This window comes from Bacillus sp. BP-3 (genome assembly GCF_028401955.1).
Classification (GTDB): domain Bacteria; phylum Bacillota; class Bacilli; order Bacillales; family Bacillaceae_G; genus Bacillus_A.
The window spans coordinates 115,078-172,748 of sequence record NZ_JAQOTJ010000008.1 but is presented as its reverse complement, the minus strand read 5'-3'; the positions used below and the strand labels follow the sequence as shown (position 1 = coordinate 172,748).

Below are 57,671 nucleotides of genomic sequence, written 5' to 3'. Positions count from 1 at the left end.
TCTTTTTGTTCTATCTCGTAATCAATCTCGAGAAACTTCACACCAAACAGCCACATTTGATGATGTGCTGTTAACGTTGTTGTAGCCTTCTCTCTTATCGTAAACGTTTCTGCGAGTGGCAAGCGAATGGTAAAGAAGCGGTTATGTAAATATATCCCCTCATCCCCTCTTGCACTATTCCTTAATCGACTCGTAATGATAAGATTGTTTTTATCATTACGAAATTTTAATATCCCCGTCATATTTGCATACGGTAATGGCAATGCAATATTCATGTATGTTTCCTCGTTATATTCATGCTGAGAATAGAGCGCGACAAAGATTGTTTCATTTTGTTCATTTTTCCGAACCCACGCTCTAACATCATTTCTACCATCTTTTTCATCTTTTATAGCAACAATTTCCCCATACATCCTCTCTAAGCGATTTCCCATCCCTAAATGAATTTGTTGTACACGCCGACTTATTTTTTCATATAGAAAAGCAAATGGCAAAAACCAACGTGACCAGTGAATAGTTGCTTTTAACTCATATTCTTTCGTGTTCTCATAAAAATCAATAATAAGTGGTGATACATTCTTTGTATTAAACTGTTTACTATCAAAATCTATCACTTTATTTATAAGGCCTGTATATTCCTTCTCCTCTATTAAACTATTTTCTAATAAAATATTTTCTCCAATTTTCATCTTACCTTTTATACGACTCACCGGTTTTCCATAACGAATATATATAGGTGCAGCTTTTTCAATCATCCAGCCAATACAACCAGGTAATGCTACGCCCAATCCATTCACAACGCCATGAATCCAAACCATTTGCGCAATTGTAATCGTCATGACTTGCTTAAAGTTACCATATGAATAGAAAATCGAAAAAAGAATAGTTACCATAAGTGTACTAGACGAGATGATAAGAAGAATTTTTGCACTCTTTGAAGTAAACTTTGTTTTCCATACAAAAATCCCGTACATATAAAGGGAAATAAGATAAAGTAACACTGCAAAAAATTCAAACGTTCTTGAATATGTAATCCCAATTGCAACTGTCATTGGTGAAATAATTATAATGAACATAGCGACTGTATACAACTTACTTTTCTCTTGTTGTTTTCTTCCTAATAAACCTGCAAACAAAGGAAGTAAAAAAGCAGAGTAATGAAAATGAGCCGCTGTGAGTAAAACAATATCTGAACTAAACTGCATAATTGGTATATTTGCTACAGAGGCAAAGAACCAAAATCCACCTAAAAATAAATATATAAATCCACTATCAATTGCAGTTTCTTCTAACGGTTTCCATCCTCTTTCTAACAATCGGGATACTCCAAACAGTGCGACAATACCGGTATATAAAAACCAAATTATTGCAAATAGAAAATAGTCTGTTACAAAAGCAAGCATTGCACTTATTGCTGCAACCGGATAAAAAAATGCTGCGAGCTTATAACAAAACAGTTCGTCTCCATTTCTTTTTTTATTATCTACAATAGAAAACGCTATTGGGATAAATAAAAGAATAGACAATAATATAATCGATTCAACAGGGTGTAATTTTGGCCATTCTAATATAAGAAAAATGACATAGCACATGCAGCCAATCATTATATTTCGCATAGATTTGTATCCCTTTCTGTAAACGTCCCCTTATAGGAGAAAAGTGGTCCTAATAATGAATTTTGTACTTGTACATGTATCCGATAACACTCTAATTCATCATCATAGCTTTCTACAATCTTTGCCTGCCCATATAAAAACTTTGGCAATGGAATCTTCATTCCGTATAAGTAGAACCATTGTTTTTTAGATGAAATATGCATTGCTCCTTTTGAATCAACATGAAACGCAAGCGTCGATACAAGCAAATGCGGTTCACCAAAATAATCGACAATTTCATTTTGTTTATCATTCAAATACATGACAGCATGAAAATAACGCTTTTTTTCACCGAACAAAAACATCCGATTCCATCTTATAAATGTCTTTCCTTCCCTGTCTTTCTCTGCTTTATTTTGGATAATAAACGGTACTCCTGTCCCTCTTTCTGAAAAGAACATCCGAAATTTTGCTGCTACTTTTAAAAACATTCTTACAGCAGCAGAACCTTCTGTAATTTCATCCATTTTCCCTTCTCCTGTAAAACCAAGTTCCTCTGTAATCGCATACCGTTTTTGTAATTTTGGATGTAACCGATGATAGGATTCTCCTAATAATGTTTCATAAATGGAAGACAATTTTCTACTCCTTTCTACTTTTCTTACAATTTCTCGCTTGCGGTAAGTCATTACTATTCATATAACTGATTATTGAGAATCCGATTAATATGATGTTTAACGTAATCGGATTAAAAGGTTGCATAAAACTAGCGATATTTGTAAATCCCGCCGCAACTGTCAAGATTAATAGTATGAAACTATGAAGAAAAAATAATTTCTGTTTTTTGAAAGGTAACAACCAGATCACCCCAAACACAATTTCCAAAGATCCAACCACTTTAATCATTGCGGACGCATAATTTTCTGAACCTATAAGCTTGGAAAGCATCTGTACCTCTTCTGGATGAGTATATAATATTTTCGGAATAAGACCTTGATAGATCCACACAAAAGATAGCAAAAAGCAAATGAGATAATATGTAACAGCTCTTTTTAATAATAAACGTGGATGAAATCCTTTTTCTAACCACAATTTTAAAGCATCAAAACTCCAAGCCGTTGCCCATCCTAATAACGGACGAAATATGTATGAATCTATACATCTTCCTATACCTCCAAACCTCGTTTCATAATCATACTGCGTTTCAAAACGAACCTTATTCTCATTCGGTATATACTTCCAATAGCCTCTCCCTACCGAAATTAACGAAAGCTTACTATCTGTCCAAAATTTCAGTGACGAAATACATTCCCCGCCTTCTTTTTGTAATTCTCCTATTGATTCTCCTTCTCCAGCAATTTCAAATCCGAAACCAATTTTTGTTTTGTATAAAAAACGCTGTGGTTCGCCCTCGTTCTTCTCTAAATACGATATTTCTGTAAACCGTACATCCCATTCCGTATGTATCTTTGGATCTTGTGTATACTTCCAAAGTTCATCCATTTTAGTTTCTATTTCTGTTTTTACATAAATAGGATTTTGTTTTTTCATTCTCACCCCTCCACTCCAATTACATGTAAAAATTTTGTTGGAACTACTTCTTTTAACCACATTTTATACCACTTTTATTTTTTTCCACAATAGTTTAAATATTCAAAATAATTATAACCTACTTGATTTCTCTCGACATTTTGATTACTATGAAACAAATGTTACAAACAACTTCATACAACCAATTACTCTCGCCTAATGACGTGAGATAGAGGTCGCAACTTTTATGAGTATTCTATAGGAGACACAGAGATTGTCAGTGAATGTAGATGAAAGGAAAAGTTGCCGAAATGTATATGTGCCTCTGAGCATATACATTGGGGCTGTTTTCGAATAGAAACAGAACTGTCATATATACAGCGGTGTATATATGAAGAGCTATCTACAAAAAAGAGAGATCATGTTTTTTATGATCATCTTCTTTTTTGGCGGTTTTTTTGTTAGCTCCGTTTTCTGTTCCCTTTTTCCTGTAACAGCACCATCCTCACCTATTTGAGATGGTGTTTTTTTATTTACTTTTTTACAGGAGTAAAAGGAATCTATATTCCCCATCTTATGTTTAACAACATTTTTCCTAATTTATCCCGCACTAACGGACAGTAAGACTCCCATCTCAATATTCAGAGGAAGCAAAGAAGTTATGTGGGAGATAGCTTCCCGTAAGTGCCCGATTGGTTCAACTAACCATCAGTAGGGGATGACCCCCCACTGACGAAAGTTTCACTTTATCTATATCAACTTGAAAGAGGGCTTTTATCATGGAAATTATTGTTCAAAAATTTGGTGGCACATCTGTCGGAAATATTGAACGGATTCAACATGTTGCGAATTTAATCATTGAAGAATATGAAAGAGGACACGGAATTGTAGCGGTTGTTTCTGCAATGGGACATAGTACAGATGAACTTGTATCTTTAGCTGCTAATATTACAGATCAACCAAGTAAACGAGAAATGGATATGTTACTTACAACAGGTGAGCAAATTTCAATTTCTCTATTAACAATGGCTTTACAAACGAAAGGGTACGAGGCAATTTCACTTACAGGCTGGCAAGCTGGGATTACAACAGAATCCATACATGGCAGCGCTAGAATTACCGACATAAATACAGAGCGGATTCAATCTTATGTACAAAAAGGAACGATTGTCGTTGCAGCCGGTTTCCAAGGATTAAGCGCAGAACAAGAAATTACAACACTTGGTCGCGGCGGTTCTGATACAACCGCAGTTGCGTTAGCTGCAGCATTACAGGCAAAAAAATGTGATATTTATACAGATGTAACAGGCGTTTACACAACCGATCCACGCGTTGTAAAGAACGCTTACAAATTAGATGAAATTTCCTATGATGAAATGTTAGAACTCGCAAATCTAGGTGCTGGCGTACTTCATCCAAGAGCAGTCGAATTTGCCAAAAATCATAGCGTTATGTTAGAAGTTCGTTCAAGCATGGAACAAGAAAATGGAACAATAGTAAGGGGAGAATGTAACATGGAGCAACAATCAATCGTAAAAGGCATTGCATTTGAAGATAATATAACACGTGTAACAATGAAAGGCTTACAACCAGGAAAGCTTTCCACAGTCTTCTCCACATTAGCGAGCGCTCATATTAATGTAGATATTATCATTCAAAGTATTACAAATGAAGGAACTGTACATTTATCCTTCTCTATACATTCAAATGACTTAAATGAAACATTAACCGTTTTAGAAGAAAATCGTGAATCAATGCAATATGAATCTGTAGAGCATGAAAACCACTTAGCAAAAGTATCAATCGTTGGATCAGGTATGGTATCTAATCCAGGTGTCGCTGCGAAAATGTTTTCCACATTACAAGAAGAAAATATTCACATTAAAATGGTAAGTACATCGGAAATTAAAGTATCTGTCGTAATCGACCGCCTTCATTTAGTAAAAGGTGTCGAAGCACTTCATGAATCATTTATGACAAAAATCGAACCTTTTGTATCAATCAATTAAAAAACAAAGAGCCGACTCCCCAAAGCACCTATGTGCCTTTGGGAAATCGGCTCCTTCTTACGTGTTCACCGATATATCGGCGAAAATGGTACATTTATCAGTTCTTTTCACAATATATCGACGATTCGACACAAGAATAATCTAGCACCTGAAGCAAAGTCTTTTAGAACAAGTGAATGTTTTGCTTTTTACACTCTTCACGCATTTCATCTGGCCATACTGAAGACTGTACTTCACCGATATGTGCTTTACGTAAGAAATACATGCACATTCTTGATTGTCCAATGCCACCGCCAAGTGTTAACGGCAGTACATCTTCTAAAATTCCTTTGTGGAAATCGTATTCACGTTTGAAATCTTCTCCTGCTATTGTTAATTGTTCATCAAGAGATTTACTGTCGACGCGAATCCCCATAGAAGATAGCTCAAATGAAGACTGCAATACTGGATGCCAGAATAAAATATCACCATTCAATTTCCAATCATCATAGTCCGCTGCACGCCCATCATGTTTTTCACCAGAACGTAATGCCCCGCCAATCCCACTAATAAAGACAGCACCGTATTCTTTTGCAATCGCATGTTCACGATCCTTCGGTGTTAATTCTGGATATTTATCCTCAAGCTCCTGTGATGTGATAAATGCAATATCTTCTGGTAAATATTTACCAAGGAACGGGTATTTTTCAAACAGATAGTCTTCTAAATCTTTGAATATTCCGTAAATTTTCCGTACTGTTTCTTGTAAATAATCCATTGTACGCCATTCTTTTTGAAGAATTTTCTCCCAATCCCATTGGTCAACATAAATGGAATGCGTTGCATCTAACTCTTCATCACGGCGAATTGCGTTCATGTTTGTATATAAACCTTCACCCGCTTCATACCCATATTCATGCAGTGCGAATCGTTTCCATTTTGCAAGTGAATGTACAATTTCTAACTCTTCTCCCGAATATAGCATATCAAATTCAATTGGACGCTCTACGCCGTTTAAATGATCGTTTAATCCTGATTTTTTCGTTACAAATAATGGTGCAGATACGCGGAATAATTCAAGACGTTTTGATAATTGCTCTTCAAAAAACGTTTTAACTTCCTTAATTGCGATTTGTGTTTCTCTTACTGTCATTAATGTTTGATACATGATGTATTCCTCCTAAAATGTTTTGATGTAATGAGGAAAGAAACCAATAAAAAAAAGCCCTTCTTTCCCAAAAAACTGGGACGAAAGACTTTGGTTCCGCGGTACCACCCAAATTAGCAACAGAGGTTGCTCACTTATCAGTACGGAGATTAGAGATAACTCGATACTGTTCTTCTTGTAACGGCGAAGTTCCCGGCTAAGTCTACTCTCCTAAAAAAGGATTTTGGTTAGCGACTCCAGGAGGTTCTTCATAACAGGCTTCGTATCAGGCTCACACCACCCCTGACTCGCTTGGACTACGTCCTATTACTACTCTTCCTTTCACAGTCGTTTTACTGTCACATCTCTGAAACATTTTATTAATGTTTATTCTATACAAAAAAAGAAGAAAGTCAACAAAAAGTTCTAAAATGTTTTTTAATTTTTTATTTTATGTATTTATGAATAATTTGTTATAAAGAAACATTCGCAAATTCACAATACAATGTGTCACACTTCAACAAATTAATCTGTCTTATTAATACAGATTAATTATAAGGAGGATCTTCATGAGTAATTTAACCAATAAAGCTCCTGAATGGTTATACGTATTTATTTTTTGCATTGCTGGGATAAGTGTCGTTTCTCAAGGGTTCATCATGATTCCAATCGAAAATCAACTTATATTCCATCTTCAAATCCCTAAAGATACTGCTTATCTCTCAAGCAGTGCATTTTCCATTTTCTACGCCATTGGATTCTTAATTTTCGCTCCTCTGTCCAATCGATTCGGAAAGAAAAATATACTAGTTCTCGGGCTATTCGCTTTGTCTTTTTGTACACTAACGATTAGCTTTTGCAAAATATACAACCTATTTTTGTTCCTTAGAGCTTTGCAAGGACTAGTAGCAGCAACATTTACACCTTTAGCTCTTGCATATGCATTTGAATTGTTTATTCCAAAGCGTCAAGGCTATGTCATCGGAATCTTAAGTACAGCGTTCACAATGTCTAGCATATTAGGACAAATACTCAGTAATTGGTTTATATCTCAATATACTTTTCCTACTCTTTTTTATTTTTTTGCTTTTATTCATCTTTTATGCGGGGCAATTTTGTATTTCATTCTGCCTACATCTATCAAAAGTAATCGTCCTTTATCTATCACATACTGGCTTGATATGTTTAAATTATTTCAAAATCGCTACTTAGCAATTTGTCTTGCGATTACCTTTACGCAATTTCTTTCATTCGTTGCCATTTATAGTTCTTTGCATCACTTATTAACCCAAATGTATCACCTTACAAATCATGAAATTTTGCTCTTTCAATGCCTTGGCTTAATTGGAATGTCTGTTTCTCCTTTTATGAATAATTTTATTACACATACTAAGGCCCCAAAAATAATTACTCTAGGGCTTATTATTACGTGTACAGGAGTACTTTTGTTCTTAAAATGGGATCGTCTTTATTTTCTATCTGTCACTACAATTATATTTGCGGCTGGAATTTCAATTGTACTACCCTCTATCATTTTTCATATTGGACAAATAAGCGGGAAGAAAAAAGGAGTTGCAATGGCACTTTATACATTTACTTTATTTTTAGGATCTAGTATCGGTCCATATATCGGGACAAAGGTGATATTTAAATATGTCGTGCTTATTATTTTCTCTGTCCTATTCTTGACTATCCTAATATCACTTTCTTTACGAAAGAAGCAAGGTTATTCCTACGAAAATATACAAGTTAATCAAAATGATTAACTTGTAACAATATAAATAAGAGCTGTTCTAAATGTCATGACATTTAGAACAGCTCTATGTTTCAATCTTAATTTTAATATCCGGAGATACGTTTGAGCTTATCTGGATTTACCACATAAAAAATTTGCTCAATTTGATTGGTATCTTGCTTCCAAGCGAAACTGAAAACACCAACTACTTCTTCACCTTTTACTATGAGAACACCTGGTTGATTATTTACCAATACTGCTTGTGCTTTTTTCCCGGCAAAGAATTTCGTAGCAATAGCAGATAGCAACCTTAGGACACGTTCTTTACTAATAATTTGATTAATCGCTGTAACGACATTCCCTCCGCCATCCGCAATAAGAGTTACATCGGTAGTAAGAATTTCTGAAACTTCTTGAACATTACCTCTTGATAAAGCTGAAATAAACTTCGTAATTTGGCCTTGTTGAATTTCGTATGATGTAGGATTTTCATCAAAAGATACGTCCATCTTCTTCTTCGCTCTACTAAATACTTTACGACAATTCATCTCTGTAATATTTAGTAAATCTGCTATTTCACTATGTTTTACATCTAATGCTTCTTTTAGAACATAAACGGCTCGCTCTGTGGCAGAGAGTTTTTCCATAAGAACAACAAATGTATAATATAGTTGATCATCTTGAATGATTTTCTCCGAAGGATCCCATTTCATGTCCTGTACAATCGGTTCTGGCAACCAAGTACCAACATAAGTTTCTCTTTTTTTTCGACTTGATTGTAATTCATTTATACAACGATTTACAACCATTCTACTTACATATGACTTTATATTGTTAATATCAGTTAAATGAACCTCGCTCATCTGTAGCTTTAGAAATGTATCTTGAACAATATCTTCAGCGTCACTTATCGATCCAAGCATTTTATACGCAATAGCAATAAAATAAGGTTTGTACATTACATACAATTCATTTATGTCTAAATGATTTTCTTTCACCCTACCCCTCCTCGAAGTTAACTCACCCAAATTTTAACATGATATACAATCACAAATACCCTAGAAAAAACTTTCTAGGGTATACCTATGTAAATTTCTCAAAAAACATTTTTTGAAAATAATATTTATAAAAAATTACGAACTAAATAAATTTATTCTGATTTTCCAGATAGAAGTCACTGCTATGCATAACTAGACGCTCTCTCCCACCTAACAATTTGTATTTATAATTGATTCTACAAATGATTTTGAAACCCTTTAGACCAAGAAGAATGAATGGGCTCCCACCCATATTCTTTTCGGGCTTTTGTATTGGAAGCGCCGCGTTCCCCTCGATTACTACCAGTTTGAGCAGAAGGCTGAGGGGCACCGATTGCAGAAGCATAAACTGGCAACCAATCCTGTCCCTGTGCAGGATAATCATCGACAATGTTGACCGGACCAGATGGCCATTCTAGTGCGAGTAATGCCGCTCTAGCTGCATCGTCTACATGTAAAAAAGAAACGATACCATCCGTTGCGGCCATTTCTTGTCGTCGTACTTGTTCAGCGATCATTCCATCCGTTGCATACCAAGTTCCTGGGCCATAAAGCGTTCCGTAACGAAGTATAACAAACTCTGGCATTTGAGACACTTTTTCTTCTAACGCCATAATACCTTCTATCGTTGTTTTTCGCGGAAACGAAGCAGTAATATCTAACAGTTCTTCCTCTGTAGCTGGAACCTCTCCAGGTTCATACGCCCACGAAATACTTTGTGCAATGATTCGTCTAACTCCCGCCGATTTTGCAGCCTCTACAAGATTTTCTGTCCCCTCAATTCGCATTTTTGCATTATCTACCGAGCTTCCCTCACTTAACGATGTAAGTTGATGAATCACTACATCTGGCTGACTATTTTGCAATGCAGTGAATACAGCATCTCGATCAAATGCATCTGCCACCACGGGCTTTGCACCCATTTTTGTAATTGTACTTGCATGCGATTCATCACGAATCATCCCGAACACTTCGTGCCCCTCTTGCACTAACAAAGGAATTAAAGAACGACCTATTACACCAGTTGCCCCGGCAAGAAAAATTTTCATTTCTATTCCTCCCATATACGTTTCAACTTATTCGTCTAGTTTTTCAAACTGCTATTTTGCTGTTCATATATAAGACAGATTGAGTTTATAAATCGTGACATAGATAGAAAAAAATTTCTGCAATAAAGAATCCTTTATGAATACACTAGATTTTACAACTTATTTACGATTGCTTCTATGATATTTTCAACCGTCAGCTCCCCATCAATTACATAGTCAGCACTAGGTTTCACACTTTTCTCCATCTCTAAGTACGCCTCTCTTCCAGCTTGCAAGTATACCTCACATTCGAAAAGAACCTCATCAATAGTATGTAAAGGATTACGAATAAATCTTCTCACCATTGCTATATCTAATGGCGTATCAATATAAAATGAAATGTCTATCACATCTTTCATCTCATTATTAAGGTACGAAAATGGATAGTCCAAAATAATATAATCTGCAACTGAATCATTTAATACTGATAGAATATCTGTCATTATGGGACTAACGTTCCACTCATTATAATCTGCACCTTTTTCCATCCATGCACAAATGTCACTTGGCCCATCTAAATTATAATCATCAAAATGAAAAGTCTTGGCGTTATTCAGTCTATTAGCTAACTCCTTCGTAACGGTTGTCTTACCGCCGCCAGATACAGCTGAAATAGATATTACTGTTGTTTTTTTCTCCATATTACTCCTCCATGAAATAATAGAATTTAAGTTTCTTTCCTATCCCTTTACTCTAAAATAATCTTTTGCTGGATTCTATAGTTACAAATGGGCGTATATTAAACAGTAAAAAAAGGAATTACTCAGCTATACACCACTTATTACCTTTCAGCACATAGATTGCTGCCGTGACGATACAAATGACAATGCACTTTGCTGCCTTTCTTTGTTACCATACTTTGCGCATGACAGAAATAGGTACTGACCGCTTCTATGTATGGCCAGCCCCTCCCAGGCCATTTTAAAAAATTCTTTTCTACCTTTTTTTACAGAGTGACTGAGTAGTTACAATGTATTCAAGATTTAACACCTTTTACATAACACATTACTATCAGCAAAAATTAAAAGATTTCTATTAACGGGATAAACCTGAGAATTTTGCGCATTACTGTCCATGTTATGATATACTATTATATCCTGCTGTTCATTTTTATGAGCAACTGTCGGAAAGGAAAAAGTCATAAACCCAAATTATATTTTAAAGATTTATTGACTACTGTGGAAACAGATTTGCTATACAATAATAACGGAGTGATTATATTATATGAGTAAAGCTAAAGGTAAAGGCGGAACAGGTAGAGGAACAGGCAGTAAGGGCTGGAACCGCTGGAAAGCCAGTGCCAACAAAAAAAAGAGTGCCAAACCTTATACAAGCAAAGGTGTTAAAAAAGCAGGTGGCGCAAAGACAAACAGTAATACAGGTGACAAATCCGAAAGATAGGGACTGCTGTTTCCGTTTGACATCTTTCGTGTAAGTGTGAGATAGATGTTGTGTGAGTTTATTTTGCGGAGAAAGGCAAAGATTTAAAACAACAAAACAGGTGGTTACTCATTGTAAAAAGACAACTTTTAAAATTCATTAATACGATATATTATGAAAAAATGGGCGTTTATCAAACAGTAAAAGAAAAAGATGTTTGCCACAAATAAGCAAACATCTTTTTCTTTTACCGCTCTTTATCCACTTAATCATCTTCAGTCAATCGCTTCGCTTCAAAATACAACACTTGAATAAATTTCTTCGTATTAATTCGTGTATGACCGGCCGTTGCTAATGATTCGTTTGTTAACTCTGTCATTCGCTTACGCACAATTGTAAAATCAAAAAATTTCGGAGCATAGCTTTCAAATTTCGGATTCGAAAAATCTGTTAAACCAAGAGAAGCTAAGTGATTGAGCGATTGATATATTGCTCGGCGCACCCTTTGCTCTGAAGCTTTTCTCTCTTTATCAATCTCACCTTCCGAAGCCATTTCACCTAACTTTTTGACCGTAATATGTTGAAAAATATCTTTTAATACTGGAAATCCATGTTCAAAGGTTGCCTTCTTTTCATATTGATATAAGTATTCCAGCATACTTAGTAAATCTTTACTTCCGTTCTCCCCAGCAATCCCTAGTTCTGCTAATAAAAAACGGCCAGAATCAGCAAATTTTTTCTCTTCTAGCCCTGATTCTATTCGCCCCTTTGGTTGCTCCCATTGGAATACATTGTTTAATGACTTTTGAATATCTTGAATAGACCGTTCCAAACGAATACGTTCTATCACTTTTCGTACAACGGATACAACTTCAATTTTATTAAGAGGTTTTGTAATATAATATTCAACACCAAGGGAGTAAGCTTCACCTATTAATTGTTTTGATTCTACTTGAGAAATCATAACCACTTTCCCGGAAAATGACGGGAGAATGTGCCGAACCGTTTCAATCCCATCACGAATTGGCATTAATAAGTCAATAAATAATATATCTACTTTTTTAAAATTTAACTGATCTCCTTCTACGAAAGCCCCATCTTCTTCTTCTCCAACTACTTCTCCAAGGTCTTCATCTTCAATAATTTGTGCTAACATAGAACGAAATACTTCGTCGTCATCTACGATGTAATAAAACATAGGCTCATCCTTCCTTAGTCAGGCTAGATTCCGGCAGCCGTACAATAAACTTGCAGCCTCTTTCAGCATCTCTGTCTTGTAGTATAACCTCTCCCTCAAGTTCCGTCACCATCTCTTTTATATAAGATAAACCAATTCCTGTTGACGGTGTTCCAGTTTGATCATATTTTGAAGTAAAACCAGGCTTAAATACTAACTCCTTATATTTCCCCGAAATACCCGGACCATCATCTATTACTTCAAACGTAACAAACGCTCCTTGTTTCTTAACATAAATTGTAATTGTACCAACACTATCAATCGCTTCTACAGCATTCGCAACTAAATTATTTAAAATCGACAACACAGTATATACATGATACTGCGTATGCTCCCCTTCTATCTGTTTAGAAAATACGACTTCCTTTTGTAATAACTGTGCGTATTTCTCGTTAATTCTTATAATCATTTCCGCCAGTTCATTTCCATTTACATATTCCGATAGATTTTTATCTAAAAGAAGTTTAGATAACCCGGCAAAAATTCTTTGATTATCTTTTTTTATTTCATGTACTTCTCCTGCAATTTTCAGCGCGTTCTTACTATACGATTCTATATTATTCTCAGCGCTACCTTTCTTTTGTAAGTTTCGATATAATTGGTACGCTTCTTGTGTAATCCTTTCTGCATTTTGCAGCGTTTTCTTCAAATGAACAGATTCTACATACAAATTGGAAAGATGCATAAACATCTTTTCATTTTCTTTCCGAACCTGCGCTTCTTTTAATTTTGTCTCATATAAACTCATCATATTTAAAAAACCGAGTGCAAAAAAACTGCGAAAAATAGCGATAATAATAATTTTATTGACTTCTGAAACTGTAATCATCGTGCTGAGCACAAAAATATGATAAAAAGCAAGTTCTGCCATGCTTGAAAAAATTTCAATCGTAATGCCAAAACACCCGATTATAAATGGTTTTTGATGAAATCGATTTACTCTGCATACTGAAAAAAGACTTCCATATACGAAATAATAAAAGAAAACTGGATAACGCATACTAAAGGAATCTGAGAAATGAAAAGAACTATGTAGCATCCAGTCAAGGCCAATTCGAAATGTTACTACAGATGCCCCAACTAAAATTCCCGCTATAACAGCTGGGATTTTCCTTAAGAATAATAGTAAAAAGAAGAAAATCGGTGTTCCAAAGCTAACACGAAACGTATCATTAAATGGATGAAAGTTCAGTTCTCCAGCAACCGGAACAATCAAAATTAACATAATTAAAAGTGAAATATCTTTCTTCCACAATTGATGCCAGTTCAAATACGTCACTTCCCGTTATTGAGTCTTTAAATATAATAAGGAAGCCCGCTTAATATATAAACGGGCTCTATTCCTATAGTGTTACTTTTTCAACTGCTTTTATTTGACGATAAACAGGTTGCCACATTGCATCTTTTACAGCCTTCCTGATATCATTATCACTTAATATATCACGAGCAACACCTTCAGCAACTGCCGCTTTAGCTACTTCAACAGCAACGATCTCAGAAATATTACGCAACTCCTCTACTTCTGGAAGAATTGGTGCACCAGGTTGACTTGTATCTACCATACTTGCCACCGCTTCTGCTGCTGCCGCAAACATACCATCTGTCATGACACGAGCACGAACAACATTTGTACCAAGACCAAGACCTGGGAAGATAAGTGCATTGTTAGATTGTCCAATTACATAAGTAACTCCATTGTATGTAACTGGATCAAATGGACTACCAGTTGCAACAAGCGCTCGCCCTTCTGTCCAAGAAATTAAGTCTGCTGGTTTTGCTTCCGCAAGAGGCGTTGGATTAGACATTGGTAAAATAATTGGTCGTTCCACATGTGCTGCCATCTCTTTTACAATTTCTTCTGTAAATGCACCAGCAACTGTTGACGTTCCAATTAAAATAGTTGGTTGTACATGTTTTACAACTTCAGCAAGACCAATCGTTTCTGACTGCTTCCATCGTTCGACTTCAGACATCTGACGTGCATAAGGACTTTGGAAATCAAGAAGATCATCCATATTATCAGTAAGTAAACCATTACGTTCAATACACCAAAAACGGCGATTTGCTTCTTCCTTTGATAAACCTAAGCGTACCATCGCATCACATACTTGATCTGCAATTCCAATTCCAGCAGTACCCGCACCAAAAACAACAACGCGATGTTCACATAGCGGAACACCAGAAGCTTTCACAGCTGATAACACAGCTGCCAATGAAACCGCGCCAGTTCCTTGAATATCATCGTTAAATGTACATACATTATCACGATATTTGTCTAAAATTTTGCGCGCATTACGTGTACTAAAATCTTCCCAGTGCAGCAGTGCATTCGGTAACTTATTACATACAGCTTTTACAAACAAATCAATGAATGTATCATATGCTTCTCCCGTTACACGTGGATGGCGATTTCCAATATAAAACGGATTATTTAATAACTCTTCATTGTTTGTACCAACATCTAAAATAACCGGTAATACACGACTTGGATCAATACCAACTGCTGCTGTGTAGACAGCTAGTTTTCCGATAGCAATATTAATACCGCCAACGCCCCAGTCTCCAATTCCTAAAATACCTTCACCGTCTGTTACAACGACTAAATCAATATTTTCCGCAGTTGCACCAATGTTAGAAAAAGCTTCCTCAATACCATTTGGATCATTAACTGATAAATACACACCACGTGGCTTACGATACTCATGACTATATCTTTGAATCGCTACACCAACAGTTGGCGTGTATACAATCGGTAGCATTTCTCGCAAATGATCTGTAAGAATACGATAAAATAATACTTCATTACGATCATGCAGTGCTGTTAAGTATACGTTTTTTAATAAGTCATCAGGCTGTGAACAAAATTGTTCATACGCACGGCGTGCTTGTTCGTCTAATGTTAATACCGCTGGCGGTAACAACCCTTTTAACCCTAATTCTTCCCTTTCCTCCGCCGAGAAAGCGACACCCTTATTTAATAGTGGTGTTGCTAATACTTCTGCTCCTCGTAATGTTGTTTCTAAAGTTCCATTCGAGGAAACTGTAAATTTACTCATATAACCCCTACCTTTATTGATATATAACATTTCTATATTGTAAACAAAAAAAAGGGGAAAGTCCCCCCTTTTTTAATTTTTCTTTAAAAGAGATGCTCCTGCAATTCCAGGATGCGTCATTTCAAACGGATCTAAAATCAAGTCTAATTCTTCTTGTGATAATACACCATTTTTCAAGCAAATTTCTCTGACAGATTGACCAGTTGCAATTGCTTCTTTTGCAACACGGGCTGCTGCTTCGTATCCGATATGTGGATTCACAGCTGTAATAATACCAACGCTTTTCTCAACATATTCTTTTAAGTGCGCTTCATTCGCTTCAATTCCTTTTAAGCAATTATCTGTGAAAGCACGGAAGCCGTTATTCATAATACTGATTGATTGAAGTAAGTTGAATACTAACACTGGTTCCATTACATTCAGTTCTAATTGACCTGCTTCTGAAGCAAGACAAATTGTATGGTCGTTCCCAATTACTTGGAACGCAATTTGGTTAATTACTTCTGGCATTACAGGGTTTACTTTCCCTGGCATAATAGAAGAACCAGGTTGACGAGCTGGAAGCATAATTTCACTCAATCCAACGCGCGGACCTGATGCCATTAAGCGCAAGTCATTTGCAATTTTGGACATATTCATCATACATACTTTCAGCGCAGCTGAAACTTCTGTATATGCATCTGTATTTTGCGTTGCATCTACTAAATCTTCTGCTCCAACAAGAGGCAATTTACTAATATTAGCTAAATGTTTTACTACAGCCTCAATGTACTGCGGATCTGCATTTAATCCAGTACCAACAGCTGTCGCTCCCATATTTACTTCATATAAATGTTGACGAGATTTCTCGATACGTTTAATATCACGTCCAAGTACACGAGCATATGCTTTAAACTCTTGTCCAAGACGAATCGGTACAGCATCTTGTAAATGCGTGCGTCCCATTTTAATAACATGGTCAAATTGCTCTGCTTTTAATTCAAAGATATCACGCATATATCCCATCGTTTGTAATAATTCCTCTAATGAGTTTAACGTTGCAATATGAATTGCAGTTGGGAATGCATCATTTGTTGATTGCGCCATATTCACGTGGCTATTTGGGCTAATGTAATGATAGTCGCCTTTTTCCATTTCTAATAATTCAAGAGCACGATTGGCAATCACTTCATTTGCATTCATATTCATAGAAGTTCCAGCTCCGCCTTGGATCGGATCTACGATAAAATGCTCGTGCCATTTCCCCTCAAGAATCTCTTCTGCTGCCTCTGCAATTGCTGTACCTTTTTTTAGTTCTAATCGTCCAACATCTGTATTTGCAAGCGCTGCCGCTTTTTTTACAATCGCTAATGCGTTAATTAATCCTTCATGGATTTTATAACCTGTAATCGGAAAGTTTTCGACCGCACGCATCGTTTGAACACCATAATATGCATGCATTGGTACTTCTTTCTCACCTAAAAAATCTCTTTCAATTCGCACATCTTTTTTAGCTTCAGTTACTGTTGCCATATATATATTCCACTCCTCACCTTATTTTGCCCCATATGTAACCATTCTCTTACTTCAAATTTTACAAGAAATAAATAATGAATCTGGAGATATACTATTTGTAATACATCAATTCGTTTCACAAATAATCAGCGAGAGCTAAATAATCTCTCACTAATTCAACTTTTAATTTATGCTGCTTTAGCTTGGTTTACAGTTTCTACATACTGTTTTGCTTTTTCTTGATCAAATTCGCCTTCCCATTTCGACATGACAATCGCCGCTAATGCGTTCCCTAATACATTGACAGACGAGCGAATCATATCTAAAATGCGATCAATACCAGCAATTAAAGCAATTCCTTCTAATGGAAGTCCCATTGAACCTAATGTTGCCAATACAACAACAAAGGAAGCACCAGGAACACCAGCCATTCCTTTAGACGTTAACATTAAAACAAATAACAATGTAATTTGTTCTGTTAACGACATGTGTATACCATACATTTGCGCTACAAATAGTGACGCTAACGCTTGATAAATAGCTGATCCAGTTAAATTAAATGTATAGCCCGTAGGTATTACGAAAGAAGCAACGGCTTTCGGACAACCGAACTCTTCCATTTTTCTCATAATATTTGGTAAAACAGCTTCTGAACTTGCTGTTGTAAAAGAAAGAATTAATTCTTCTTTTACAACTTTCATTAAGGTGAAAATGTTTACTCCCACTATTTTCGCATTGATACCTAATACCACAATAACAAATAACACAACCGTTACATAAACAGCGAGAACTAGTTTCCCTAACGGAAGCAGAGTAGCCACTCCAAATTTTGCAACCGTAACAGCAATTAATGCAAATACACCAACCGGAGCAAATTTCATGACTTGATTTGTAACCCAAAACATTGCTTCTAATACACCTTCAAAGAAATTAAAGACTGGCTTTCCTTTTTCTCCGATTGCAGCAACTCCTAAACCGAATAACACTGAGAAGAAAATAATTGGTAATAAGTCCCCTTGTGTGATAGATTCAAATACGTTTTTTGGTACAATATGAACAATTGTTTCTGCAAAACCTTTTTTCTCCGTTGCATCAGCTGTTGCTTTATAAGCCGAAATATCAGTTTGCTGTAAATGGCTCATATCAACGCCCGTTCCTGGATGGAACACGTTCGCTGCTACTAAGCCCATTAAAATAGCAATCGTCGTGATAATTTCAAAATAAAGGATTGTTTTCCCACCTAATTTACCGAGCTTCTTCATATCGCCCACACCAGCTACTGCAACAATAAGTGCAGATATAACAATTGGAACGACAATCATTTTAATTAAATGAATAAATATGTCCCCAAGCGGTGTAATATAGGAAATAGCTGTTTTATTTCCATAAAAGATTGCCCCTACAACAATCCCTAAAATAAGCGCTACAAAAATTTGTGTAGCTAATCCGAATTTTTTCATGTATTTCATCCCTTCCATGCGAACGCTTTCAATTCCTAATATATAAAAGCATAATCACATGATAAAGACGAACCTACAAAATCAGACACAAAACTACAAGTTTGTCACAAAACTTTCGAATTTTTTTCTTAAAATCTTCAATTAATTGTGCTCTTCTTCATTATACAACCAAAAATTAGAATTTATAAAACATCAGATTATTCCGTATAATCTAAAAAGAATCCCCATTAAATACAGCTACTGGCCCTTCTATATTATTATTGTTTACAACTACATCCACACACTCCTTTGGTGCATGCCCTTCTATGTACATACGACAAGCCGCATGATAGCGCTGTATAAACATATCCTCAGCTTTCTCTTTACTTCCAAAAGCTTTTGCTTCTCTCTTGGAACCACGTTCTCTAGCAATCTGAAAATCTGTTTCCACATATACTTTATAGTCAAATAAATGTTTCAGTTCTTCTTTAAATAAAAAGGTTCCATCTACTATACATATCGTATCTTCTGAAGCCAATATTGGTTCAGAGCGGATATACAGATCGCTCTCTAAATCGTGTGATTGTATCTCATAACGTTTTGTCCCATTTGGTCCTAATGGGATTAATAATCGTTCAGAAATAGCTTTATAATCATGAGCATCTTCATAATAGCCTTTCGCCGATTCCTTCCCTTGTGCATATCGAATTGCTCTTGGATTGTGGAAGTAATCAATACTTGTTCGAATTACTTTTCTTCCTTGATTTTCAACTTCTTTCGCTAATTCATTAGCAAATGTTGTTTTCCCTGAAGCTGTTATACCACTAACACCCACTCTTACAGGATGATTTAATGTAAGCGCACATATATGCTCCGCAATTTCGCGAATAACAGTTTGACGTTTCACTTCAATTCCCCCTCATAGAATCTCCCCACATACTTCCTTAGTCTTTATGAAAAATAATTCTTCCCTGCCAGTTTAGTTTATCACCCAAAGTATATATTGTAAAAATATGTATTCATTTCTTGAGCTATTAATATAAAGTGAAACTTTAATCAGTGGGGGTTTTCTTCATCCCCCACTGATTATCAGCCCTCACTGATTATCAGCCCTCACCAATCGGGCTTTTACGGGCAGTTTATCTCCCACCTAACTTCTTAAGAAAAGCGGAAGCGGCTTGCTCAGAATCGCAGGACGTTGGAGCACCCGACAGAGAGGCGCTTTTTGCCTCGTCCGAGGGGGCGAAACGACCGGAGATTCTAGCCGCTAGAGCTGGACAATGCTTTTGCTGAATTTTGAGGTGGGAGTATTACTGCCCGTTAATGCGGGATAAATAAGAAAAAAACTGCCGTATCATATCGCAGTTTCTCTCATTCATATTTCTATAAATAATAATTAAACATCCCTACCATCTTTTCCTTACACTTCTCTAAAAAGGACAAATTGTTTAAGAATGATATCGTCATTTCTTTTGAATCTTGAATATCTTGCGCTAATGCTTGATTTAATTGTTGTAAAATAGGACCGCCCTTTATATAGAAGTTCATCTCATCATTGATATGAAAGCTGCGCGGGGTAAAATTTGCTGTTCCTATAACAATTGTTTCATTATCAAACACCATAGCTTTCCCATGAAACATCCCTTTTTTATATCCATATACAGAAATGCCATTCTCGACTGCTTGACGAATATAAGGATAGGCAGCTTCTTTTATAAAAGGAACATCCGGCTTATAAGACCACAATATTTTAACAGAAACACCCCTCTGCCTCGCTTGAATTAAAGCATTCATAAGTTTTTCATCTTTTGGTATAAAATACGGAGTGGTAATCACAATAGATTGTTTTGCCTGCTTTATTAATTCAATATACTTTTGGATTAGACCATGGCCATTATAACTAGTTAATGTATGTAACGTTTTCCCTGGGGCACTCTGTTGCGAAATACTTGTTATCGCTTCAGAAGTATCACGTTTCCAGTCTGAGGCAAACTGTTCTTCTAAATCTCTCACCCCTTCTCCTATTATTCGCATATGATAATCTCGCCAATATCCAAATTTCTTATTTTTCCCTAAATATTCATCTCCTATGTTAAAACCACCACTGTATCCTATTTTTCCATCAATTGTTGTAATTCGGCGGTGATTTCGATGATGTAGCGAATAAAAAAAGAATGGCAATTCAGCTTTTCTACTATATGTAAAATGAACACCACTTGCTTGCAATTCATTTTTCATTTTTCTTTTGAAAGACAAATCATTAATCCGATCGATTGCTAGGTATACTTGTACACCCTCTTTTGCTTTTTCTTTCAACAACTCCAAAAAAGTATGACTGCTTTTATCATCTGAAATGATAAAGAAATAAGTGAGAATCGAATGTTTCGCCTCTTTTATATCAGAAAATAGCTGCTGATACAAAGATTGCCCCTCAACATATAGTTGGAAATCACTATAGTGAAGTGCATATTCTTTCGTTTGATTTTTTTTCGCTTCTATCTTTCTTCCCAGTGTAACATCAACATGCATACAAACGAGTAGAAGAATGAATATAGCAATAATAATAGAAATAATCCGAAGTATTTTTTTCACCATTTCGATTTCCTTCCGCACAAAATAATTGTTTCTACATAGTATTTCAGCAGAAGTTATTTTTAATGCTCGTTTACAGGTCGATTCATATTATTTTTTACTATTACATATACATACGGGAGGAACAGATGAAAAGTCTTAACACAAAATCACTTCTCGATGAATTAAACGAAAATAGAAACGTGATTCAAAAAAGAAATATTCATACTACACTAATCTCAGGTGATGGAGAAGAAACGATTAAATATATACAAGTAGTTCCACCTCATTCTAAAGAAAAATGGATAGATGGAAAGGTAGTAGGAGACATAACTACCAAATTTGGTGATGGAAATGTTACCACAAATAGTGTGTTTCTTTTAGACGGGGACAACTACATTGTGCAAGGAACACACAATGTAGTCTTGTATAAATGCATACCTATATTACAAAGGATTCTTTAGTTAGCCTACGAAAAAAAGGGGGGTAGCGTCAAACTAAGTAGTTCTGTTATTGTGGAGAAAACCTAAAATAATATAATAAGCTAAATAACATTTGAATTCACAAGTTAAATCACAGAGTAACTAACGCGCAAACAAGCTCAGGGTTTAGTGCTCTGAGCTTGTTTTTTAAGGAGGACTTCTTAATTAAAGCACTCCGTTAGCACAATAAAATTAGTAAGAATTGTAGTCATTATATATCATACTTTTTAAAAAATCTATTTTTCTAATATCTTTATTATTATTTTTATCTGCTCGATAACTATCCTTAGATGAAGACTCGTAAACACGTAAATATTGCTCAGGATTTAGTAAATAATACTTTATGTCTCCATTTTTATGTATTTCTAAATACTCTAATTGTACTCCTGCAAAATTTGGTAAAGTGTCAATAATACCGAACTCAACTGATAATCCCTCTTTAGAGAACTCATGTTCATGCAAATCAATTAGGCTATATTCCATTGAAGTCATGACTTTCACAATATCATTCCAGTTATGTATAGATAGTTCAGGTGGCACTTCCCACCCTCTTTTATCACCAGGTACATGAACATCTAAGTCTTGGGCATCCCAGCTCTTTCCTGTAATGACTTCTAAACCAACCGAACCCATTAACAATGGAATAATTTCAATATCATTTAGTTTTTTTGCAATTTTAATAAACTCATCAAACTTGTGATTATCCATTTGCCCCTCCACTTTTTTTAACTTTACCGAACTAGGTTCAACAAACCTGTCCATTAACTGAACAATGACAAATTTGCTTCTCTTTACACCTTAACATAAATTACCTATTTTTTGTTTATTTTTCACATCTCAAATAACACCCTGAATTGCACCCAAAATAACCAAGTGACAATAACTATTGTCATCCTGCTAATCGGTATGCTGTTTTACTAGTTAACTCGATAACGAAAGCAGATAGAGCCTTTACATATCAATAAAAAATCGAGTATAAAACCGTTACGATTTCACACTCGATTTCGAATGCTAATTCTAGTGTTTTTCCACGTTATCTGAACTACTTAGCTTAAATAAAATTCCTAGCATCGTTATTACGCCCAAATTTATAAATAGCAATTAAGAAAAAGGAAATGGCAAATGCGAATAAGATTAAAATGTTTAAATATATGTCTGCAAACTGCGTTCCTTGCTGTAATTTCATAATTGTATCTAATAACCAACGCTGCGGAAGAAATTCAGCAATTTTTTGTACTGATGCTGGCATAATGTCAAATGGAAAGAAGCATCCCGCAAGCAAACATGTCGGTGTAATAATAATATTTTGCATTGCATTTGCTGAAGCTGAATTTTTCGCAAAAGATACAATCGCTAACGATAAACCAATTGCAATTAAACCAAATATCATCAATAATCCAATCATAACAATTAACGGTATATTGGGATCAATATGAAATACATTGGTCATAAACAGTACCGTTACAATGATTTGCACCATCATGATAACCATATTAACAGCAACGTTAGATAATATATATTTTCTCCCATCTATCGGTGTCGACAATAATCTAAAATACGTTCTATTTTCTTTTTCTTTCAAAATGAGTTCTGAAAAATTCACCGCTGAAAATAGCATAAACATCATGAGATAACCAACTGTTTGATTCGTCATATCTTTATTTTTCGAAGTATCCTTAAGCGTATGGGCTGTTAACTTGAACGAATTTTTTTGATAACCTGTATACATCTGATCAAACTTACTTTGATCATCTTTCGCTACTTTACTTATTGCCGTTATATTATCAATATAATTATACAAATAAGATTTGATAAAACTTGTGATTTGCTCTCCTTTAATGGAAGAGACTTCAATATGACTGGGTTTACCGTCACGAACACTTTGCGAAAAACCAGAATCTAATGTAATCACTGCATCAAGTTTTTTTGAGGCAAGGTTCTCTTCGATTTCTGATGATTGAATTTTACTTACTTTTACATGATCTAATCCTTCTATAAATTTCACCGTATCATTTGCTATATACTGATTTTCATGATTTACAACCCCAATACGCAATGTCCCCTGCCCTACGTTTCCATAAATCAGAAATGAAAGTAATGCTCCTGCTATTGGCAATCCAATAATAATAAGTAATCCTTTTTTATTTTTCAAAAGTACAGATAATGTTTTTTGTATGAGCCATAAAATATCTTTCATATTATAGCCCCTCCCGTCTGCGTAATGCGATAATCGCAATCAATAAAAACAGTGCTGAAATTCCAAGATTTAATGAAATTACCGGAAATGCTGCTCCTAAATCATTCGCATAAATAATTTTCATAATCGCTGTATTTGCCCATGTTAATGGCGACATGCTTGTAATCATATTTTCTTCGACTACAAAATATGCTCCGCCAAAAAATGAAGCTAACTGTACAACAACCATAATAACCGCTCTAGCTGCCTCACCTGTTTTCATAATATATCCCATTCCTAACCCAAAGCTAATCGCAAGTAATACTTCTGTCAGTAGAATAAGAAACACTACGCCAAGATGGTCGCCCCAATTTGCCTGATATACAAACTTACTAAAGAAAATAATAGGAAGTAGACAAAGTCCATTTGTGACAAGACTACCTAATATTTTTCCTATGAAAATCTCCGCTTTACTAACAGGCGCTGCAATTAAACGCTCTCCTGTTTTGCGTACTCGCTCTTCTCGAATCAGAGAACTTGCTCCCATCGCTCCGTACAAGGCAATCATTGTCGTCACCACAACCGAATAATAATCCATAGAACTTGGTTTTTTAGCAGCTTGTAAGGATGTCTCTTGTATATAATCATCATGATTTCCACTTGAAATTACTGTACTCACTTTCCCAGGATCTACTTTTGCGACTTCAACTGCTACATTGTACTTATCGACAAATGTAGTAAGCATCCCTTGGAGAATACTTCCTTCAATGCTATTTCGATCACTTTCATATAATTTCACACCATCTTGATTCATTTCTACATAGCCAGCATATTTATTTTGTTTCACTTCTTCTTTTCCATCTACATCGGCTGAAACCTTTTTAAAGCGAATTCCCGATTTACTTGTTTTTTTTATAAACGCTTCAAATGACTGTAAGAATTTACTATCTGCTTCATCTTTATATAATACTTGTATATTTTTAATAGAGAGACTGTCACCATTAAATGCATTTGTTAAAGCCGTTCCCAAGATGAGCATAAGCACCACTGGGAATGCTAACATAAAAACTAATGTTCTTAAATCCCGAAACTCTTTTTTCAGTTGCGTGATAGCAATATTGAAGATGTTCAAGCGGTGAACCTCCTTTTCTATTTACTATTGATCTCGTAATTTTCTTCCTGTCAACGTCAGAAACACTGTTTCAAGGTTTGGTGCCTGTTCCTCTAATGATCGTATTTCTACATCGTGACTAATAAAATATTGAATGATTTTATTTAAATTATTCACTCCAGTATCAGAATTCACTTTAATTACGTTTTCTTCTACTTGAACAGCCTTAACACCACTAATTTCCTTCAGTTGGTTTACATCCATATTTTCAATTGCTTTTACTTCAATCCAAATATCTTTCGTATCAGTAATGATTGCTTTTAACTGTTCTTTCGTTCCTTCTGCAATAATCTTTCCATGATCGACAATCGCAATTTTCGTACAAATCTCTTCTACTTCCTCCATATAGTGACTTGTATAAATGATTGTGCTCCCCATTTCATTTAACTTTCGAACAGACTCGAGAATGTAGTTTCTTGACTGTGGATCAATTCCTACTGTCGGCTCATCCATAATAATTAGCTTCGGACGATGCGCAATTGCACAAGCAATGTTAAGTCTTCGCTTCATTCCACCAGAGAAATTTTTCGGGTAGCTTTTATGTTTATCACTAAGTCCTACAAACTGAAGAGCATCTTCTACTCTCGCTTTTAATTCCGTTCCTCTTAATCCATATAATCCCGCAAAAAACTTTACATTTTCATAGGCTGTTAATTCCTCGTAAATTGCTATGTCTTGCGGGACAATACCGATGTTCATTTTTGCAAAACGGTTATGCCGTTTTACATTTTTACCTAGTATGCAAATCTCACCTTCGTTACTTCGTAATAATCCAGCAATCATATTAATTGTTGTACTTTTACCAGCACCATTTGAGCCTAAAAACCCAAATATTTCGCCTTGTTTAATAACTAAAGACATATTATCTACTGCGATGAAATCACCAAATTTTTTCGTTAAGTTTTTGATTTCTAATGCGTTCATCATTTCACCCCTGTTTCAGTTTCTCTACTGTTATTATAAGTAAAAAGAATGAACCTGCTCAGTGCATAAGTTCATTCTTTCCACATGAGAATATTCACTTTTTTCACATGAAATCATTCATCTCACTTAATCTTTATTACATTGGCAATAGCATTGTTACAGAAAAACCATTTGTACCATCTACAATTATCGTCCCGTTAATAGAAGCTGTACGCTCTTCCATACCGATAATGCCGAGCCCTTTTTTCACTTGCGGTACACCATTCCCATTGTCTTTCACCTGCACCTTCACAACAGTATTAAGCACATGAATATCAATCGAAACAGCTGTGGCCTCAGCATATTTCATAGCATTCGTTAACGCTTCCATTACATTTTCTCCAATGATTTTCCATTGTATCGGCGAAATAGCTTCCAAATTCCCCTTATGTACAAATAGAATTTTCATATCATGTTTCACCGCAAATTCATCTATGAATAATTTCATACGATGAATACCCATTTGTTCAGTTGGTGGTTTCATATTTTTCAACGTAATTCTAATACTCTCAATTCCGTCTTTAGAAATATGAATGGCGTTTTGAAGCAACTCTGCCGATTTCTTCTTTTCAGTATCCATCAATCTTTTCGCAGCTTCCATTTGAATCAACGCAGATGTCATAGAGTGACCAATTTTATCATGAATTTCTTGTGATAATCGATTTCGTTCTTCTAGTTTAAATGTGTATTCCGATTGTCTGATGTATGCTTTATTTTCATTCAAGTTTTTTGTGAGCCTTTGCAAATCTTTTCGCATCATGTCATTTTCTGATTCGAGTTTACATAGCCTTTCCATATAAAGCTTGGCCATTGTAAAAACAACAAAACTAAATACAGCGATTAAACCGTATGTCATACGTATATTTTCCTGGGCAAACATAACTGGAAGAAGCATAATAAAAAGAAGCATCTCTCTTTTCTGTATGTAATAAGAAGTATATTCATATAAATTCAGCGGTAAAAATAAAAGTAATAACGGATGAATTTGTTTATACGAAACAGCTATAGTCACAATTGATATAAATATAATCACTTTTTTCACTGCATCTATTTTGAAAATGTAGATCGAAACATTTATACAAAGATACAAAAGTAACGTAAATACAATCCATGGCAAATTTGTAACATTAGAATGGACATAACCAAACACGATGTAAAGGAAAACGATAAGCTTACTAATAATCATCCAAAAATTCATTTTTTTATTCCACAGTTCCTGTTAAATAATAAATTGCAATTTGCGTACGATGCTCAAGCCCTGTTTTATTGAGAACTGACGTAATATAGTTCGCAATTGTCCCTTCTGATATAAAAAGCTGTTTTGAAATCTCTTTATTCGAAAAGCCTTTCGCAATCAGAGCAATAATACTAAGCTCTCTTTCTGTGAAAAGACTCTTATCTATTTTTGATCCTTCTTCTTTATTGCCTTGTAAGTTAGATTTAATTTTATTAAGAACTACATCTTGCATCACAGTATTGCCGTGATGAACACTTTTTATTGCATCTCGAATTCGCTCTGGATCATTATTTTTTAATAGATAACCTTTTGCCCCATTTTTCACTGCATCTAAAATGTATTCATCATCATCAAATGTCATTAAAATAAGCGGCTTTGTTTTTGTTTGTTCGCAAATTAATTTCGTCGCTTCCACGCCATTCATATTTGGCATACGTACATCTAAAAGTGCAATATCTACATCATGTTTTTGGCAATAATCCAAAGCCTCTTGTCCATCATTAACTGTTTCTAACACCTCAAATTCTTCGTATGTACTTAAAATGATTTTCATGCCTTCTCTTATAAAAGAATTATCATCAGCTATTATCACTTTTATTTTCATAGTTGTAAGTAAGTATTACCTTACTTACATTCACACCCTTTCAATATACAATTTTACTATTCTTCATTACATATTTCTTTAACATACTTCCGAAAGAAGTCCCTATCTTCAAGCGCGTAACAGACAATATCCACCTGGCTCTGTTATTCCTTACATGTTAATCGATCATTTAGATTTACAAGGTTTTATAAACAAATTAACTGTCCTATTTGATTACACTCTTCTGCAAACCATAGTGCTCCATCTGGCCCAAGTACAATTCCATGTGGTTCCGAGTTTTTGGTAGGAATTTGATATTCGGTAATTTCTCCATCCACCGTAATTCGCCCAATCCGATTTCCTGCCCATTCGGTAAACCAAAGTACTCCATCCTCCCCTGCAACAATAGCATGTGGCCGGGCATTTTCGGTTGGAATAGGGTACTCGCTAATTTTTCCCGATGTAGTAATTCTTCCTATTTTATTTCCGTTTATCTCTACAAACCATATTGCTCCATCTGGTCCATTCGTAATGCCTACTGGAGCAGAATTTATTGTAGGTATAGAATATTCAGTAATTTGACCAGATATAGTGATTTTACCTATTTTATTACCTTTGTTCTCCGTAAACCAAAGTGCCCCATCTGGTCCTGATACGATAAATGACGGATAAGACTCCGAATTAGGCAATGTATACTCAGTAATCTCACCTAACGATGATATTCTTCCTATCTTATTACCTGTAAGTTCCGTAAACCAAATCGCTCCATCTGGTCCTTCAGTTATTCCATAAGGTGCTGACTTTACAGTAGGTAACATATATTCAGTAACCTCACCTTGCATTGTAATCTTTCCAATCTGATCGGCCTTGTATTCTGTAAACCAAAGATCTCCATTCGCCCCAGATGCTATACATGAAAGCCCTGCATCTGATGTAGGAACGAAGTATTCCTGTATTTCACCGGTTATAGTCATTCTTCCTATTTTATTTCCCTTATGTTCCGTAAACCAAAGAGCTCTATCAACACCGACTGTAATCCCATATGGCCCTAATTCAGCCCTAGGAAGAAGATATTCATTAAATTTTATTTGCATTGAACTTCCCCCTTTTTGATTGATGCATGTACTTATTATATGAAAACAAACATTGTAAATATTTCCGTGAATGCAATTCCTTTCCCTTCATTACTTAGAAGAAAAACTACAAAAAATTACATCTCAACAAAATATTGAACTAAAACCCAATAAAAAACCTTGCACTGCTATATGGAAAGCTGTGCAAGGTTTTAATTTTTATCTTTTATAAGAATAAAGATGATATATATTTTTTCAGCAGTACTATTCAAATTATCTCATTATATAATCGCTTTTAACCCTTCTAAAACTAACCCAATCATAAATCCACAAACAGCTCCATTTACGCGAATCCACTGCAAATCTTTCCCTACATTATTTTCAATCATTTCAATTAGCGTTTGATCATCTAGCTTATCAAGATTTTCTTGTACAAGCTTTCCAATTTTAGAATGATTGTTTTCGACAAGGGTTACAATTTGTTTTTGTAACCAATCATCTATTTTTTGAATCGTTACTGGATCTTCTTTTACTTGATTCATTTGCGCCTTTAAAAATGAAAGAAGATATTTATCTATAAACTCTTCTTTTTTTACAAAAGCAACTGCTCTTTCCTGTACTTGAGCTAACAATTCTGTTATTTTTTCATTTGCTTTCCAATTTGCAATCAAACTTTCTTTCCAATTCTCTAACTCCCGCAATACTGCTTCACTTTCCTTTACACGGATAAGTTCTTGGCGAATCTTCATTAATATAAGTTGTCTTGTGCTATTATCAGGATTTTGCAAACTACTAATATTACTGATTATAAACTTCTGTAAAACACTTCCGATTTTTTCTTCATCTACAATATTCATAAAAGATTTAAGCGTAAACTGTAAAAATCCATCTACTTTTATATTTTCCATCGTTTTCATCCCTAAACTTCCGAGCTGATAACGCGCTTCATCTTGAACTGTCCACTCTTTTGCTTTAACTAACATAAAATCAAATGTTTTTTCATCGTATTGCTTTGCAACTAGTTGATCAATAAGAATTTGCAGGATTTCCCCTGTATGAATCGTATGTAAATACGTTTTTAATTCTTTTTCAATAACAATAGCTAATTTTTCAATATTCATTTGAAGAATCGCTTTTTCAGCAAGTTGCACAATCACTTTTTTCACGCTATCCGATTGCAACTCTTTTTCTGCAATTTGTAAAACGATTTGTACTAACTGCATCTCTTTCACTTTATTTGTTATACTTTCTTTCGTCAGCCAGTCATTTTCCAGTGTGGAAACAAGTCCTTTCGTAATTCGTTTCCGATTTTTTGGCAGCAGTGCTGTATGCGGAATTGGAATTCCCATCGGATGGCGAAACAGCGCCGTAACTGCAAACCAATCGGCAAGTCCGCCTACTAAACCCGCTTCAAATCCACCTTGTATGATTCCACCTGCTATCGTTCCTTGAATCGGAAGTGTTGCGGCAAACCCAACTCCCATCACTCCCAGGGAAATTCCCGCTATATATTTTGATTGTAATGACATTTCAATTGCACATCCTTCTTTATGTAAAGTAAACTTTTCAATCTATAATTAAATCCTTCAACAAAAGCGTATATCTATACTATAATGAATGCCATTAAAAACCACAAAGAATTCATTATAAAAACGAGAGGCCTTTGCACCCCTCGCTTTTATAATTTTATGATATTGTTAAAAATTCGGCAATTGGGCCCAGTACAAGTATTGGTAAAAATGTTAAAGCACCTACTATAAATATAGTACCAAGTAAGATTCCACCAAACAAACGACTATCGGTTTGAAACGTACCAATCGTTTCTGGTACAATTTTTTTCTTTTTTAATCCAACTGCAACAGCAAGCATCGTAATAATGCTAAAATAACGACCAATGTACATAACGAGACCTGTTGAAATATTCCAAAACGGTGTATTATCATTTAATCCTTCAAATCCAGAGCCATTATTCATCGCAGACGATGTATATTCATATATAACTTGTGTTAAACCATGAAAACCAGGATTCGAAATGCTGTCTGTTCCTAAATGTGTTGAAAAAGCAATTGCCGCAGCACCAAGAATAAGTAATGGCTGAGACACAATGGTAATAGCGATTAACTTCATTTCTTTCCCTTCTAATTTTTTATTCAGAAACTCCGGTGTACGTCCAACCATAAGCCCTGCCAAAAATACTGCAATCATTGCATACATGATTACGTTTATGAATCCGACTCCAATCCCGCCAAATACAGTTCCTAGAAGCATATTGACGAGCGGGACCATTCCTCCAATTGGCGTTAACGTATCATGTGTAGTATTCACGCCCCCCGTACCTGAAGCACTTGTAACAGTTGCATATAAGGCAGAAGATATAACGCCAAGGCGCATTTCTTTCCCTTCCATATTTCCTTGTGAACTTTCTACACCAATTTGATTCAACAACGGATTTCCTTTCAATTCAGATATGGCAAGTGTTGAAAATCCAGCGATAAACAAAATAAACATCGATACAAAAAAACTTCTTCCTTGTTTCCGATTTCCAACCATTCGTCCATATACAAATGGGAATGCCATCGGAATTAACATTTGCAGCATCATTTGAAGCACATTACTAATCATATTTGGATTTTCAAATGGATGTGCCGAAACTGTTCCAAAAAAACCGCCGCCATTATCTCCAAGTTCTTTAATAGCTAGTAAGGATGCTACTGGTCCGCGAGGAATCACCTGCTCCGTCTCTTCTAACGTTTTTGCGATAATTGTAGAATCCAACGTTTGCGGTGTTCCTAGCGCCAGAAAAATGAGTGCAGCTACAAATGAAATGGGTAACAGCACTCTTACAATAGATTGAACAAAATCAACAAAGAAGTTCCCTACTTTTCTACCTGCTAGCACACGAATAAACGTAATCCCAATCGACAGTGAAGTTGCAGGTGCTGCAAACATCATAAACGTTATCCCAGCCATTTGAGAGAAATAAGATAAATTACTTTCGCCCCCATAATGTTGTAGATTCGCATTTGTCATAAACGTAATGGCTGTATGCAATGCTAATGTTGGCTCCATTCCTGGAAAATGATTTGGATTTAACGGTAACATGCCCTGTAATCGAAATATAGAATATACAACAAGTATACAAAATAGATTCGTTATGATTAAACAAAACAAATAGCGCTGCCAGCTTTGACTATAGCCCTTTATGCCCGCGATTTTAAACAAAATTTTTTCTAGTGGATCAAATATCTTTTGAAATGATCCCTTTTGCTGAAAAACATTGTATATGTAATCCCCCATCGGCTTTGCGACAACTACAAATAGACAAATTGTAAGTAGACTTGTTAGCCAGTTCACTCTTTTCCTCTCCTCTGTTATCTCTATATTTTTCTCCATTAAATATAGAAAAATTTTTGTAAATATTTACCACAAAGAGAATAAAAGAAAACACTAGGCCGCACCTAGTGTTTTTTACACACAAGTCCCCCCTCTCAAAACGCTGACGAGGTTAGCTGTCGGATTCGGACCTTGAGAGTAGCCCTACCTAAAAAGGATTCACCCCGAGTGACAAAGCACAAAATTGGTTCCCCCGCTCCTATTGGATTAAGCGATATTGGTCTGTAAAATTTTCCATTTGACTGTTAATATACTCTTCTAAACTCTTATTGTAAAGAGAGAAAATACAAAAAAAGAAACCTTCCCTTAATGAAAGGTTTCCTTCCACATACTACTATCAACAAACCACCACTACAAAAGTAAGTGCGATATATAAACAAATCGGACTATATAACCACGTATCATACACTGAAAATTTTGTCCCTTTTACCTTTTTAAAAAACCCAACATATTTCATATCACCGACTGCACGTAACAAGAAAATCCCAGCTAAAACGATACATCCCCATCTTGTGTAGCGACTTGGATTCCAAAAAGACAAATATCCACTTTGTGCTAATAGAATCATAGCAAAACATAAAATGGCAAGTGCCACTGCAAAAGTCCCTATTTTTCGCGGAACAAAAGCATATTCGCCGCTGTCTTTTTTCATCGGAAGAACAACCTTACTCCCCCATGATCCACCACATGCCCAGTACATATGAATGAGACTGATGAACACAAGTATGCTCGCACCTAAAATGATAAAAAATGCTGCCATTGTATTCCCTCCTTATACATATGATAAATCATTTTTCTTCTTCATAGTTTCTCTAATTTTTAGGAACTCCCTTGTAAACACAACCCAATATAAGGAAATCTTCAGCTTATAACTTACGGATAGGACTCATAACCGCAATAAAAACTTCCACCATCTTTGCAGCTGACGCCAATGCAAACACTGCAACTGGATTATAGCTAGAGATTATCCCACCTATTAAAGCTCCTAATGGCATCGCAAGACGAGTAAGTACTCGCGAGAAGCCTAGAACCCTTCCCTGTATTTCGGTAGGCACTGTTTCTTGCCGGATTGATGCTACGATCGTGTTCCAAGCTATATTACAAATCATCGCAACACCAAGAGCAATACCGGGTGCTAGCCAATATTTACTCCAGATTGCATATGTTAACCCAATTGCACCTATACCTAGAAGAACAGGGATAAGAATTCCACGCCGAAAGTACCTTTCGAGTGGAACTGCAATAATACTTCCTATAAGTCCCCCAACTCCAATTAAGGTGTAATTATAACCGCTTTGCTCAGCGGATAGATGTAATGTTGAAAGCAAATAATACATGAACACGCCCAGTACAGCACTCGCACCAAAGTTACCAACCGAAGCTTGAAGAGATAAAGCAAGGTTAAGGCGATTATTCGTCAGCCATTTCAGTCCCTCTTTTAGATCTCTCGCTATGCTTTGTAATACATTGCCTTCTTTAACGCCGACCTTATTTCTCCCTAATTCAGGTAAGAGTAATACTGCGATTACAGTAGCTGCAAAGGAAAAGACATTTAACCAAAGCGCGTTAAACCCTCCAATTATGGCGATTATCATACCTGCTAATGTTGGACCTACTAAACTAGCAATTTGATTAACCATTTGATATGCCGAGTTCGCTTTTATTAACTTTTGATCTGCAATAAACGGAATTGCTGTAACAGTAACTACATCAAATAACATGGATAAGACAGCTAGAATAAAAGAAATAACGTATAGATGCCAGATTTGGAGCACCTCCAAAAAATGGAGGATTGGAATTAGTCCAACCAAGAACATACTTCCTAAATCAGCTATCCACATCAACCTTCGTCGATTCCAGCGGTCTACCATTACACCAACGATAGGACCAAATAAAACAATAGGTAATACACTAGTAGCAAAAAGCGAACTCATAACTACTGCCGAACCAGTCAACTCATAAGCAATCCAAGGAATCGCAAACGTATAAAGAGCGTCACCGAGCCGAGAAATGAGTATACTAGAAACAAAAACCATATAGGAACTAGGTAAATGTGTAACTTTTGATAACCACTTATTTCCTTTCGTTTGCAACGATGAGTTGAACCTTGTTTCTTTTTTAAGGGTCAATCCTAGTCCTCCTTTCTGTATATAAATGTTATAACTTATTTAAATTTCGCTGTTCAGACAGTAATTGCAAAACATTTCCGAATCTTAAGAATTCTATTCTTAGTTTAACATAATTGTGAGTGAATCCTCTTACTTCAAAGATAGTGTAACCAGACAGCATATGATAAGAAAATTTTGGAATATAAAACTACTATTTTTTTGCGAAAAAAAGGAGTCCTTCCCTAAATCAACGAATTTGTTAATTACAACTTAAAACATAAAATGACTGAAGGTGACTAGATGGTAATTTATATCGCGTTATTACGAGGTATTAACGTAAGTGGACATAACAAAATTAAGATGGCTGAACTAAGAAGTACCTTCGAAACACTAGGCCTTAGCCAAGTGCAAACGTATATTCAAACTGGCAATGTCCTTTTCAAATCGGATGAAAGCAAAGAGCAGCTACGCCTCCGAATCGAGGATGCAATCAGAACCAATTTTGGCATTTCAGTCACCGTTATCTTAAGAACAGCTGATGAACTGGAGCGAATCATTGCAGAATGCCCATATGCAGATGTCCCTTTAGCTGAAGGAGAAAGCATTCATATTTCAATATTGACAGAAGCGCCGCCGCAGAAGATAGTCGATCGATTGGCAAGCAGCGAACGTAATAACGATGAATACCATATCGATCGACGTGTAATTTACTTCTTGTTTCGGCAAAGCATCTTAGATTCCAAGTTGGCAAAAAATATGCAAAGTCTTGGCAATACAGCAACAACGCGTAACTGGAATACAATCAACAAAGTTGTGGCGTTAGCAAAAGCAATGCAAGGTAAACTTGTTTGAATTGTATGATCAAAACCCTATAGGTAAGCTATAGGGTTTAAATTATTTTCGACATATAATATTCATTAATAAATTCATTCCCAATGATAAGAGAATGACGTTTTATTCCTTCAATTTCGAACCCTGACTTTTTATATAAAGCTATTCTCGCTTCAGCTATTTTAATTTTTTGAATTCGTACATTTTTCATTTTCAATTCCTCCATAAGGGTTTTTATATGTGTAATCCCCTCTTAGATGACTCTCTTACATTATTTCTTTCTATTACATTAATCGTTCACTTGAGAAAGTTTTTATTCCTTTAAAAACACGGCGCACTTATTGTAATATAATTCTATAAATGGATTTTATTACAATAAAAAAAGAGGGGATAAACATGATTAAATATGATGAAAAAAGATATGAAACATATATGCAGTTACCTAACGCTGATGAGGTAAAAAAACATTTAGAACTACAAAGTGTTTTAAAAATTGTAAATGAAAATCCAAATATTTCACAAATTTTAGATATCGGCACCGCAACGGGAAGATATCCAATTTTATTTGCTAAAAAGAAATATGAGGTTACTGGAATAGATATTTCCGAAGAAGCTCTGACAATCGCGTCTAATAATGTTATGAAAGAAAGAGTTTCGGATAGAGTTAATCTATTTAAAATGGATGCAACAGAGCTTGATTTCCCTGAAAATTCATTTGATTTAATTACGTGTATGATGGGTACTATTTGTCATATGAACCAAGATCAGTATGAGGGTTTTCTTAAAAAAGTTAAATATATTTTAAAACCAAGAGGTTTTGTTATTATTTCATCTTGGGACCCTGATTGTTCTTTCACTGAATTTTTATCATTTTATAACGCACAAGAAAAAGTTAAATTAAAGAATAATAGTATGGCTGCTAAAGAATTTAAAGGATTAATAGATTCAATATTTCCCTATGCTAAAATTCAAAATATCATTCCATTTTCAGATGAACAGATGGCTTCTTTTCAGCCAGATAATGAATTTGATGCATTTATAGACATCCAAGAGCATATTTATAGTAGAATTCATAACAAAGTCGGTCAAATGTATCTTGCTATTGGATATAAATAAACGAAAAGATGGTATGTATATGAATAGGAACTTTTTAAAAGGCTCGTTAGCCCTATCGATGGCTGCTGCTATTTGGGGCGGAATGTATGTAATTAGTAAAATTGTTTTAGGATATATTCAACCTTGGCTATTATTAGAAATTCGTTTTATTATTAGTTTATTTGTTTTAGGATCCATAACTTGGTGGAAAGGGTTATGGAAAATTCACCGACAAGATGTTTTTAAAATGGCTATGATTGGTTTAGTTGGATATACCGGTTCTATTGGAATGCAATTTGTTGGGACAAACCTATCTAGTGCCGCAATGGGATCTTTGATTACAGCTGCTTCTCCAGCACTTATTTCTATCTTTGCTTTCTATATTTTAAAAGAAAAATTGCAAATAAATAAAATAACCGCACTTATTCTTGCAACGATTGGAGTACTTTGTGTTATCGGTCTTCCATCCACCAATAATCAAACTGAAAGTATGTATCTAGGAAATATTATACTCTTCGGTGCTGCTATTACTTGGGCTATTTATACAGTACTAAGTAAAGTACAAACACAAAGATATTCTTCTCTTACAGTTACTACTTGGTCTAATTTGTTTGGTGTAATTTTTACTATTCCTATTGTAATTTGGGAGCAAGCAGTTACGCCTACTGATTTACCAAAAGACGTATGGATTTGGTTAGGAGTATTGTACTTAGGGATTATCTCAACTGCAGTAGCCTTTTATTTTTGGAACAAGGGCTTTGAATATCTAGATGCTAGTACTGGTTCTCTCTTCTTTTTCCTTCAACCTATAGTTGGTAGCTTGTTAGGCTTTTTATTACTTGATGAAAGTTTAGGCATCACTTTCATTTTAGGAGCCTGTTTAATTGGAATTGGCGTCTACTTATCTTCTAAAGAGAAAAGGATACTACTTTCTAAAAATAAAGGTATTAGCAACAAATAACGTTTTATCTTATATTGACTATATCGTATCATCATTCTTTACAATATAAAGGGGAGTTGACAAATAAAGGTCAACTCCTTTTTATCATCCGATAAAAGTTCCTTCTAGCACATGTATATCAGGATTCAATAATACGTTATCTTCCTATTCGGGAATACCACTAAGTACTAATAATTCGGATTTAAATCCTGCAATATCTACGAATTTGATTTACCATAACTTAGAAAAAAGAATTCATTTTCCACTAAACCGATATGTAGGACATCCTCTTATATTCGTTTTTACTCGAAATACTCCACCAGCGCTTGCATCTGTAGTATCTATTTTGGCTGTCGTAATGTATAAATCTTTTAAGTCATTTCCGCCAAAAGTGCAAGAAGTTACATATTTGGCCGGGATTGAAATACTTAGCAGCCGCTCTCCATTCAAAGGATTCCACCTCGATATTTTAGAACCGCCCCAATGAGCGATCCAGAGCATTCCTTCTTCGTCAATTGTGATTCCATCAGGAAGTCCTTCTTCTTTTTGTATGACAACAACATCTTGTGGATTTTCAATATTTCCTGTGTAAATATCATAATCAAAACGAACTACTTTTCTTGTCGGTGTATCTATGAAATACATATACTTATGATCTGGTGACCACGCTAATCCATTAGAAGTACTTACCTGTTCTACTTTCTTTGTTACAGTTAAATCGGTATCTAAACAGTAAAGAGCTCCCTTACCATCAATGCCAACACCTTCAGTAGTACCCGCCCAAAAACGCCCCCTCGGATCACATTTTCCATCATTAAAACGATTTTCTGGCAAATGACTTTCAGGGTCACAAATAGTCCGCAGTTCTTCCGTATCTGGATTTAAGAAATAAAAACCATTTTCTAGCGCAAGAATCATTTCACCACATTCACTCGGAGCCACTGATCCTACCATTTGTCCAAGAAAAATTCCCTTGCTTTCTTTTGTAATAGAATTATAGATATGAACCTTCTTCTCCAAAATATCAACCCAATACAATAGCTTCTTTTTACTATCCCAACAAGGCCCTTCTCCAAGAGTAGCCTTCGCATCAATGACTAGTTCTAATTCCCCAAGCAAATTAATCCCTCCCCATTAAAGAATATTCTGTCTTTTTATAATAACATGTAATGATTTTATATATGAATTAGTGGCATTTATTCTTTATCTAGAACTACAAAAATCCCCTTCAGATCGCTTATCTAAAGGGGATTCCTTATTTACGCAATTAATTCTAATTTATAAGACGCGTAATTCGCTTCTTCTTCCATGACAACCTATAATATCCATATTGCAAAAGTAAACTCACAATAAACGCAGCTGGATATCCAACCCATATTCCTTTTATCCCAAGACTCGTATGATATGACAGGAAATAAGCAACTGGAACTTCCACAAGCCAAATCGCTATTACTGCAAAAATAGTCGGCCACAATACAGTTCCGCTCGCTCTCATTGTTGCCCCAATAACTTGCGCATGACCGAAAATCAAGTAACTCCATAACGTAATCATAATGAGACTATGTGCAATATCAATCGTATTCTGACTCGTTAAAAAGAGTGCTAAAATTTCTTTTGAGAACAAATAAATAAATGAGATTAATATTCCACCAATTACATAGTTCATAACAAGTCCTGCCCGGATTACTTTTTGCAGGCGATCAAATTGATTTGCGCCAATGGACTGCGCTGCAAATATGGAAACAGTAATCCCAAGGCTCACTGCTGGCATCTGTACATAACTTGCTACTTGGTTTACTACTCCGTATGCTGCAGTTGCATCTGATCCAAAGCGATTTACAAAGGAAATAACGGCAATCTCTGATAATGAAACAAGTATCATATTAATACTTGCTGGAATGCCAAGACGTAATAATAATTTTAACAGCTCCCCATCCATGCGAAGATACTTTCGAACCGTTGCATCAAATTGCAATGGATGTTTCGTTTTTCTTAAATAAACTAACAGAATTATAAATGTAACAATTGTTGATATAACAGAAGCATATGCTGCGCCATACACACCGAGTTTCGGCAGGCCGAGCCACCCAAATATAAGAATAGGTAAGAATGCCATATTTAGTCCTGTACTCACAATTAAAAAATAAAATGGTGTTTTTGAATCCCCTGCTCCACGCATAAATGTTGTATATGCAAAATACAAAAATAGCACTGGCATGGAAATAAATAAAATTCGTGCATAATGAACACTTATATCAATAATATTTTCCGGTGTACCGACTAGTCGCATAATATCCATTGCAAACATACTACCCACTACCGCTAATATTGCTCCAAGTACGAACGTAAATGTCAACGTTGTACCAATAATGGCCTTTAAGCGGTCTTCATTACGAGCCCCAAAAGCCTGACCAATTAAAATTGAGCTACCAGAACCAATCCCAATTACAAATGAAATGAGTAGAAAAAACAATGGAAAGAAAGCGGAAATAGCAGCTAATTCATTAATGCCAAGCCACCGCCCTACTACTACCATACCAAACAACTGTCCAAGTGACTGCAATACATTACTTAACAATAAAGGAATAAGAAACATGGCCATAGAACGCCATATCGGTTTATTTTCTGTTCCTTCTTCAGTTATTTTCAAGTTTCATAACCCCTTTTATTGAGAAATGTCGCGATTATATCCTCGCTCTCCAAACGGCTGCAATTTCTCTAACCACTTCTCTTCTAGTTTCTTTAATTCTTCTTTTTCATTAAAATATCCCGTTTCTTTCTTTTTCAGCACTTCTAATATTTCAAATTCAAAAACATCTGCCCCGTATTCCTTCCAATCATCTTGCAATGCCTTATTCGTATGAGAACCCATATTAAGTAAAAGCCGTCTTCCACTCATCGTTTTGAAATTTCTTGTACTCTCTACATACACTTTTTCGTTCTTTATATTTCTAATACAATAAATCCCTCCTTCTATTTCTGTTTCTTTATACAGTTGTTTTAATTCTTTTTTTCTATTCAATTTCCTTTCTCCTTTCATTTTATCTCTATATATCTTTTCGCCATCTAAATCACTGCTATGCAGAATTCAACATGTATGCTACTTGCTTGCTCCTTTTGTTTTAACCTGGCATGCGGTAGAAAAAGGCCCTGACCGCTTCTATGCACGGCCAGATGCTCTCACCCATCTAAAAAGAAAGATGTTTTTTATATCGATTTTTTAATTTGTATTTATCTACATTGTTCTCTATAATTTCACCCAGTACTGACTTCCATCAGATGTTCTGTCAAGGAAACCATATTCAATTAAATACCTTCTTAACGTGACATAATCAGGAAATACACGTTCTAAAATCTCATTAACTTCTTTTTCTGTATATTTTTGATTGCTATCAAACTTTTTCACTAAATGTTTCAAAATAATGAGCTTTCGCTTTTGTTTCTTCGGAAATTTAGAAAGCGGTCCGTCTAATCCTTCTGTAAAATGTAATTTTAAAACTTCTTCATTCTCCTCTTCGGTAATGTCATACCGATGATCAAGCATCGTAGCTGTACGATGAATCGGGAGAAATTTAGGTTGATTCGTCGCTTTTTCTTCTGACAGCTCCATAAGCGCAAGAAACACTTTTGCTTGTTTCATTTTCTCCCTTAATGTAAAACGATGATTTCGAATTGTTGAAGTGCTTCCACCGTCCATTTCTTGTACAATCTCTTTATCGTTTAAACCCATATAAAAGAACTGGACCATCTTCTTCTGCAAATTTGTTAAACCAGTTAATTTCTTATCCAACCCTAATAAATAGTCGAACATAGAAATATGTTCGTTTGCGATATGAATTTGCGTAAACTTCTCTGCTTCATAAAAAATGTTCTGCTCTTGATAAATAATACCTTTCATAAATTTTTCTCCACAAGCTAAACAAACGTATTCTTCAGTATCCTTCTCAAATACATATCCTTTTTTCAATTCCTCTACTGTGGCATTCCAAAACCATTCTGAAATATCATTCATGCTAAACAATCCCTTAAAAAGTTTATTTTAAAAACAAACAAATTATGATTTGGTTTATTTTCATTTATAATACCACAGTAAAAATAAACATTTCAACTTTCCGTTTATCTATTTTCAAACAAAATCAAATAACGTTTATACCTTTAAGGTTTTACACCCCTCTAATAAAGCAAAATTTTTATCAACGAAAAAGCCCTGTCCCTCGGTAGTGCAATAAACAAATGCAAATTTTGTTTACAAATGTATATGAAAAATAAAATAACAAATAGGACTAGTCACCATACTAGTCCTATTTCTCATTAGTTCTATTAAATTCTTTTTTCTTAATTAACTTGAGGATAATAAAAGCAACTATTGTAGATAAAAAGACGAAGAATAATTGAAGATAGTCTAAATGGAATAATTGATTGAAGCTGTCTAGAGTTAACACTGCAACGCATGTCCTTATTTCACCAAAAAGAATTTATGCTTTTGGTTTCATCCCTGCCGATGCAATTGTAACAAGTGCAGTGTTTTCTCCTCTTTACTCCCTTTATGTTCAATACGCTTCGTCACGATCCCATCTTTCATAAACAAAATACAATCTCCTATTTCCGCTGCCACGTCCATCATATGTGTGGAAAAAATAACAATTGTCCCATTCTTCTTAATGTCCTGTAAAACCTCGACGAATGCATTAACCCAAAATGGATCTAAACCATTTGTTGGTTCGTCTAATAATAATAGTTTCGGTTTCCCTAATAACGCTTGTCCAAATACTAAGCGTTGCCGCATTCCCTTTGATAAATGTTTTACAAGTTCATTCCCCTTGTCAACCAAACCTATCTTTTCTAAGATTCCCTGTATTTGTTGTTGACTTACCCTTCGTAACATACCATAAAAAGAAAGAAATTCATGCACAGTCATCATTTCCTGCGCATGGAAGTCATCTGGCATATATCCAATTTGAGACACGTATGCATTTCTGTTTTCATGAAGAGCAATACCATTCAATACAATCGTACCTTCTGTCGGTTTTGAAATACCTGCCAATATATGAAGAAGTGTACTTTTTCCCGCACCGTTCCCACCACATAATACGATGCACGTTCCCCCGTCTACTTGAAGTGAAAAGTGAGTAAGTGCTTGTTTTGTCTTATATTCTTTTGAAACCTCTTTAACTTGTAAAAGTGTCATTGCATTTTTCTCCTTTCTAGCTTCCATGCAGAGAGAGTAAAACCAAAAGCCACATATATTAGTGTATATAAAATGAGAACTCCCCACGCAGCCTCAGATTGTAAGAAAGTAATGAGAGAATCGTATGCTTGTCCAAATATCGCACCACCGCCTAATTGAACAACAAATACGATGCGAAGCAATTCAGCAGGATTAATAAACAAAGCTATTTTTAGAAGCACAGCAATCATCGGATACGGAACAAAACTAAGAACAGCGACAAGCGCAGTAGGCCAAATCATAATTAAGAAAAACCAAACCCCAACAGATATTGTTAACGCTTGCCATCTTGTTACGACAAAAGAACCGATCACGAAACCAATTATTAAAAAGAAAAGTATTAATACTACCCCGAATACATAAAGAGCCAATATCCATTTCATAGATAGCGCACTTCCACAAACGAGACCGATTAGAAGACTTATGCCATAACTAAGTGTAAAAATAATAAGTTGCGCTGTAAATTGTCCAAATGCTTTTCCCATTACGTATGCAACACTAGAAATGGGATACGTACTTAATAACCGCCACTGCCCGTTTTCCATTTCATTCGCAACAGAAAAAGAACTAATAATAAGCATGAATAACGGTATAATATACAGTACTACATTCGCCATTGTACCTGTCATATTTGTGTATCCTGTTATAGTAGGCGTATTTCGCTCTAGTAAAAATAATAAAGACAGAACGCTCGTCCAAAGGATTACAAATGTATAAGATGAGCGTTGTCTTATCGTAATCCGCCACTCAGATTGCCAAATGTGCCACATAATATCCCTCTTTCCACAAAAAAGGACAACCGGAACGGTTGTCCTTTTTTATTAATGAGAATGATTCATATCCTTTTTCTTTGCATTCTCTTCTTTTATTTTCATCATCATATCCATGTTTTTGTTCCATTCATGCTTTTCTAAATCTTTTGCTGCTAACACTTCACCTTTATTTTTAGAAACAAAACTGTCCGCGTCTTTTTTATCTTTGAAAGAAATTACATTATAAGCCATCGGTGTTTTAATCTCTTTGTCATAAACATAAGTCGCTTTCTCTACTTCAACCCACTCTTTTGTATTGTAATCACGTACAAATTTTGCTTGCAACTTTTCATTTTTATTTTTGTTCATCCACTTGTACATACAACCTAGATCATCAAATTTTAATGATTTACCGTTTTCAAGAATTACTTCTGTTCCGAATTGATCGTTCGTCACAAGCATATTACAATTGGCACATTTATCATTTTTCTCGTCAATTGCTACTGGCTTAACTTCCTTTTTTCCGCAGCCAGCTACCGTCAATAAAAGAGCTGCAACTATTGTAATAAATAAACCTTTCCATTTCATCTTCTTTTCCTCCCAATTTTAAATAAAGTGATACTTATTGCTAACATACTCACACTAATCATTCCGATTTGCATCTTAAATGAGGATTTGTTTTCTTCTTTCTTTCCTCTCATTGTCATCATAGGCTCATAATCAGTTAAAACTTGGCTTTCAGGACTTTTCAACAACGTTTGGAGTACAATCATACCAGGTGCTTGGAAAAACAACTGATATTCAGGGACTTCATTTGTTAGTGTTAGAAAAAACGGATCTGCTCTATGTGGAATGCTACTAATACCATTTCCCTTTGTATCCAGCTTCAAGGATGTGTCCCAATAATTATGTATAATTTTGTTTTCAGTGCTGTTTATCGCTTGAGACTCATTTACATTTCCAACAAAGACATTGTCAGACACATGATTTTCATTCGCATTTTTAAATTGCATGCCAATAAAATTCCCGTTTACTTCATTATCTGAAATACGGTTGTTATTCGCATTTTCTACATACATCCCAACACGATTATAAGAAATTCGATTTTCAATCGTTTCTGTTTTCTCTGCATCATACAACAATAAACCTTGTGCGTTGACATTCCGATTATTGAAAGTTAACTCGTTCCTTTCAATTTTTGTTTCTTTTGTTCCCATCACCATGGCACCTGTAATATTGTTGTGAGACTTGTTATTTTGTACGGTTATGTGATTTGAAAACATAATATGTATGCCATAACGAGAATTTCCGATAGCATTACGAGTTATTCGATTAAAATGACTATTTTCTATATAAATGCCATCTCTTACTTTCTCAATCTCGACTCCTTGAATCATATTGTCATTTGATTCCCATAAGTCAATTCCGTTTCCTTTAGAATTCCCTTTAATCAAACCGCCTTCTACAACCGTACCACTCGCCCTATTTAATTTAATACCGAACTGCTTTGTGTAGATTTGAAGATTTTCCAACCGATGATTCTTACCAGAAACAAGAATAGCTTCCGCGTCTGGCTCACTACTGCATTGTTCTACCTTTATATGCTGTAAAGTGACAGATTGTCCATTTACCGTAATAACGGGTTCTTTACGACAAGAACGAATAGTGACTTCCCCTGTTCCCTCTAAAGTAACAGGTTTTGAAAGAACAATCGTTTCATTATAGATACCACTCGGTATTTTGACGATTCCATATTCAGGAGCAGCGTTAATTTGAGATTGCAACGTGTCCTGTGCATCAGCATGGAATAAAAAACTAAAAAAAGTAATACAAAAGAGAAAAAAAACTCGAGTTATTTTCATAGAGAAATCTCCTCTAATTTATGTCGACCTGTAAGCATGATAACAAACAATTGTGTGAAATTTGTGAAGTAACTTTGTATTTTTTGACAAAAAAAGATATTTTTCAAACTTATATACATCCCATTTTGTTTTTTCAACATATGTATTAAACGTTGCACGTGGCAGGAACAGGCTCTGACCGCTTCTATGCATGGCCAGATACTCTCGCCCTCCCCCCCGCAAAAAAATGAAAGAGATTTTTATGTTGTTTTCTTAGCATTCATACTTGGTTCCCTATGCCCATCAACTTAAGATCACATAATACCCCTATAATGAAAATTTTGTGCATTTTGTTTTTATTGTTTTTGGGAACCTGTTCGCCTTAACTTGATGGCGATGGAGTCATCATATCAAAAAAAGAAAATTGTACATTCAGACACATTCTAGACACATTCGAAGGTGTTAGCTGTACGTTAAGACTATTTTTGTTACTAAATGCGGACTATTTTGAGCTAGAAATCCAACTCTTATACTAAAAATTCACTTGCTAATACTCATTTAAAAATAAGGAAAACGTGTTATCTTTTATAAAATTATAGCTTTACAAAAAGGTAGATTATATAGAAAGGAAAGTGGAAAATTTCAGAATAAATTTACCTAAGTCGTTAAATCATGTAAATGATCAAGTAACATTGGATCAACATAAATTAGCACTGAAATTTAGTATTAATTAAAAAAAACTTGAGCTTAACACTATGTGAAGCTTTACATTATTGTAGAAAAGAACAGGAGGTTTAGAAATGAAAAAAATAGCAAATTTTTGTTTGGTGGCTGTACTATCCACATCAATTATCAGTGGTTGTGGTCAAATTCAAGATAATGAGAAGGTTCAGGGTAAGGATATTAAAAAGGTAGAGACACAAGAAAAAGTGGGAAAATATACAATGCCGGATGAAAAAAGTAAACATGAAGGTACATGGCTGCAATGGCCTCATGAATACACATATGGACAAGACTATCAGAGAGAATTAGAACCGATTTGGATCAAAATGGCAAACACTTTAAGCGAAGGTGAAAAAATTCACATTGTTGCATATAATCAAGAAGAAAAAGAAAGAATTAATAAGCTTTTAACTGATCAAGGGGTAAATATGGAAAAAATAGATTTCTTTATCTCACCTACTGACGATGTATGGGCTAGAGATAGCGGACCGATTTTTGTTTATGATCATGATAAGAATCTAAAGATATTAGATCCAGAATTTAATGGATGGGGAAAGAAGACTCCCTTTGCGAAGGATGCTCTTCTTCGTGAGAACCTCAGTAAACAGTTAGGAATTGAAAGAATTAATTGGCATAAATTTGTACTTGAAGGCGGGGCAATTGAATTAGATGGTAATGGTACTTCTTTATTAACCAGAAGTGCTGTTACAAATAAAAATAGAAATCCTGATTTATCAGAATCTGAAATCGAAAAATATATTAGCGATCTTGGAGTAACAAATTTTATTTGGTTAGACGGAGTACCTAACTTAGAAATTACTGATTTTCATATCGATGGATTCGCTAAATTTCACGATAAATCTACCATTCTAACGATGGCAGAAGACGACTTGGCTGAATGGGGGGTGTCAGACAAAGATATTAATACATTGATGCATGCAAAAAATGCTTTAGGTGGGAAGTATAAGTATGTACATCTACCGCTAAGTAAAAATAAGGTTACATTAGAAAATGGGAATCAACTTGATTATAAAGGTTCATATGTGAATTATTATATAGCGAACAAAGTTATATTGGTACCTAACTATAATGATCCTAATGACAAAATAGCAAATGATATCATTCAAAAATTATATCCTGACCATAAAGTGGTGGGTATTGATGTAAGGGAACTTTATAAAAATGGCGGTATGATACATTGTGTTACTCAACAACAACCAATCAATTTGAAATAATAAATTTATATTTTATTCTTAGCGATATAATTTTATAAACGAAAAGTCTCTTAAAGAAAAATTGAACTTATTTGTAAGATATTGTATAACAAAAATTATTTATCTTACTTTATTTAAGGAATAAATTAAATAACTAAAAAGTTTATGATAAAAATATTGTCAAGAGTAAATTTACCGCTTAACCACGGCTTTATATTTTTTATATAAATATATAATATAAAGCCGTGCTATAATCCACTCATGAAATATGCACGTTTCTAAAATATATAATCATAAGAGAATTGAATCGAGGAATAGTCGTATGTATCCAGCTTTTTGTGGGCAGTAAGAACCCCGTCTCAAAATTCAGCAAAAGCAAAGAAATTAGGTGAAGGTCGGGCTGCACGTAAAAATTCAGTTGGTGAGGGATGAGGCCCCCCTTTCACTTTACCGTTCATAATGACTTGTTCCAAATCAGTTACTCAATACCCCTTAAAATAGTGAGGTAAACAATATGAATCAAGTACACAATGGAATTATTTTTACTGCAATACCAAATAAATCGAATCAATATTATCGACCATTTTATGAAGATCTTATTTATTTTAATGAGAACCTAAATGAAAATAAAGCATTTACCGATCAACTTATATCTTTAACTGTAGAAGAACAAGACTTTGAAACAAACTTTTTTGAGTATGATGACATTTGGCTGAGAGACGTTGCGCCAGTTATAACAAATCACCTCGTTAAATTTAAATACCGACCAGATTACTTACCTGAAAGTCAAAGTCGATATTTAAATCAACAATTCAATAAATGGCTGGAGAAAAATGACTTTGAATATATTACTTCCCCATTGATATTAGATGGCGGTAATCTCATTTGGAATAAAAAAGACACTATTATACTAACAGATCGTATACTTGACGATAATTATGATTGGACAGAAAAAGAAATTATAGAGCAACTGGAATGGGACTTAGATGTCAGTCGAGTTATTATCATTCCTTCTGAACCAGGAGATGTGCTTGCACATGCAGACGGTATGATTAAGTTTATTGATGAACATACAATGTTTATCAGTGACTTTCTAGGAGATTGCGAATTTAGGTATAGCATTCAAGCGATTATTCAAGAACAGATGCCAGAAGCTGAATTTGTAGTTGTTCCTTCTTCATATACAGAGAAAGGGCAGTATGATCAAGAGATAGCATCAGCCAAAGGTTTATATATAAACCTGTTAGAAACAAGAGATGCGCTCTATGTTCCTAGGTTTGGATTATCTAAAGATCAGGAAGTCTTACAATACATCAAAAAACATACCGATAAACATGTAATTCCAGTTCATGTAGGAGATATATCGACAATGGGAGGCGCAATTAATTGTTTAACGTGGTATTGTCCCATTCATTTTTTACCTCCAAAATTTAAAAGCATGAAAAATCGTTAGAGGGAATTCTCTATTCTAGATTTTTTTAATTAGGAATGATGTCTGTTTGCAAATTCCCTGTAAAAAAATATAATACCTTTCACGTTCATGCTTATTATGAGGGTAAAAGGTTGTTATATAAGTTTATAAAAGACGTAGTAAATAAAGTTACACAAGGAGTAATTTAAATGTATACAATTACTGAATTTTCTCGAATTTGTAAAATAAGTACTCGGATGTTGAGACATTACGACCAAGAGAAAATACTGAAACCAGCATATGTTAATCCTATAAATGGATATAGGTATTATGAACAGGGTCAATTGGAAGTGGCATTACAAATCAAGAAACTAAGAGAATACAGATTTCCTCTCTCGAAAATCAAAATAATTCTTCAGGCACCAGACAAAAATTCACTCATCAAACATATGAAATTGCAAATTATGGAGTTGTCTCATGAAGTGAGACAACATTTACAGGTTATTTCTGAAATGAGTGAAATGATAAATAGAAATATGGATATCATTTCAACCCAGCGTAGACACTACGATATATTAATTGGAATGAGAAGTGAAATAACTGTCATAACGCAAAGATTACAAGTCGATATTAATGATATAGATGAACATTTTGATTTATTATATGAAAAAGCACAAGTGAATAATTTTCAAATAATAGGTTCTCCATCCGCCATCTTCTATGATGAAGAGTATATTCCGGACCATAGTGATATTGAATTAAGAATTCCAATTAATTATGAGAACACTGGAAATGTATCACTGGATTGGGAGATAAAAAAGCTAACCCCGCATCAAATTGTTACTACCTTGCATCATGGGAATTATGACGATATAGGTTACGGTTATATGGCACTAGAAGAATGGGTTAAAAATAATGGATATCTGACAGTTGCCACGCCATGTGAAGTCTATTTAAAGGGTCCTGAATGCGATTGCCCAGTAGAGGATTATGTGACACAAATTTGTTTTTTAATTTTTAAAAAGTAACAATAATGACTTAACATCGACACTATGTTAACGTTTATTCTATTTTTAAAAGCAATTTATCTTAAGAAAAGGAGTAGAAAAATGAAGGGAATTACAAAGAAAGCATTAACGGTCATTTGTCTGTTTTTTAATATAGTATTGATTTCAGCAGTTAGGATTCCGATTCGACCCTATAATTAAAACGTTTAGTAAAAATAAAATTTATACTTTTGAAAAGCTTATAAAACAACCTCGTCTGGAATTTATGATTGGTGGAACAATTCATATAAAGAAAATAAGAGAAAACTGGGATGATTGATTACGATTAACTAGCTCTGTTCGTAATGGAACCGTCACAGCTCTCTTATTCTCAAAAAACTTGCGGCTTATCTACGACAGAATAGTGTACCTGTAACTTCACGTGAAATAGGAAGGGTTAAAAGAACTTTATATGATTCAAGATCATCTGTACCTAGTTTATGAAGCTATACAAAAAGACATCCAAGAGGTATCAAAAATTTTTCTTCGTCTGTTTAATCTCTTACAGAAAAACGGACGAAAACCCCATCGATATGAGAAAAAACAATCTTTGATATTTTAGGTGTCGTTTACCAATACACTGTATCCAATCTAAAAACCGCATAGTCTTTAAAAATACAACTAATCAAGGTTTATTTGGAATGCGTATTTTAAAAAACAAATAAACAAAATATCAAGCATGTCTGCATCAAGAACGGAAGCCCATGTAATACCCAACCTTAGCTTGATGGGCATGGAGGCATTATATCATTCTAGGAAAATTGTACGCTAAAAGTACAATTTTCTGTAAAAGTAAACTTTTGAATAATAGTTTACTTTTAGTTTCTATAATACAACCTCATACATGTTAATATATATTTTGCATGGAAAATATTAACTTAAAAAAGGAGGAATATTATGACTGAAACAAACGAATTTTCAGAGGTAGATTTTAAAAAAAATGTGAAGTTTTCTATTATAATCCCTGCACACAATGAAGAAAAGTACATTAGAAAATGTTTGGACTCAATCGCAGAGGCATCAGAGGCATATAAAGATCAAACTGAAGTCATAGTTGTTTTAAATCGTTGCACAGATAAAACAGAGGAAATAGCAAAGTCTTATAACTGTATTACATTAAAAAATAACGATAAAAACTTATCCAAAATCCGAAATGCAGGGGCCAAAATAGCTAGTGGAGAAATAATCATTACTATAGACGCTGATACCCAAATGACAGAGTCTATGTTGTCTAATGTAGATAAATATTTAGCTTCAGGTAAATACATTGGCGGTGGGGTGACTGGGAAGTTTGAAAGAATATCTTTAGGAATATTCGTTTCCGCAATATTAATAATAATCCCCTTACTTTTTAAGTATGGAGCTATATCTGTAGGGATTTTTTGGTGCTATAGAAAAGACTTTATGGCAATCAACGGATTTAATGAAAACATGCTTATGGCAGAAGATGCAGATTTTGCTAAACGGTTAAAAGAATGGGGAAAGCAAAATAATAAGAAATTCGGTACAATTAAGAATGGAATGATAACTTCATGCAGAAGATTTGATAAATATGGAGACTGGGCTTTACTTAAAAATCCAAAGGTAATCTTAGCCTATTTAAAAGGAAATGATAAAAAATACGCAGATAAAACATATTATGATAATCAAGAAAGATAACGGTGAAAAATCCTAAATAAATTATCATCAAATGAACTAGTGAAACAAGCTAAATAAAATTTAAAAAGAACCAAAAGAATCTTATTTATTTAGGATTGTAAATGTCAAGGTAAACATGTACACTTTCGCTTCTGTAAAAATGTACAGAAATATTTAAAATATGGGCAGAAATTTTATTGTTCGTGAAAAAAGATACATTTATCTTTGTATCTTTAAATAAATGTATCTTTGCTGGATTTAGTACACTATAAAGTTTTGAACACACTTTGCATCTGATAGTAGCTATTTTGTCTCCCGAAATCATGAAGTACGTAGACTACAAGGTTTACCCAACATCATTTTTTATTGATGTTTTTGATAACCCCTTAGATATTTTCTTTTAACGGCTAAGCTTATCAGGATTCGCCACCATGTAAATGGAATTGATTTTCCCTTCTTTAAACTCAAATGAAACTACGTAGGCTAGGTAACCGTTAATCATAATAACAACCCCTGGTCCACCGTTAATCTTTTTAAATTTGAACAAAGCATCTTCAGGTAACCTTTTAATTACATTCAAGAATAGGTGTGAAATTCGATCCGCAGTATAAATAGGTTTAAGTGCAGTTGTAACTTTCCCACCACCATCTGCATAAAAGATTGCGTCTTTCTGCAGCATTTGAATCATTTCCGAAACTTCACCGTTTTGCAATGCCACAGTGAACCTTTCTACATAGTTACTAAATTGCTGATAATCTTGTTGGTAAACATTCGGTTCATATACAAGCCCTTTCTTTGCTCTATGAAATATTTGCCGACAGTTTGTGCTGCTTTTATCCACAATAGAGGCGATTTCATCATAGTCATATTGAAAGACTTCTCGTAAAAGAAACACCGCTCTTTCAACTTCTGATAACTGTTGCAACAACATTATATAGGCGGTGGATAAAGATTCCTTCATAAAATATGAATTAGCTGGATCATCAAAGTAATCTTCCACAATCGGTTCAGGAAGCCATGTGCCCACATAAGTTTCTCTTTTGTGGGCAGCAGACCTTAAATGATCAATACAACAATTGGTCGTAATTTTACATAAATAGGCTTTTACATTTGTAATGGACTTGGAATCTTTACGTTTTGCAAAAGTAACGAATGATTCATGAACAATATCTTCTGCATCCATCACACTTCCTAGCATTCGATATGCTAGTGAAAAAAGCAGTGGCTTGTAATCTTGATAAATTTGTTCTAATTCCATCTTCTTTTTCTCTTTATTCATACTAACACCCAATCTTTTTTCAATATGTGTAATGCTGCACGTTTCGCGCTTGCAACAGCTGCATCGACCAATAGTTCCTCTTCTCCGGCCCAATCTCCTGCTATATAAAGGCCCTTTATTTCCGGAACAGCTGGACCTGGTTTTTCCGTTCTACCGGTATGAGGAAAATTATGCACAACGGTTATTTTAGGTAAATATTGCTGTTCGACCACCCCTTTTTTCCAGCCTGGATGAAGCAAATCCATTGTATGTTCTAATTGTTGTTTCTCTGTTTGAGACTCTATCGAAATTCTATTCAAATCATGATATTTAACCAAGCTAACTACAGATGTTCCGTTATTACTCAGCTTCGCTGCCCTAGATTGATTTACAAAGGCGACTGGTTGGTCAAGCCCCAGCACAAATTGATGATTTATATTAGGCAACGTTTTTAATCCTAAATCGTAGCAGGATGCGGTTACAGGAATTGCTTCCTCCTTCCAACAATACAGGGAGGTTTTTTCAACATGGGGTACAAGACGACATGCTTCGTTAGGGGGTGTTGCAATAATCACACTTTCTACATCAAACGATTCTCCATTCGTACAACTCACTCGTTCAATTTGGCCATTGTGGTCAATGCTATTTACATTCATAGATTCAAGAAGTTTAACACCGAAACTAACAGCTTTAGACCTTAATTCGGTTACAATAGATTCCCAACCATGATCGACATAGAGAACACCTTCTTTCATCCCCCTCTGGATCTGCCTTACAACTGGACGAGCTAGCTGTATACTTGGAGCATATGTTAGAGTGGTTAATCTGCATAATGCATAAAAGAAGTGGCGTACCATTGGATCAATGATTTCCCTTTCTGCCCATGCTTGCACGTTTTCATTTGAAACCGAATTCACATCCATTTTACTGAGCTGAAACATAAGCTTCGCAAGACGGACCTTCCCTAACCCATTAAGAAATTGCTTCGAAAATAAGGAACGTAAACCCATCGGCACTTGATAAACCTCATTTTTCCAAATAACATGTGCATCCGTAGAGGGTTCATTTCCCTTGATTGTAATCCCGAGTTCATCAAATATCTTCATTGCTTCACCGCCTTTATAAAGGGCATGTGCACCTAGGTTCATGAGAACGCCATTTTTATTAATGGTCATCGACCGTCCTCCGTATCGATCTGATTTCTCAAGCACCACTACCTTCTTACCTTCCTTTGCTAGAAAAAGTGCAGCTGTTAATCCAGCAAACCCGCCACCAATAATAGCAACATCAAATTTATTCATTTAAATCCCTCCTATTCTTTTCATTAATCAAGACGGATAGAGGGGTTCAATTGTGACAAAAAACTTAATTCATGAAAACCTATTTTTAGCCAAATATACGAACCAGTTTACCTATGGGCGGTATCCATTATGTAAGAAGTAAAAGGGCGCTACATATTAGTCATGTATAATATGTAGCATCCTTTATATTTTATGACTTTTATATTTTAGGTCTTGATAATATAAGAACTTCGTGACTTTACTTCAATTCCAAACTACAACTATTGTTCAATAGTCTAATACATTTTTTAACGGCACATTTACAACTATAATTTATCGTAATAAAAGGAGTGGTATACCCACTCCCCTTCTACATCCTTATATTTATTAAACAATATGTTTCTGTGGTTAGATTAAGTTTCAATCTCTATTTTTCATGTCTTTCAGTAAAACACTCGAGAATCCTATCTTTGAAAAACATTTCATTCCTTCGGTTCAATCATTTTCTTCGGATCTACAATCTCATCAAATTGTTCCTCTGTTAATAAACTTGATTGCAATGCTGCTTCTTTTAATGTTAATCCCTCTTTATGTGCATGCTTGGCAATTTTTGCTGCATTTTCATAACCGATATGTGGATTTAGTGCTGTTACAAGCATTAACGAGTTATTTAAGTGCTGCCCAATAATTTCTTTATTTGCTTCAATACCTACTGCACATTTATCGTTAAATGAAACAATTGCATCTGCTAATAATCGAGTAGATTGTAAGAAATTATAAGCAATGACTGGCTTAAAGGCGTTTAATTCAAAGTTTCCTTGACTTGCTGCAAAGCCGATTGTTGCATCATTTCCCATAACTTGCACTGCGACCATCGTTATAGCTTCACTTTGCGTTGGATTTACTTTTCCTGGCATAATAGAGCTCCCTGGCTCGTTTGCTGGAATCGTAATCTCTCCAAGTCCACTGCGCGGTCCACTTGCAAGCCAGCGTACATCGTTTGCAATTTTCATCACATCAGCAGCTAACGCTTTTAACGCACCGTGCGTATAAACAACTTCATCATGACTTGTTAACGCATGGAATTTATTTGGCGCTGATACAAATTGTTTTCCTGTAAAATTACTAATTTCTTCGGCAACCATATCACCGAATTTTGGATGGGCATTAATCCCTGTTCCTACCGCAGTACCACCAATTGCCAGCTCTTTCATATATGTACTGCTTTCTATAATCATCCGCTCTGTTTTTTCAAGCATCCGATGCCAGCCGCTCACTTCTTGCCCTAACGTTAACGGCGTTGCATCCTGTAAATGAGTACGACCAATTTTAATAACATGAGAGAACTCGTTTACTTTTTCTTGTAACGTGTCTTTTAATTTTACTACCGCTGGTAAGACTTGTTCTTCTACAGCTATCACACATGCAATATGAAGTGCTGTTGGAAATGTATCATTTGAGCTTTGAGACATGTTCACATCATCGTTCGGATGAATATGTAGATCAAGCCCTTTTTCTTGTAAAATTTGATTTCCGCGGTTAGCGATCACTTCATTCACATTCATATTAGATTGTGTACCACTTCCTGTTTGCCAAACAACAAGCGGAAAATGATCATCCCATTTTCCTGATAAAATTTCATCAACCGCCTCTACAATTGCACTTGCCTTTTCATCTGCTAGCTTCCCTAACTTTTGATTACTAAGCGCTGCACTTTTCTTTAAAATTGCAAATGCTCGAACAATTTCAAGCGGCATCCGCTCTGTTCCAATTGGAAAGTTCTCCTTACTACGCTGCGTTTGCGCTGCCCATAATTTATCAGCTGGAACTTTCATTTCTCCTAATGTATCTCTTTCCATTCTGTAATCCATGTTTTCATCCCCTTAGAATTAAATACCTTCTTTTTCATTTTATCGAAAACACAGAAAATAACAAATATTTCCACCAAAAATCAAAATTACCTATTGAATGATGATTTTGATAATATAAATTAGCTCATAAAAAAATCATCCTTCACCATAAGCGAAAGGATGATTTTTTCCATACTATGATACTTGTTTTTCTTTCCCTACATCATCTACATACCAAATAAATTTACCTGTATAGCCGTAAATAACAGCGAGCGCTAATGATACAAAGCTCAGCCACATAAATGGTAGGTAAGATAACGTCGAGACGCCTAAAATACCCGCCATAAAAATACCGTTATCAGACCATGGAACCATCCCAGAAGTAAGTGTTCCACCTACTTCTGAGTTACGTGCTAAAATGCGGCGATCTAATTTTAATTTATCATAGCTTTCTTCCATAATTTTTGGCGTTAAAATTAACGATACATACATGGCACAGCCAAATACATTTGCTAAAAATGCAACAATTAAAGTCGAAAGGGTTACATTACCTGCATTTGTTAATTTTCTCTCAAACTTCGAAACAATAACTTTTAAAACACCAAGCTTTTCTAATAAACCACCAAAACCAAGTCCGAAAATAATAACAGCAACTGACCCAAGCATTCCTTCAATTCCACCGCGATTTAATAATTTATCGATGAAATCGATACCAGAATCAATAGAAAACCCTTTGTAAGCTGTACCAATCGCTTCTCCAAAAGGCATGCCTTGGAACACAGCTGCCCAAATCGCACCAAGAAGAGCCCCCATTGCAATTGTAGGCATAGATGGACGTTTCATCGCTAAAAGGATAATGACTACGACCGCTGGAACGAGCATCCAAATGTGAATATCAAACTGCTTTAGTAAAGATGCCTTTAGAAAATCTACTTTTTCTAAATCTACATTCTTCCCACCATATACCCAGCCTGCAACTGTAAACATAATACCCGTAATAATATAAGCTGGAATATCTAAATACAACATAGCACGAACGTGCGCAATAACATCTACTTTTGCCATAGAAGCTGCAAGTACAGTGCTATCAGATAATGGTGATAATTTATCTCCGAAATACGCACCGGACAGCACTGCACCAGCTACAAGAGGAAGTGGTAATCCAAGTCCTTCACCAATTGCCATCATGGCAATACCAGCTGTACCTACCGTTCCCCAAGAAGTACCTGTTGCGATAGATGTAATCGAACAAATAATTAATGTCGCTAATAGAAAGATACTTGGGTGAATAAATTCTAAACCATAATAAATTAGTGTTGGCACAACACCGCCAGCAATCCAAGTTCCAATAAGAGCACCAACCGCCACTAATATTAAAATTGCTTCAAGTCCATTCGAAATTCCTTTTGTAATTGCATCTTGTAATTCTTGATAACGAAACCCAAGTCTTAATCCAAGCGCAATGACAAGAAACCATGAAATAAATAACGCAAGCTGAATTGGTAAATCAAAAGTTGTCTGAAATGAAAAGACAACGCCTAAAAATAATAGTAAAAGAATAATGATTTCAATCATCGATGGTAATCTTACACTTTTCAAATTTCTTCTCTCCTTATGAAGCAATAACATGATGCATATCGTTTAGTTACTTTTTACATAAACATAAATATTCATATTATTCCGATTTGTTTTTTTAGTATAATAAATGCACGACCTTTTTATTTTAAAAGTACCGCATGTATTTCGCAATGCTAATTTGAAAAAATACATTAATTTTTCTTATTTCATTAATATTCAATCCAATTCAAAAAAAGAAACTATTTTAAAATTGATAGAAATAGTTTCTTTTTATATTCTCAAATTTCAAAAGTTTGTATGGTGCATTTAATCAAATATATAATTATTTATTTGTAACAGCAGCGATTCAATTAAATTCATAAGTTGCTGCTTTGTTCGATTTAAATAGTTTCTTTTTTTAGAAGAAATTAATAATCCTATCGGCATTTTAGGATCAAATCCCTTAACTTTAAAGGTTATTGAATTTTGTTTTAAAATAGTTCCTTTAGGGATGATGCCTATTGC

The 57,671-nt window shown here is 34.9% G+C and carries 48 protein-coding genes, 4 pseudogenes, 2 riboswitches and 1 other annotated feature (2 of these 55 only partly in view); of the genes and pseudogenes, 13 read left to right on the top strand and 39 right to left on the bottom strand.

Annotated elements, in window-relative coordinates:
- The 3 genes in view from PLX19_RS14810 to PLX19_RS14800 are tightly spaced (at most 4 nt apart) and all read right to left on the bottom strand, a layout consistent with a single transcriptional unit that may run on beyond the window.
- Positions 1-1,616 carry the 5' portion of a YndJ family protein gene (locus PLX19_RS14810; protein ID WP_272189424.1) on the bottom strand. It extends 13 nt beyond the left edge of the window, so the window shows 1,616 of its 1,629 coding nt (coding positions 1-1,616); its start codon is at positions 1,614-1,616; its stop codon lies off the left edge, out of view.
- Positions 1,604-2,233 carry a DUF4166 domain-containing protein gene (locus tag PLX19_RS14805; RefSeq protein ID WP_272189423.1) on the bottom strand — a complete coding sequence of 210 codons (630 nt, stop codon included), beginning with the start codon at positions 2,231-2,233 and terminating at the stop codon, positions 1,604-1,606. Before PLX19_RS14805 ends, PLX19_RS14810 begins: the two co-directional genes overlap by 13 nt.
- Positions 2,234-2,237: 4 nt before the next feature.
- The gene (locus tag PLX19_RS14800; protein WP_272189422.1) at positions 2,238-3,146 is read right to left on the bottom strand and encodes a DoxX-like family protein; all 909 of its coding nucleotides are present in this window, start codon (positions 3,144-3,146) and stop codon (positions 2,238-2,240) included.
- A 201-nt stretch (positions 3,147-3,347) separates the two neighbouring features.
- Positions 3,348-3,535, top strand: a riboswitch (Lysine riboswitch).
- 369 nt (positions 3,536-3,904) lie between these two features.
- Between PLX19_RS14800 and PLX19_RS14795 the strand changes: the two genes are divergently transcribed.
- Positions 3,905-5,134, top strand: coding sequence for an aspartate kinase (locus tag PLX19_RS14795; protein ID WP_272189421.1), 1,230 nt, complete (start codon positions 3,905-3,907; stop codon positions 5,132-5,134).
- Between the two features lie 163 nt (positions 5,135-5,297).
- On the opposite strand, the gene asnA is transcribed toward PLX19_RS14795, so the two are convergent.
- A complete protein-coding gene (gene asnA / locus PLX19_RS14790) occupies positions 5,298-6,281 on the bottom strand; it encodes an aspartate--ammonia ligase (protein ID WP_272189420.1) in 984 nt (327 codons plus the stop codon).
- 73 nt (positions 6,282-6,354) lie between these two features.
- Positions 6,355-6,615, bottom strand: a binding site (T-box leader).
- A gap of 214 nt (positions 6,616-6,829) precedes the next feature.
- Here asnA and PLX19_RS14785 point away from each other — a divergent pair.
- Positions 6,830-8,026 carry an MFS transporter gene (locus PLX19_RS14785; RefSeq protein WP_272189419.1) on the top strand — a complete coding sequence of 399 codons (1,197 nt, stop codon included), beginning with the start codon at positions 6,830-6,832 and terminating at the stop codon, positions 8,024-8,026.
- 73 nt (positions 8,027-8,099) lie between these two features.
- Here PLX19_RS14785 and PLX19_RS14780 read toward each other — a convergent pair whose 3' ends face one another.
- From PLX19_RS14780 to PLX19_RS14770, 3 genes are all read right to left on the bottom strand, one after another.
- Positions 8,100-8,993, bottom strand: coding sequence for a sigma-70 family RNA polymerase sigma factor (locus PLX19_RS14780; protein WP_272189417.1), 894 nt, complete (start codon positions 8,991-8,993; stop codon positions 8,100-8,102).
- A 236-nt stretch (positions 8,994-9,229) separates the two neighbouring features.
- Positions 9,230-10,081: an NAD-dependent epimerase/dehydratase family protein gene (locus PLX19_RS14775; RefSeq protein ID WP_272189416.1), complete on the bottom strand. Its 852-nt coding sequence runs from the start codon at positions 10,079-10,081 to the stop codon at positions 9,230-9,232.
- A 152-nt stretch (positions 10,082-10,233) separates the two neighbouring features.
- Positions 10,234-10,761: a uridine kinase gene (locus PLX19_RS14770; protein WP_272189415.1), complete on the bottom strand. Its 528-nt coding sequence runs from the start codon at positions 10,759-10,761 to the stop codon at positions 10,234-10,236.
- A gap of 583 nt (positions 10,762-11,344) precedes the next feature.
- Between PLX19_RS14770 and PLX19_RS14765 the strand changes: the two genes are divergently transcribed.
- Positions 11,345-11,521, top strand: a complete 177-nt coding sequence (locus PLX19_RS14765) for a DUF3934 family protein (RefSeq protein ID WP_020060606.1) — start codon at positions 11,345-11,347, stop codon at positions 11,519-11,521.
- 244 nt (positions 11,522-11,765) lie between these two features.
- Here PLX19_RS14765 and PLX19_RS14760 read toward each other — a convergent pair whose 3' ends face one another.
- From PLX19_RS14760 to PLX19_RS14730, 7 genes are all read right to left on the bottom strand, one after another.
- The gene (locus PLX19_RS14760) at positions 11,766-12,698 is read right to left on the bottom strand and encodes a response regulator (protein ID WP_272189413.1); all 933 of its coding nucleotides are present in this window, start codon (positions 12,696-12,698) and stop codon (positions 11,766-11,768) included.
- 4 nt (positions 12,699-12,702) lie between these two features.
- Positions 12,703-14,016, bottom strand: a complete 1,314-nt coding sequence (locus PLX19_RS14755) for an ATP-binding protein (protein ID WP_272189412.1) — start codon at positions 14,014-14,016, stop codon at positions 12,703-12,705.
- Positions 14,017-14,080: 64 nt separating this feature from the next.
- Complete coding sequence (malS, locus tag PLX19_RS14750) at positions 14,081-15,814, bottom strand: oxaloacetate-decarboxylating malate dehydrogenase (RefSeq protein WP_272189471.1); 1,734 nt, start codon at positions 15,812-15,814, stop codon at positions 14,081-14,083.
- Positions 15,815-15,865: 51 nt separating this feature from the next.
- Positions 15,866-17,305 (bottom strand): aspartate ammonia-lyase, encoded by a 1,440-nt coding sequence (gene aspA, locus PLX19_RS14745; RefSeq protein WP_272189411.1) that lies wholly within the window; start codon positions 17,303-17,305, stop codon positions 15,866-15,868.
- Positions 17,306-17,475: 170 nt separating this feature from the next.
- A complete protein-coding gene (locus PLX19_RS14740; protein WP_272189410.1) occupies positions 17,476-18,747 on the bottom strand; it encodes a cation:dicarboxylate symporter family transporter in 1,272 nt (423 codons plus the stop codon).
- Positions 18,748-18,958: 211 nt separating this feature from the next.
- Entirely contained in the window at positions 18,959-19,633 is a 675-nt protein-coding gene (locus tag PLX19_RS14735) for a hypothetical protein (protein WP_272189409.1), read from the bottom strand.
- Positions 19,634-20,109: 476 nt separating this feature from the next.
- Positions 20,110-21,321 carry a phospholipase D-like domain-containing protein gene (locus PLX19_RS14730; RefSeq protein ID WP_272189408.1) on the bottom strand — a complete coding sequence of 404 codons (1,212 nt, stop codon included), beginning with the start codon at positions 21,319-21,321 and terminating at the stop codon, positions 20,110-20,112.
- Positions 21,322-21,473: 152 nt separating this feature from the next.
- Between PLX19_RS14730 and PLX19_RS14725 the strand changes: the two are divergent.
- Positions 21,474-21,761, top strand: a pseudogene (locus PLX19_RS14725) (acetyltransferase); the annotation flags it as partial.
- 210 nt (positions 21,762-21,971) lie between these two features.
- Here PLX19_RS14725 and PLX19_RS14720 read toward each other — a convergent pair.
- From PLX19_RS14720 to PLX19_RS14670, 11 genes are all read right to left on the bottom strand, one after another.
- Positions 21,972-22,487 carry a phosphoribosylanthranilate isomerase gene (locus PLX19_RS14720; protein WP_272189407.1) on the bottom strand — a complete coding sequence of 172 codons (516 nt, stop codon included), beginning with the start codon at positions 22,485-22,487 and terminating at the stop codon, positions 21,972-21,974.
- Positions 22,488-22,830: 343 nt separating this feature from the next.
- Complete coding sequence (locus PLX19_RS14715; RefSeq protein ID WP_272189405.1) at positions 22,831-23,976, bottom strand: ABC transporter permease; 1,146 nt, start codon at positions 23,974-23,976, stop codon at positions 22,831-22,833.
- Position 23,977: 1 nt separating this feature from the next.
- Positions 23,978-25,087: an ABC transporter permease gene (locus tag PLX19_RS14710; RefSeq protein ID WP_272189404.1), complete on the bottom strand. Its 1,110-nt coding sequence runs from the start codon at positions 25,085-25,087 to the stop codon at positions 23,978-23,980.
- A 24-nt stretch (positions 25,088-25,111) separates the two neighbouring features.
- Positions 25,112-26,050, bottom strand: coding sequence for an ABC transporter ATP-binding protein (locus tag PLX19_RS14705; RefSeq protein WP_272189403.1), 939 nt, complete (start codon positions 26,048-26,050; stop codon positions 25,112-25,114).
- Between the two features lie 136 nt (positions 26,051-26,186).
- Positions 26,187-27,287: a sensor histidine kinase gene (locus tag PLX19_RS14700; protein WP_272189402.1), complete on the bottom strand. Its 1,101-nt coding sequence runs from the start codon at positions 27,285-27,287 to the stop codon at positions 26,187-26,189.
- A 4-nt stretch (positions 27,288-27,291) separates the two neighbouring features.
- Positions 27,292-27,930 (bottom strand): response regulator transcription factor, encoded by a 639-nt coding sequence (locus PLX19_RS14695; protein ID WP_272189401.1) that lies wholly within the window; start codon positions 27,928-27,930, stop codon positions 27,292-27,294.
- 185 nt (positions 27,931-28,115) lie between these two features.
- The gene (locus PLX19_RS14690) at positions 28,116-29,003 is read right to left on the bottom strand and encodes a Vgb family protein (protein WP_272189400.1); all 888 of its coding nucleotides are present in this window, start codon (positions 29,001-29,003) and stop codon (positions 28,116-28,118) included.
- 260 nt (positions 29,004-29,263) lie between these two features.
- Positions 29,264-30,511, bottom strand: coding sequence for a DUF445 domain-containing protein (locus PLX19_RS14685; protein ID WP_272189399.1), 1,248 nt, complete (start codon positions 30,509-30,511; stop codon positions 29,264-29,266).
- A gap of 157 nt (positions 30,512-30,668) precedes the next feature.
- Positions 30,669-32,336 (bottom strand): potassium-transporting ATPase subunit KdpA, encoded by a 1,668-nt coding sequence (gene kdpA, locus PLX19_RS14680; protein WP_272189398.1) that lies wholly within the window; start codon positions 32,334-32,336, stop codon positions 30,669-30,671.
- Between the two features lie 124 nt (positions 32,337-32,460).
- Positions 32,461-32,599, bottom strand: a riboswitch (cyclic di-AMP (ydaO/yuaA leader).
- A gap of 113 nt (positions 32,600-32,712) precedes the next feature.
- On the bottom strand, positions 32,713-33,135 hold the full coding sequence (locus PLX19_RS14675; RefSeq protein WP_272189397.1) for a DUF3995 domain-containing protein: 423 nt from the start codon (positions 33,133-33,135) through the stop codon (positions 32,713-32,715).
- Between the two features lie 106 nt (positions 33,136-33,241).
- Entirely contained in the window at positions 33,242-34,504 is a 1,263-nt protein-coding gene (locus tag PLX19_RS14670; RefSeq protein WP_442869054.1) for an MFS transporter, read from the bottom strand.
- A 279-nt stretch (positions 34,505-34,783) separates the two neighbouring features.
- On the opposite strand from PLX19_RS14670, the gene PLX19_RS14665 reads away from it, so the two are divergent.
- The gene (locus tag PLX19_RS14665; RefSeq protein WP_272189396.1) at positions 34,784-35,335 is read left to right on the top strand and encodes a DUF1697 domain-containing protein; all 552 of its coding nucleotides are present in this window, start codon (positions 34,784-34,786) and stop codon (positions 35,333-35,335) included.
- A gap of 37 nt (positions 35,336-35,372) precedes the next feature.
- On the opposite strand, the pseudogene PLX19_RS14660 reads toward PLX19_RS14665, so the two are convergent.
- Positions 35,373-35,483, bottom strand: a pseudogene (locus PLX19_RS14660) (GNAT family N-acetyltransferase); the annotation flags it as partial.
- 227 nt (positions 35,484-35,710) lie between these two features.
- On the opposite strand from PLX19_RS14660, the gene PLX19_RS14655 reads away from it, so the two are divergent.
- Both PLX19_RS14655 and PLX19_RS14650 read left to right on the top strand, forming a co-directional pair.
- Entirely contained in the window at positions 35,711-36,430 is a 720-nt protein-coding gene (locus tag PLX19_RS14655; protein ID WP_272189395.1) for a class I SAM-dependent methyltransferase, read from the top strand.
- Between the two features lie 19 nt (positions 36,431-36,449).
- A complete protein-coding gene (locus tag PLX19_RS14650) occupies positions 36,450-37,370 on the top strand; it encodes a DMT family transporter (RefSeq protein ID WP_272189394.1) in 921 nt (306 codons plus the stop codon).
- Positions 37,371-37,604: 234 nt separating this feature from the next.
- Here the strand turns inward: PLX19_RS14650 and PLX19_RS14645 are convergent, their stop codons facing one another.
- The 8 genes from PLX19_RS14645 to PLX19_RS14610 all read right to left on the bottom strand — a co-directional run bounded on the left by PLX19_RS14645 (position 37,605) and on the right by PLX19_RS14610 (position 45,190).
- Positions 37,605-38,468, bottom strand: coding sequence for an SMP-30/gluconolactonase/LRE family protein (locus PLX19_RS14645; RefSeq protein WP_272189392.1), 864 nt, complete (start codon positions 38,466-38,468; stop codon positions 37,605-37,607).
- Positions 38,469-38,622: 154 nt separating this feature from the next.
- A complete protein-coding gene (locus PLX19_RS14640) occupies positions 38,623-39,951 on the bottom strand; it encodes an MATE family efflux transporter (RefSeq protein WP_272189469.1) in 1,329 nt (442 codons plus the stop codon).
- 63 nt (positions 39,952-40,014) lie between these two features.
- A complete protein-coding gene (locus PLX19_RS14635; RefSeq protein WP_272189391.1) occupies positions 40,015-40,371 on the bottom strand; it encodes a GIY-YIG nuclease family protein in 357 nt (118 codons plus the stop codon).
- A 225-nt stretch (positions 40,372-40,596) separates the two neighbouring features.
- Complete coding sequence (locus tag PLX19_RS14630; RefSeq protein ID WP_272189390.1) at positions 40,597-41,361, bottom strand: DUF2087 domain-containing protein; 765 nt, start codon at positions 41,359-41,361, stop codon at positions 40,597-40,599.
- 477 nt (positions 41,362-41,838) lie between these two features.
- The gene (locus PLX19_RS14625) at positions 41,839-42,537 is read right to left on the bottom strand and encodes an ABC transporter ATP-binding protein (protein ID WP_272189389.1); all 699 of its coding nucleotides are present in this window, start codon (positions 42,535-42,537) and stop codon (positions 41,839-41,841) included.
- Positions 42,534-43,346 (bottom strand): ABC transporter permease, encoded by an 813-nt coding sequence (locus PLX19_RS14620; protein WP_272189387.1) that lies wholly within the window; start codon positions 43,344-43,346, stop codon positions 42,534-42,536. The genes PLX19_RS14625 and PLX19_RS14620 overlap by 4 nt, the downstream gene beginning before the upstream one ends.
- Before the next feature lie 51 nt (positions 43,347-43,397).
- Positions 43,398-43,916 carry a nitrous oxide reductase accessory protein NosL gene (locus PLX19_RS14615; RefSeq protein ID WP_272189386.1) on the bottom strand — a complete coding sequence of 173 codons (519 nt, stop codon included), beginning with the start codon at positions 43,914-43,916 and terminating at the stop codon, positions 43,398-43,400.
- The gene (locus PLX19_RS14610; RefSeq protein WP_272189385.1) at positions 43,913-45,190 is read right to left on the bottom strand and encodes a right-handed parallel beta-helix repeat-containing protein; all 1,278 of its coding nucleotides are present in this window, start codon (positions 45,188-45,190) and stop codon (positions 43,913-43,915) included. Before PLX19_RS14610 ends, PLX19_RS14615 begins: the two co-directional genes overlap by 4 nt.
- Positions 45,191-45,969: 779 nt before the next feature.
- Here PLX19_RS14610 and PLX19_RS14605 point away from each other — a divergent pair.
- From PLX19_RS14605 to PLX19_RS14580, 6 genes and pseudogenes are all read left to right on the top strand, one after another.
- On the top strand, positions 45,970-47,127 hold the full coding sequence (locus PLX19_RS14605) for an agmatine deiminase family protein (protein WP_272189384.1): 1,158 nt from the start codon (positions 45,970-45,972) through the stop codon (positions 47,125-47,127).
- Between the two features lie 493 nt (positions 47,128-47,620).
- Positions 47,621-48,559: an agmatine deiminase family protein gene (locus PLX19_RS14600; protein WP_272189383.1), complete on the top strand. Its 939-nt coding sequence runs from the start codon at positions 47,621-47,623 to the stop codon at positions 48,557-48,559.
- 167 nt (positions 48,560-48,726) lie between these two features.
- Entirely contained in the window at positions 48,727-49,545 is an 819-nt protein-coding gene (locus tag PLX19_RS14595) for a MerR family transcriptional regulator (RefSeq protein WP_272189382.1), read from the top strand.
- A 151-nt stretch (positions 49,546-49,696) separates the two neighbouring features.
- Positions 49,697-49,977: pseudogene (locus PLX19_RS14590) on the top strand (Tn3 family transposase); the annotation flags it as partial.
- A pseudogene (locus PLX19_RS14585) lies at positions 49,964-50,169 on the top strand (IS4 family transposase); the annotation flags it as partial. The pseudogenes PLX19_RS14590 and PLX19_RS14585, both read left to right, overlap by 14 nt.
- Positions 50,170-50,460: 291 nt before the next feature.
- Positions 50,461-51,222 carry a glycosyltransferase gene (locus PLX19_RS14580; RefSeq protein ID WP_272189381.1) on the top strand — a complete coding sequence of 254 codons (762 nt, stop codon included), beginning with the start codon at positions 50,461-50,463 and terminating at the stop codon, positions 51,220-51,222.
- Between the two features lie 379 nt (positions 51,223-51,601).
- Here the strand turns inward: PLX19_RS14580 and PLX19_RS14575 are convergent, their stop codons facing one another.
- The 5 genes from PLX19_RS14575 to PLX19_RS14555 all read right to left on the bottom strand — a co-directional run.
- Positions 51,602-52,459 (bottom strand): RNA polymerase sigma-70 factor, encoded by an 858-nt coding sequence (locus PLX19_RS14575; RefSeq protein ID WP_272189468.1) that lies wholly within the window; start codon positions 52,457-52,459, stop codon positions 51,602-51,604.
- Positions 52,460-52,476: 17 nt separating this feature from the next.
- Positions 52,477-53,760 carry a phytoene desaturase family protein gene (locus PLX19_RS14570; protein WP_272189380.1) on the bottom strand — a complete coding sequence of 428 codons (1,284 nt, stop codon included), beginning with the start codon at positions 53,758-53,760 and terminating at the stop codon, positions 52,477-52,479.
- A 461-nt stretch (positions 53,761-54,221) separates the two neighbouring features.
- Entirely contained in the window at positions 54,222-55,610 is a 1,389-nt protein-coding gene (gene fumC / locus PLX19_RS14565) for a class II fumarate hydratase (RefSeq protein WP_272189378.1), read from the bottom strand.
- Positions 55,611-55,784: 174 nt separating this feature from the next.
- Positions 55,785-57,188, bottom strand: coding sequence for a Na+/H+ antiporter NhaC (gene nhaC / locus PLX19_RS14560; RefSeq protein WP_272189377.1), 1,404 nt, complete (start codon positions 57,186-57,188; stop codon positions 55,785-55,787).
- Positions 57,189-57,473: 285 nt separating this feature from the next.
- A protein-coding gene (locus tag PLX19_RS14555; RefSeq protein ID WP_272189467.1) for a LysR family transcriptional regulator crosses the window boundary here: on the bottom strand, positions 57,474-57,671 show its end. Its footprint extends 702 nt past the window's final position; only the last 198 of its 900 coding nucleotides appear in the window; its start codon lies off the right edge, out of view; it ends in the stop codon at positions 57,474-57,476.

Coding starts and splice junctions, on each gene's coding strand:
- fumC (WP_272189378.1), bottom strand. CDS start 55,610: ATGGATTACAGAATGGAAAGAGATACATTAGGAGAAATGAAAGTTCCA.
- PLX19_RS14605 (WP_272189384.1), top strand. CDS start 45,970: ATGAAAAAAATAGCAAATTTTTGTTTGGTGGCTGTACTATCCACATCA.
- PLX19_RS14625 (WP_272189389.1), bottom strand. CDS start 42,537: ATGACACTTTTACAAGTTAAAGAGGTTTCAAAAGAATATAAGACAAAA.
- PLX19_RS14600 (WP_272189383.1), top strand. CDS start 47,621: ATGAATCAAGTACACAATGGAATTATTTTTACTGCAATACCAAATAAA.
- PLX19_RS14615 (WP_272189386.1), bottom strand. CDS start 43,916: ATGAAATGGAAAGGTTTATTTATTACAATAGTTGCAGCTCTTTTATTG.
- PLX19_RS14595 (WP_272189382.1), top strand. CDS start 48,727: ATGTATACAATTACTGAATTTTCTCGAATTTGTAAAATAAGTACTCGG.
- PLX19_RS14665 (WP_272189396.1), top strand. CDS start 34,784: ATGGTAATTTATATCGCGTTATTACGAGGTATTAACGTAAGTGGACAT.
- PLX19_RS14575 (WP_272189468.1), bottom strand. CDS start 52,459: ATGGAATTAGAACAAATTTATCAAGATTACAAGCCACTGCTTTTTTCA.
- PLX19_RS14740 (WP_272189410.1), bottom strand. CDS start 18,747: ATGAAAAAATTCGGATTAGCTACACAAATTTTTGTAGCGCTTATTTTA.
- PLX19_RS14650 (WP_272189394.1), top strand. CDS start 36,450: ATGAATAGGAACTTTTTAAAAGGCTCGTTAGCCCTATCGATGGCTGCT.
- PLX19_RS14760 (WP_272189413.1), bottom strand. CDS start 12,698: ATGTTTTATTACATCGTAGATGACGACGAAGTATTTCGTTCTATGTTA.
- PLX19_RS14785 (WP_272189419.1), top strand. CDS start 6,830: ATGAGTAATTTAACCAATAAAGCTCCTGAATGGTTATACGTATTTATT.
- aspA (WP_272189411.1), bottom strand. CDS start 17,305: ATGGCAACAGTAACTGAAGCTAAAAAAGATGTGCGAATTGAAAGAGAT.
- PLX19_RS14795 (WP_272189421.1), top strand. CDS start 3,905: ATGGAAATTATTGTTCAAAAATTTGGTGGCACATCTGTCGGAAATATT.
- PLX19_RS14705 (WP_272189403.1), bottom strand. CDS start 26,050: ATGAACGCATTAGAAATCAAAAACTTAACGAAAAAATTTGGTGATTTC.
- PLX19_RS14765 (WP_020060606.1), top strand. CDS start 11,345: ATGAGTAAAGCTAAAGGTAAAGGCGGAACAGGTAGAGGAACAGGCAGT.
- PLX19_RS14695 (WP_272189401.1), bottom strand. CDS start 27,930: ATGAAAATAAAAGTGATAATAGCTGATGATAATTCTTTTATAAGAGAA.
- PLX19_RS14700 (WP_272189402.1), bottom strand. CDS start 27,287: ATGAATTTTTGGATGATTATTAGTAAGCTTATCGTTTTCCTTTACATC.
- PLX19_RS14775 (WP_272189416.1), bottom strand. CDS start 10,081: ATGAAAATTTTTCTTGCCGGGGCAACTGGTGTAATAGGTCGTTCTTTA.
- PLX19_RS14720 (WP_272189407.1), bottom strand. CDS start 22,487: ATGGATAATCACAAGTTTGATGAGTTTATTAAAATTGCAAAAAAACTA.
- PLX19_RS14580 (WP_272189381.1), top strand. CDS start 50,461: ATGACTGAAACAAACGAATTTTCAGAGGTAGATTTTAAAAAAAATGTG.
- PLX19_RS14640 (WP_272189469.1), bottom strand. CDS start 39,951: ATGGCCATGTTTCTTATTCCTTTATTGTTAAGTAATGTATTGCAGTCA.
- PLX19_RS14690 (WP_272189400.1), bottom strand. CDS start 29,003: ATGCAAATAAAATTTAATGAATATCTTCTTCCTAGGGCTGAATTAGGG.
- PLX19_RS14610 (WP_272189385.1), bottom strand. CDS start 45,190: ATGAAAATAACTCGAGTTTTTTTTCTCTTTTGTATTACTTTTTTTAGT.
- PLX19_RS14570 (WP_272189380.1), bottom strand. CDS start 53,760: ATGAATAAATTTGATGTTGCTATTATTGGTGGCGGGTTTGCTGGATTA.
- PLX19_RS14620 (WP_272189387.1), bottom strand. CDS start 43,346: ATGTGGCACATTTGGCAATCTGAGTGGCGGATTACGATAAGACAACGC.
- PLX19_RS14770 (WP_272189415.1), bottom strand. CDS start 10,761: ATGGAGAAAAAAACAACAGTAATATCTATTTCAGCTGTATCTGGCGGC.
- asnA (WP_272189420.1), bottom strand. CDS start 6,281: ATGTATCAAACATTAATGACAGTAAGAGAAACACAAATCGCAATTAAG.
- PLX19_RS14675 (WP_272189397.1), bottom strand. CDS start 33,135: ATGGCAGCATTTTTTATCATTTTAGGTGCGAGCATACTTGTGTTCATC.
- PLX19_RS14800 (WP_272189422.1), bottom strand. CDS start 3,146: ATGAAAAAACAAAATCCTATTTATGTAAAAACAGAAATAGAAACTAAA.
- PLX19_RS14730 (WP_272189408.1), bottom strand. CDS start 21,321: ATGGTGAAAAAAATACTTCGGATTATTTCTATTATTATTGCTATATTC.
- PLX19_RS14630 (WP_272189390.1), bottom strand. CDS start 41,361: ATGAATGATATTTCAGAATGGTTTTGGAATGCCACAGTAGAGGAATTG.
- PLX19_RS14655 (WP_272189395.1), top strand. CDS start 35,711: ATGATTAAATATGATGAAAAAAGATATGAAACATATATGCAGTTACCT.
- PLX19_RS14715 (WP_272189405.1), bottom strand. CDS start 23,976: ATGAAAGATATTTTATGGCTCATACAAAAAACATTATCTGTACTTTTG.
- PLX19_RS14685 (WP_272189399.1), bottom strand. CDS start 30,511: ATGTCATTACAATCAAAATATATAGCGGGAATTTCCCTGGGAGTGATG.